This window comes from Sphingomonas sp. PSPC2-2, assembly GCF_049897725.1.
In the GTDB taxonomy this organism is placed as follows: Bacteria; Pseudomonadota; Alphaproteobacteria; order Sphingomonadales; family Sphingomonadaceae; genus Sphingomonas.
On sequence record NZ_JAFCWU010000008.1, the window covers coordinates 1 to 56,258 of the forward strand.

At 64.8% G+C, this 56,258-nt stretch carries 52 protein-coding genes (1 of these 52 running past the window's edge); 33 read left to right on the forward strand and 19 right to left on the reverse strand.

Translation table 11 applies throughout. The features are described 5' to 3' along the window. Positions 1-89, forward strand: an 89-nt coding sequence (locus tag ACP7BY_RS14605) for an IS3 family transposase (RefSeq protein WP_426288173.1), incomplete at its 5' end; no start/stop codon positions are given. Here ACP7BY_RS14605 and ACP7BY_RS14610 read toward each other — a convergent pair. Genes ACP7BY_RS14610 through ACP7BY_RS14635 form a run of 6 tightly spaced genes read right to left on the reverse strand, consistent with a single transcriptional unit; the run spans position 86 to position 6,003 of the window. Further along, positions 86-394: a hypothetical protein gene (locus ACP7BY_RS14610; protein ID WP_249340832.1), complete on the reverse strand. Its 309-nt coding sequence runs from the start codon at positions 392-394 to the stop codon at positions 86-88. The genes ACP7BY_RS14605 and ACP7BY_RS14610 overlap by 4 nt on opposite strands. Next, positions 394-1,365, reverse strand: coding sequence for a glycosyltransferase family 2 protein (locus tag ACP7BY_RS14615; RefSeq protein WP_033965108.1), 972 nt, complete (start codon positions 1,363-1,365; stop codon positions 394-396). Before ACP7BY_RS14615 ends, ACP7BY_RS14610 begins: the two co-directional genes overlap by 1 nt. Beyond that, on the reverse strand, positions 1,362-2,468 hold the full coding sequence (locus ACP7BY_RS14620) for a capsule biosynthesis protein (RefSeq protein WP_137902718.1): 1,107 nt from the start codon (positions 2,466-2,468) through the stop codon (positions 1,362-1,364). The genes ACP7BY_RS14615 and ACP7BY_RS14620 overlap by 4 nt, the downstream gene beginning before the upstream one ends. Positions 2,469-2,476: 8 nt before the next feature. Further along, on the reverse strand, positions 2,477-4,357 hold the full coding sequence (locus ACP7BY_RS14625; RefSeq protein WP_137902717.1) for a polysaccharide biosynthesis/export family protein: 1,881 nt from the start codon (positions 4,355-4,357) through the stop codon (positions 2,477-2,479). Further along, entirely contained in the window at positions 4,354-5,184 is an 831-nt protein-coding gene (locus ACP7BY_RS14630; protein ID WP_126849007.1) for an inositol monophosphatase family protein, read from the reverse strand. Before ACP7BY_RS14630 ends, ACP7BY_RS14625 begins: the two co-directional genes overlap by 4 nt. A 6-nt stretch (positions 5,185-5,190) precedes the next feature. Next, positions 5,191-6,003 carry an aldolase/citrate lyase family protein gene (locus ACP7BY_RS14635; RefSeq protein ID WP_231565115.1) on the reverse strand — a complete coding sequence of 271 codons (813 nt, stop codon included), beginning with the start codon at positions 6,001-6,003 and terminating at the stop codon, positions 5,191-5,193. 137 nt (positions 6,004-6,140) lie between these two features. On the opposite strand from ACP7BY_RS14635, the gene ACP7BY_RS14640 reads away from it, so the two are divergent. The 8 genes from ACP7BY_RS14640 to ACP7BY_RS14675 all read left to right on the forward strand — a co-directional run bounded on the left by ACP7BY_RS14640 (position 6,141) and on the right by ACP7BY_RS14675 (position 13,000). Further along, positions 6,141-6,776: a M23 family metallopeptidase gene (locus tag ACP7BY_RS14640; RefSeq protein ID WP_052192353.1), complete on the forward strand. Its 636-nt coding sequence runs from the start codon at positions 6,141-6,143 to the stop codon at positions 6,774-6,776. 182 nt (positions 6,777-6,958) lie between these two features. Beyond that, the gene (locus ACP7BY_RS14645) at positions 6,959-7,474 is read left to right on the forward strand and encodes an RNA polymerase sigma factor (protein WP_033965109.1); all 516 of its coding nucleotides are present in this window, start codon (positions 6,959-6,961) and stop codon (positions 7,472-7,474) included. A 33-nt stretch (positions 7,475-7,507) separates the two neighbouring features. Then, entirely contained in the window at positions 7,508-8,458 is a 951-nt protein-coding gene (locus ACP7BY_RS14650) for a FecR family protein (protein WP_033965111.1), read from the forward strand. Between the two features lie 28 nt (positions 8,459-8,486). Beyond that, the gene (locus tag ACP7BY_RS14655) at positions 8,487-10,877 is read left to right on the forward strand and encodes a TonB-dependent receptor domain-containing protein (protein WP_137902723.1); all 2,391 of its coding nucleotides are present in this window, start codon (positions 8,487-8,489) and stop codon (positions 10,875-10,877) included. Positions 10,878-10,990: 113 nt separating this feature from the next. Further along, the gene (locus ACP7BY_RS14660; protein ID WP_033965113.1) at positions 10,991-11,170 is read left to right on the forward strand and encodes a hypothetical protein; all 180 of its coding nucleotides are present in this window, start codon (positions 10,991-10,993) and stop codon (positions 11,168-11,170) included. Between the two features lie 147 nt (positions 11,171-11,317). After that, complete coding sequence (locus ACP7BY_RS14665) at positions 11,318-11,977, forward strand: response regulator transcription factor (protein WP_033965115.1); 660 nt, start codon at positions 11,318-11,320, stop codon at positions 11,975-11,977. A 75-nt stretch (positions 11,978-12,052) separates the two neighbouring features. Continuing rightward, positions 12,053-12,427, forward strand: coding sequence for a response regulator transcription factor (locus tag ACP7BY_RS14670; RefSeq protein ID WP_137902716.1), 375 nt, complete (start codon positions 12,053-12,055; stop codon positions 12,425-12,427). Between the two features lie 213 nt (positions 12,428-12,640). Beyond that, positions 12,641-13,000 (forward strand): HdeA/HdeB family chaperone, encoded by a 360-nt coding sequence (locus ACP7BY_RS14675; RefSeq protein WP_033965117.1) that lies wholly within the window; start codon positions 12,641-12,643, stop codon positions 12,998-13,000. Positions 13,001-13,086: 86 nt separating this feature from the next. Here ACP7BY_RS14675 and ACP7BY_RS14680 read toward each other — a convergent pair whose 3' ends face one another. Continuing rightward, the gene (locus tag ACP7BY_RS14680; protein ID WP_081988725.1) at positions 13,087-13,884 is read right to left on the reverse strand and encodes a sensor histidine kinase; all 798 of its coding nucleotides are present in this window, start codon (positions 13,882-13,884) and stop codon (positions 13,087-13,089) included. Positions 13,885-14,007: 123 nt separating this feature from the next. On the opposite strand from ACP7BY_RS14680, the gene ACP7BY_RS14685 reads away from it, so the two are divergent. The 3 genes from ACP7BY_RS14685 (at position 14,008) to ACP7BY_RS14695 (ending at position 17,382) form a co-directional block, all read left to right on the forward strand. Then, positions 14,008-14,670, forward strand: coding sequence for a response regulator transcription factor (locus ACP7BY_RS14685; RefSeq protein ID WP_126849000.1), 663 nt, complete (start codon positions 14,008-14,010; stop codon positions 14,668-14,670). Positions 14,671-14,905: 235 nt separating this feature from the next. Continuing rightward, positions 14,906-15,748, forward strand: coding sequence for an alpha/beta fold hydrolase (locus tag ACP7BY_RS14690; protein WP_126848999.1), 843 nt, complete (start codon positions 14,906-14,908; stop codon positions 15,746-15,748). A gap of 104 nt (positions 15,749-15,852) precedes the next feature. After that, complete coding sequence (locus tag ACP7BY_RS14695) at positions 15,853-17,382, forward strand: tryptophan halogenase family protein (RefSeq protein WP_033965119.1); 1,530 nt, start codon at positions 15,853-15,855, stop codon at positions 17,380-17,382. Here ACP7BY_RS14695 and ACP7BY_RS14700 read toward each other — a convergent pair. Both ACP7BY_RS14700 and ACP7BY_RS14705 read right to left on the reverse strand, forming a co-directional pair. After that, a complete protein-coding gene (locus tag ACP7BY_RS14700) occupies positions 17,379-18,587 on the reverse strand; it encodes an alginate export family protein (RefSeq protein WP_033965121.1) in 1,209 nt (402 codons plus the stop codon). The genes ACP7BY_RS14695 and ACP7BY_RS14700 overlap by 4 nt on opposite strands. Positions 18,588-18,643: 56 nt before the next feature. Continuing rightward, positions 18,644-20,008: a cation:proton antiporter gene (locus ACP7BY_RS14705; RefSeq protein WP_033965123.1), complete on the reverse strand. Its 1,365-nt coding sequence runs from the start codon at positions 20,006-20,008 to the stop codon at positions 18,644-18,646. A gap of 198 nt (positions 20,009-20,206) precedes the next feature. Between ACP7BY_RS14705 and ACP7BY_RS14710 the strand changes: the two genes are divergently transcribed. Together ACP7BY_RS14710 and ACP7BY_RS14715 are read left to right on the forward strand one after the other, a co-directional pair. Then, positions 20,207-20,446 carry a type II toxin-antitoxin system Phd/YefM family antitoxin gene (locus ACP7BY_RS14710; RefSeq protein ID WP_033965125.1) on the forward strand — a complete coding sequence of 80 codons (240 nt, stop codon included), beginning with the start codon at positions 20,207-20,209 and terminating at the stop codon, positions 20,444-20,446. Further along, positions 20,446-20,943, forward strand: coding sequence for a PIN domain-containing protein (locus ACP7BY_RS14715; RefSeq protein WP_033965126.1), 498 nt, complete (start codon positions 20,446-20,448; stop codon positions 20,941-20,943). Before ACP7BY_RS14710 ends, ACP7BY_RS14715 begins: the two co-directional genes overlap by 1 nt. A 21-nt stretch (positions 20,944-20,964) precedes the next feature. On the opposite strand, the gene ACP7BY_RS14720 is transcribed toward ACP7BY_RS14715, so the two are convergent. Both ACP7BY_RS14720 and purD read right to left on the reverse strand, forming a co-directional pair. After that, positions 20,965-21,546 carry a helix-hairpin-helix domain-containing protein gene (locus ACP7BY_RS14720; RefSeq protein WP_310302070.1) on the reverse strand — a complete coding sequence of 194 codons (582 nt, stop codon included), beginning with the start codon at positions 21,544-21,546 and terminating at the stop codon, positions 20,965-20,967. 35 nt (positions 21,547-21,581) lie between these two features. After that, complete coding sequence (purD, locus tag ACP7BY_RS14725; RefSeq protein WP_033965127.1) at positions 21,582-22,847, reverse strand: phosphoribosylamine--glycine ligase; 1,266 nt, start codon at positions 22,845-22,847, stop codon at positions 21,582-21,584. On the opposite strand from purD, the gene xseA reads away from it, so the two are divergent. From xseA to ACP7BY_RS14750, 5 genes are all read left to right on the forward strand, one after another. Continuing rightward, on the forward strand, positions 22,847-24,229 hold the full coding sequence (xseA, locus tag ACP7BY_RS14730) for an exodeoxyribonuclease VII large subunit (protein ID WP_137902714.1): 1,383 nt from the start codon (positions 22,847-22,849) through the stop codon (positions 24,227-24,229). The genes purD and xseA overlap by 1 nt on opposite strands. Positions 24,230-24,259: 30 nt before the next feature. Then, a complete protein-coding gene (locus ACP7BY_RS14735; RefSeq protein WP_033966632.1) occupies positions 24,260-24,460 on the forward strand; it encodes a DUF2093 domain-containing protein in 201 nt (66 codons plus the stop codon). Then, positions 24,457-25,395, forward strand: a complete 939-nt coding sequence (locus tag ACP7BY_RS14740) for a M23 family metallopeptidase (RefSeq protein ID WP_081988822.1) — start codon at positions 24,457-24,459, stop codon at positions 25,393-25,395. Before ACP7BY_RS14735 ends, ACP7BY_RS14740 begins: the two co-directional genes overlap by 4 nt. A 192-nt stretch (positions 25,396-25,587) precedes the next feature. After that, positions 25,588-28,569, forward strand: a complete 2,982-nt coding sequence (locus tag ACP7BY_RS14745; protein ID WP_137902713.1) for a TonB-dependent receptor plug domain-containing protein — start codon at positions 25,588-25,590, stop codon at positions 28,567-28,569. Positions 28,570-28,842: 273 nt separating this feature from the next. Then, the gene (locus ACP7BY_RS14750) at positions 28,843-31,872 is read left to right on the forward strand and encodes a TonB-dependent receptor plug domain-containing protein (protein WP_033966642.1); all 3,030 of its coding nucleotides are present in this window, start codon (positions 28,843-28,845) and stop codon (positions 31,870-31,872) included. Between the two features lie 60 nt (positions 31,873-31,932). Here ACP7BY_RS14750 and clpB read toward each other — a convergent pair whose 3' ends face one another. Next, the gene (clpB, locus tag ACP7BY_RS14755; RefSeq protein ID WP_137902712.1) at positions 31,933-34,512 is read right to left on the reverse strand and encodes an ATP-dependent chaperone ClpB; all 2,580 of its coding nucleotides are present in this window, start codon (positions 34,510-34,512) and stop codon (positions 31,933-31,935) included. A 216-nt stretch (positions 34,513-34,728) separates the two neighbouring features. Between clpB and ACP7BY_RS14760 the strand changes: the two genes are divergently transcribed. From ACP7BY_RS14760 to ACP7BY_RS14775, 4 genes are all read left to right on the forward strand, one after another. Next, positions 34,729-37,044, forward strand: a complete 2,316-nt coding sequence (locus ACP7BY_RS14760; RefSeq protein WP_052192504.1) for a TonB-dependent receptor — start codon at positions 34,729-34,731, stop codon at positions 37,042-37,044. A 166-nt stretch (positions 37,045-37,210) separates the two neighbouring features. After that, positions 37,211-39,352, forward strand: coding sequence for a penicillin acylase family protein (locus ACP7BY_RS14765; protein WP_033966635.1), 2,142 nt, complete (start codon positions 37,211-37,213; stop codon positions 39,350-39,352). A 78-nt stretch (positions 39,353-39,430) separates the two neighbouring features. Further along, entirely contained in the window at positions 39,431-42,241 is a 2,811-nt protein-coding gene (locus tag ACP7BY_RS14770; protein WP_137902711.1) for a M16 family metallopeptidase, read from the forward strand. A gap of 23 nt (positions 42,242-42,264) precedes the next feature. After that, positions 42,265-42,567 carry a hypothetical protein gene (locus tag ACP7BY_RS14775; RefSeq protein ID WP_033966640.1) on the forward strand — a complete coding sequence of 101 codons (303 nt, stop codon included), beginning with the start codon at positions 42,265-42,267 and terminating at the stop codon, positions 42,565-42,567. 255 nt (positions 42,568-42,822) lie between these two features. On the opposite strand, the gene ACP7BY_RS14780 is transcribed toward ACP7BY_RS14775, so the two are convergent. Both ACP7BY_RS14780 and purE read right to left on the reverse strand, forming a co-directional pair. Next, on the reverse strand, positions 42,823-43,890 hold the full coding sequence (locus ACP7BY_RS14780; protein WP_137902710.1) for a 5-(carboxyamino)imidazole ribonucleotide synthase: 1,068 nt from the start codon (positions 43,888-43,890) through the stop codon (positions 42,823-42,825). A gap of 159 nt (positions 43,891-44,049) precedes the next feature. Next, the gene (gene purE / locus ACP7BY_RS14785; RefSeq protein WP_052192586.1) at positions 44,050-44,553 is read right to left on the reverse strand and encodes a 5-(carboxyamino)imidazole ribonucleotide mutase; all 504 of its coding nucleotides are present in this window, start codon (positions 44,551-44,553) and stop codon (positions 44,050-44,052) included. Between the two features lie 119 nt (positions 44,554-44,672). Between purE and ACP7BY_RS14790 the strand changes: the two genes are divergently transcribed. Then, positions 44,673-45,323 carry a hypothetical protein gene (locus ACP7BY_RS14790; protein ID WP_137902709.1) on the forward strand — a complete coding sequence of 217 codons (651 nt, stop codon included), beginning with the start codon at positions 44,673-44,675 and terminating at the stop codon, positions 45,321-45,323. Positions 45,324-45,341: 18 nt separating this feature from the next. Here ACP7BY_RS14790 and gpmA read toward each other — a convergent pair whose 3' ends face one another. Continuing rightward, the gene (gene gpmA / locus ACP7BY_RS14795) at positions 45,342-46,028 is read right to left on the reverse strand and encodes a 2,3-diphosphoglycerate-dependent phosphoglycerate mutase (RefSeq protein ID WP_033964695.1); all 687 of its coding nucleotides are present in this window, start codon (positions 46,026-46,028) and stop codon (positions 45,342-45,344) included. Between the two features lie 230 nt (positions 46,029-46,258). Here gpmA and ACP7BY_RS14800 point away from each other — a divergent pair, with 230 nt between their 5' ends. Further along, on the forward strand, positions 46,259-47,089 hold the full coding sequence (locus ACP7BY_RS14800; RefSeq protein WP_033964696.1) for a 23S rRNA (adenine(2030)-N(6))-methyltransferase RlmJ: 831 nt from the start codon (positions 46,259-46,261) through the stop codon (positions 47,087-47,089). Positions 47,090-47,266: 177 nt separating this feature from the next. Here the strand turns inward: ACP7BY_RS14800 and ACP7BY_RS14805 are convergent, their stop codons facing one another. Together ACP7BY_RS14805 and ACP7BY_RS14810 are read right to left on the reverse strand one after the other, a co-directional pair. After that, on the reverse strand, positions 47,267-48,385 hold the full coding sequence (locus tag ACP7BY_RS14805; protein WP_033964697.1) for a M14 family metallopeptidase: 1,119 nt from the start codon (positions 48,383-48,385) through the stop codon (positions 47,267-47,269). After that, the gene (locus ACP7BY_RS14810; protein ID WP_033964698.1) at positions 48,382-49,005 is read right to left on the reverse strand and encodes a DUF4136 domain-containing protein; all 624 of its coding nucleotides are present in this window, start codon (positions 49,003-49,005) and stop codon (positions 48,382-48,384) included. Before ACP7BY_RS14810 ends, ACP7BY_RS14805 begins: the two co-directional genes overlap by 4 nt. 190 nt (positions 49,006-49,195) lie before the next feature. Between ACP7BY_RS14810 and ykgO the strand changes: the two genes are divergently transcribed. Together ykgO and ACP7BY_RS14820 are read left to right on the forward strand one after the other, a co-directional pair. Further along, positions 49,196-49,321 (forward strand): type B 50S ribosomal protein L36, encoded by a 126-nt coding sequence (gene ykgO / locus ACP7BY_RS14815; protein WP_004210176.1) that lies wholly within the window; start codon positions 49,196-49,198, stop codon positions 49,319-49,321. Positions 49,322-49,330: 9 nt separating this feature from the next. Then, positions 49,331-49,987: an HAD family hydrolase gene (locus ACP7BY_RS14820; protein WP_033964699.1), complete on the forward strand. Its 657-nt coding sequence runs from the start codon at positions 49,331-49,333 to the stop codon at positions 49,985-49,987. 63 nt (positions 49,988-50,050) lie between these two features. On the opposite strand, the gene pyk is transcribed toward ACP7BY_RS14820, so the two are convergent. Beyond that, the gene (gene pyk / locus ACP7BY_RS14825) at positions 50,051-51,505 is read right to left on the reverse strand and encodes a pyruvate kinase (protein ID WP_033964700.1); all 1,455 of its coding nucleotides are present in this window, start codon (positions 51,503-51,505) and stop codon (positions 50,051-50,053) included. Between the two features lie 83 nt (positions 51,506-51,588). Here pyk and ACP7BY_RS14830 point away from each other — a divergent pair, with 83 nt between their 5' ends. From ACP7BY_RS14830 to ruvA, 5 genes are all read left to right on the forward strand, one after another. After that, positions 51,589-51,882, forward strand: coding sequence for a DUF1244 domain-containing protein (locus tag ACP7BY_RS14830; protein WP_033964701.1), 294 nt, complete (start codon positions 51,589-51,591; stop codon positions 51,880-51,882). A 63-nt stretch (positions 51,883-51,945) separates the two neighbouring features. Next, positions 51,946-52,185, forward strand: a complete 240-nt coding sequence (locus ACP7BY_RS14835) for a DUF2312 domain-containing protein (RefSeq protein ID WP_126845419.1) — start codon at positions 51,946-51,948, stop codon at positions 52,183-52,185. A gap of 74 nt (positions 52,186-52,259) precedes the next feature. Then, positions 52,260-53,003 (forward strand): YebC/PmpR family DNA-binding transcriptional regulator, encoded by a 744-nt coding sequence (locus ACP7BY_RS14840; RefSeq protein WP_033964702.1) that lies wholly within the window; start codon positions 52,260-52,262, stop codon positions 53,001-53,003. A 478-nt stretch (positions 53,004-53,481) separates the two neighbouring features. Next, on the forward strand, positions 53,482-53,967 hold the full coding sequence (gene ruvC / locus ACP7BY_RS14845) for a crossover junction endodeoxyribonuclease RuvC (RefSeq protein WP_126845420.1): 486 nt from the start codon (positions 53,482-53,484) through the stop codon (positions 53,965-53,967). Positions 53,968-54,009: 42 nt separating this feature from the next. Beyond that, on the forward strand, positions 54,010-54,603 hold the full coding sequence (ruvA, locus tag ACP7BY_RS14850; RefSeq protein ID WP_126845421.1) for a Holliday junction branch migration protein RuvA: 594 nt from the start codon (positions 54,010-54,012) through the stop codon (positions 54,601-54,603). A 20-nt stretch (positions 54,604-54,623) separates the two neighbouring features. On the opposite strand, the gene ACP7BY_RS14855 is transcribed toward ruvA, so the two are convergent. Further along, a complete protein-coding gene (locus ACP7BY_RS14855; protein ID WP_137902708.1) occupies positions 54,624-55,526 on the reverse strand; it encodes a 2-hydroxyacid dehydrogenase in 903 nt (300 codons plus the stop codon). Positions 55,527-55,585: 59 nt separating this feature from the next. Here ACP7BY_RS14855 and ruvB point away from each other — a divergent pair, with 59 nt between their 5' ends. Further along, positions 55,586-56,258, forward strand: partial view of a Holliday junction branch migration DNA helicase RuvB gene (gene ruvB, locus ACP7BY_RS14860; protein WP_033964683.1) — the 5' portion only. 350 nt of this gene lie beyond the right edge of the window; only the first 673 of its 1,023 coding nucleotides appear in the window; the start codon lies at positions 55,586-55,588; the stop codon falls past the right edge of the window.

The following is a 56,258-nucleotide window of genomic DNA, read 5'->3' on the forward strand; positions in this document are numbered from 1 at the left end:
TCGAACGCTTCTACAATCCCACGCGCAGGCACTCGACCTTGGGCTATCTCAGCCCCATGGACTTCGAGAAGCAGGCTCATGTAGCCTAACTTGGTGTCCATGGGACCGGCAGCAGCTCATAGAAAGGCGAATTGAGATAGCAGCCGGGCAGGCTGAACGCGTCGAGAAACACGAAGGATAGCGGCGGATAGATGCTGCGCCACACATCATAAGTACCGGGGTTGTTCGCCCAATAGGCGGTGTTGAACCAATCCATGAAGGTGTCGTTGGTATCGAACACGAAGGGTTGCGGCAGGTAACCGAGGACGCCGAACTGCCATGCCGTGCAGGCGACGCTCGCCAGCACGGTGAGCGCGAGCAGCGCTTCCGGGATCAAGGCAAGGTGGCGACGCATCAACTCGCGTGGACGGTCGGAGCGGTTGCGCGGGTTGCCGGGAAGTTGATCCGTTCGCTTTCCAGCACCAGCGGAGCGCCGCGCGTCCGTTCGGCGATGACGCGGACTTGCTCGCCGATCAGGCCGACGAACAGCATCAGCACGGCGAACATCGCCAGCGCCAGCGCGGCTGCCAGGACTGACCAGACGGGGCCGCCGACGAAGGCCGCAGTAATCGAGCCGAGCGTGAGCAGGATGGCAAGTGCACCGGTGCCGAGCGCAATGAGGATGGGAGCGCGCAACAGTGTCTTCGCGGATCCGGCCAGCCCGGACAGGGCAAAGGAGGCGAGCGCGGCGACATCGTTCTTCGACGTACCCGCAGCGCGTGCCGGGCGATCGACGGGCACCAGCGCCAGACGGTAGCCGCTTTCGACCACCATCCCCCGGAAAAAGGGTTCCGGCTCGTTCCAGGTGGCGAGCGTATCGACCACCACCCGGTCGAACAGGCCGAAACCCGTAACGCCGGGGATCAGCGGATAGTCGCTGATCCGACCCAGTACCGCATAACCAAGCTGCCGGACCGGCCCGAGCAGGCCCGCGCCTTCCTCCGAGCGGCGTTGGCCGAGCACGATCTGCGCCCCTGCGCGCCACAGCCGCAGAAATTCTCCGATCATTTCGGGCGGATCCTGAAAATCCGCGCACATGCCGATCACCGCCGCGCCGCTCGCCTGGTAAATGCCGTAGGTTGGCGAGCGCATTTGCCCATAGTTGCGGGTGTTGAAGATGGCGCGAACCCGCGGTTCCGCAGCGCACAGGTCGCGGATGATATCGCGCGTGCCGTCGGTCGAACCATTGTCGATCAGGATGATCTCGTATGAGTGCGCATGGCGGGCGGCCTCGGCACCCACCGCCCTGCAAATCGCAACGACATTCTCTGCTTCGTTGAAGCAGGGAATCACGATCGACAGTTCGGGGGTGCCTCGGCCGCTCATCGGTCTGCATTCCGGGGGGCAAGACGCAGACCGGTGGCGGGTGCATAAATTTCGGTGAATGCGGCGCAAAGCAACACGAGCAGCAGCACCGCCACCGCCGGGATGTTGTACTTGCGATCGGGGTCGAGCCGCGGCGCTTCGATCATCTGGACGTCCGATGCGGTCTCGGCGGCGAGTGCATCGACCGCGACCTCTTCGGAGGAACGCGCGTAGACTTCATACAATGCCTGCGCGAAGCGATAGTCGCGGTAAAGATCGAGATATTCGCCCGACATGGCGGAAAGACCGGCAACGTTGGGACCGGCGGCTCCGGCGGCGGGGGCGGTGGTGCCGGCAATCTGCGCGCGTAACGCGGAAACTTCCGACTGCACCGACTGGAGTTGCGGGTTTTCAGCACCCTGGAAGCGTTGCAGCGTTTCCAGTTCGACCTGTTTCGCCTGGAGTTGGGCCTGGAGCCCGGCGCGCAGCGTGAGTTCCGCACCCAATTGCGCTTCGGGCTCGGCCAGCTTGTTGCGGCGGCGGAAATCGCTGAGCGCCGCTTCGGCCTTGGCCGCGCGGACGACGGCTTCCTTGAACCGCCGCTCGACCACCGCGCGCTTGCGCCGCACCCGATCACGACCGAGCGCGTTGATGCGCTCGCCAATGGCCTGGACATAGGCGCGCGTCAGCCGCTCGGCCAATTGCGGGTCATGCGTGCGCGCGGTGATTTCGAGGATGCCGCCGGTGAGCGAATGCACGTCCATGTCGCGGTCGAGCGCCCTTTCGGCCTTGGCGTGGTTGGCGTAGCCGCCTGGACCAACCAGCCCGAGGCGGGCGATCACCGTGTCGCTGACTTCGCCGCCGCGACCGATCGCCAGATACAGGTCGATTGGGGTCTTCGCGTTGCCGAGCAATGCCGCAAAGCCTTGGAGCTGGCTGCCCGCTGCGCCCATCGACGAACTGAGCCCGATCGAGCTGCCATCCTGCGGCACGATCTTGGCGCGGGCTACGTAAGGCTGCGGAAAAACACAGAGAATGGCGAGCAACACAGCGAGCACAGCATACGCGATCCGCCGATTGCGGGCATCGTGCCGCAGCGACACGAGGCCGCTCCCGATCGTCATCGCGCGGCTCAATTCAGCAGCGCGGCGATGGTGGCCGCCCCGGTCAGTCCGCCGAACAGGCTGCTGGTGACGTCGCGCATCCGCGCCCAGAATTCGCCGCGATTGGAATCGATCGGCACGTAAATCAGGTCGCCGGGCAACGCTGCCTCGCGGAAGATCCGCTTGCGGTTGGAAAGCACGGTGCCATTGGCGCGAACCACGAACACCCCGGTCTTGTCGCCAAGCTTCTGCACACCGCCTGCCGAGTGAACGAAGTCGCCGATCGTCATGCCGCGGCGATAGGCGAAGGACGCCGGGCTCGGCACAGCGCCGAACACACCGACCGTCACCGGCTGCGGCGGGATGTAGATGCTGTCGTTATTCTCCAGAATAAGATCGGCGGGCAGGGTGGTCGCCGTTACCGGCAGGTCGAAGACCAGGCGACCATTCGGCTCGCGTTTGCGCAATTGCTCGACGATCGACTGGATGAGCGCGACATTGCCCACCTGGGCCGAGCGGGCGTGGTCGACCGAGACCAACGGCTGGGTCGAAAGCTGGAGCTCCATATCCTTGACCGCGCGGTCAAAACTCGCGCGTTGTTGCTGACGGACGCTGTCGCGGGTGATCACGCTCGCATAAGGAAATGCCCCCGCGGTGAGGCCACCCGCTTCGGCGAGCGCCGCGCCCAAATGCGCACCGGGTTGCAGATAATAGCGCCCGGGCTTCGCCACTTCGCCGGTTACGGTGACGAGCACCGATTGCCGTTCGAGCGGGCGGGCGAGCCCTAGGTTGGTAAGCACGCGGACGATGTCGCCGCGCTGTGCAGGGCGCGCGCGCGCCTCGGCGGGGGTCAATTGCTGCCAGCCGGCATCGCGCTGCCCCAGCGAATCGAGCACGAGCAAGCGGCTGTTGTCGGCAACGGTGCTGACGCCACCGGCATAGAGGATCGCGTCCTGCAAGCTTTCGCCCGCGCCGACTTCGAAGATCGCCTGGCGGTTGATCGCGCCGACCACCGCCACTTGCGGGCCTGCGGGGGCAATATAGATGACGTCGCCATTCTGGAGGGGCGCGTCGCCGCTTTTGTCGCCTTTCAGCAGCAAGTCGTACAAGTCGAAATCAGAGATGAGTTTGCCCGCGCGCCGCAACTGAATCGAGCGCAGGCTGCCACCGGCGGCGGGTCCGCCCGCTGCCAGCACGGCGTTGACCAGGGTCGCGAGACTGCTGACCGAATAGGAACCTGGCTGGTTGGCGAAGCCGGTAACATACACGGTAATGCCGCGCAGCCGCACCACGGTCGTTTGCAAATCAAAGCCGCGATACTGGCGTGCGATCTGGCGGGCGATGACGTCGTGCAACTCGGCGTAGCGCACACCTGCCACCGTGATCCCGCCCACCCGGGGTACGAAGATGCGGCCTTCGGTGTCGACGGTGAGCCGCAAATTGGATGCCTGAACCGATCCGCTCAAGCTGATCTGGATCTGATCGCCGGGATTGAGCCGGTAATCGTCTGGCACTGCAACCGTCGGTGGGGCCGAAAAATCGCGGGCACCGGGGGTCAGCAATTCTGCGCCGAAGCGCCGGACCGGCATACCCGCTGCTTCGGACACGTAACTCTCGAATGGACTGGGCGGCGCGGCATGGGCGCGTGGGCCCGTCTCGGGCTTGGTCGCCCCGGACGGCTCGTTCGCCTCGGGCGGCGGACTATCGATAACCGCTGGCTGAAATCCCGCCGTGTTGGTTTGCGGGGGGATCGCGGTCTGGGCCGCCGCAGCGCTTCGCGGTTGTGCGGTGGCATCCTGCGATTGCGCCGCCACTGGCGACAGCAACTGCGCCATGCCCGAACCGGGTGCCAGAATCAGCGCCAGGGCGATTGCGGTAGAAGAGGCGAACAGCGGGCGGGCGGTCGTCATGCGGCAATGCCTTCCGCGTCGGCCAAGGCGCTCCCGACGCCCAGCAAGAGCGCCGATGCGCTGTCCCACAAAGCCGGGGTGGCAGCGGCGAGAACGCCCGCACTGTTCGATCCGACGCGATAGGGGCGGTGATCCCAATGCCGGATTTCGCCGCCGGCTTCGGTCAGAAACACCGCACCTGCGGCGTGGTCCCAGGGGAGGATGCGCTGGAACAGCGTGATATCATTCTGTCCGAACGCGACGCGCGGATAGCTTTCGGCCGCACACCGCGGGATCGGTGTCAGGTCAAAGCGCCGACTGGCGCTTGCCTGCACGCGTGCGCGCTGCACCGGTGCCAGGAACTGCGTGCCGAGCGCCGCGATCGGACGCGCGCGTCCGGACGGGGTGGTGCGCACGCGGGCACCGTCGCACGTCGCGCCCCTGCCGCGCTCGGCATGGCAAAGCCGGTCGCGCAACGGATCGAGCATCCAGCCAGCCAGCGGTACGCCGTTTTCGACCAGCGCGATCATGAGGCCGAACGGTGCCTCGCCCCGCGCGAAATTGGCGGTGCCGTCGAGGGGATCGATCAGCCAGACAAGCCCGGTACCGATATTGTCGAGCAGTTCGGGTGCATCCTCGACCGCTTCCTCGCCAACAATTCGCGCACCCAGACCCAGCGCTTCCAGGCCATCGCGCAGGCGAAGCTCCGCCTCGCGATCAGCACGCGTAACGATTTCGCCCGGGCGCTTTTCCTCAATGTCGTGCGGTGCCAGCGCGCGGAAGCATGGCATCACCACCGCTTGTGCCACCTCGCGGAGCAGCGCGGAAACCTGTTCGCGAAGCGCCATTGCAGATCAGGCCGCCACGCTGGTCTTTTGATCGAACGACGCGCGGGCGCTACGCTCCCGCATCATCCGCAAGCGGGCGAGGTCTTCGTCCGCAATCGTCGCATAATAGTCGCGCTTGTTCTCCAGCCAGGCGAGCTCGAACGCCACGGCATTGGCAATCGCGGCTTCGAAGCGCGGATGCTCGGCGGTGGCACCATCGAACACGACCTTGCGCGTTTCGAACCGGTCGAGCCGAACCTTGCGGATTTCGCGCAGCGCAGGCCCGGCCTCGACTGCTACCGACCCGCCGACGACCAGTTCCAGATCCGCTGCAGCGCAGGCGCGCGCGACCGACAGCACCGCATCGGTGATCTGACGATCGTTGATCGCGCCGCGCGGCAGGCCTCGCGACAAGGTGAAATCCACCCGGCCGAACACCACGCCATCCAGATCGGCACCCGCCAGCGGCAGCATCGCCTCCAGGTTGCGAAGCGTCGTATCGGTCTCGAGATTGAACAGGAACTTGGCGCTCGCGGGCTCAAGGCCATAGGTCTTGCGCTTGGCCTCGATATATTTGGTGAGCGCATAGGGGGTCTCGATCATCGGCGCGATGATGTGGTCGACGCCGTACAGGCGCGATGCCAGCAAATCGGAGATCGCCTCGCAGCCGCCGATTTTGAGCGCGACTTTCAAGCCCGCGGCGCGGGTGAGGTGCAGCAGGCGAAGAAACTCGTCGGGACGCGTGCCTTCGGCTTCGAATTCGGCCTTGACCGCGACCACGCCAAATTCGTCCCGGCCCCTTTTCAGCATGTCGAGCATGCCGCGTTCGGTGATGTTCAAGGTGGCTTCCCTCTCGATCCGCAGGTGGTTGTCGGGACAGAGACGGAGCCTCGCGGGGGAACCCGTAAAGCGTTTTTCGCCCGGTCGCGGATCGGCCAGCAATTACGGGTTCTGCACGGGCGCTCCGTCTTCGCGCTATGCCGCTCGCCTTGACGCTTTGCCCGTGCCTGTTGCTGATCGTCGCGCCGATGCCGACAGCGGAAGCCGGTGGCGGCCTTCCCGCCGGCAATGACGCGGCCTTTCGTGACCGCATGATGGATTGGTCGGCAGCACAGGCCCCGCCGATCCTGAATGCTCCATTGGCGACCCTCGGTTTGCCCCGCCTGTCGTCGCGTTTCGGCGTTCGCGAAGACCCGTTTCACGCGGGACACGCGCTGCATAAGGGGATCGACATACCGGGTGCCTTGGGGTCGGCGGTGCGCGCTGCCGATGCAGGCACCGTGCGGTTTGCCGGTGTCGCGGGCGGCTATGGCAATCTGGTGGAGATCGTCCATGCCGGCAATCTCGAAAGCCGTTATGGACATTTGTCGCGCCTGCTTGTCCACGACGGGGAGAGAGTCGAACGCGGGGACGTGATCGCGCTGATGGGATCGAGCGGGCGATCGACCGGCAGTCATCTGCACTTCGAGGTGCGATTGAACGGGCAGGCCGTCGATCCGCTTGGCATGTTCGGGGCGGTTGCGCAGAGCGAAGGAACGGCCTCCCCCGCCGCTGCGCCGTCGCATATCTCCGCCTTTGCGCGGGCGCGCGATCGGGCGGCGGCGGTGCGGTAAGTTCATCGCTGGCCGATGCAGCACCGGACGTGCCCATTGCCGCCCGTTCCATGCAGGGACTTGGCAACGCATGGCCATGCACTCTAGAGCCGATGCCACTCGACGTCGTACGGTGCCGGTGCCGCCAACCCATCGCGGCGGCGGACGTATGCGCAGCATGGCGATGGAACTTGGCTCTCGAAATGGATGCAGAACGGCACAATAGCGGGCTGCAACTCCTGATCGTCAACGAGCGTGCGCGTCTGTTGCGCTTTCTGGCGGTGCGCGGCGCGGGCGACGAAGCCGAGGATGTGCTGCAGGATTTGTGGCAACGCGTCGCGCTGTCGACCAGCCAGCCTGTCGTCGATCCGATCTCCTATCTCTTTCGCGCGGCCGAGAACCTGATGCGCGACCGGCACCGCTCGAATGTCAGCCGCGAGCGGCGACAGCAGGATTGGCACAGCACCGGCGATACCCCGCAGGATGTGCCTGGCGGCGAACGCGTGCTGATCGCGCGGCAGCGGTTGCGCGAAGCCGACGCCGTCCTCGCCGCCTTGGGGCCGCGGGTCGATCGGGTGTTTCGGAGCTATCGCCTGGAAGGGGAAAGCCAGGCATCGATTGCAAAGACGTTGGGGGTGAGTTTGAGCTCGGTCGAGAAGGATTTGCAAAAGGCGTATCGGGCCTTGGCGGCGCTAAAGGTAAAGTTGGATGCGGAATGAGCGCTACCACTCCGTCATTAGGGGGATATGGTCATGAACGCGCCTGAATCTGCAACGGTCGAGGAAACCGCGCGCCGCTGGGTGATCCGGGTTCACGACGCGTCCTTTGCGGATTGGGACGGCCTCACCGAATGGCTCGAACAGGATCCCGCGCATCTTGCGGCCTATGATGCTGCGGTCGACGACGACCATTGGGCGGAGGAGGTGCTGCGCAGTGCGCCACCGCCGGTCGCTCTTGGAGGGCGTCCGCGCACGCATCGGCGCTGGGCGCTGGTCGGCGGCGGTGCCGCTGCCGCTGCCGCGTTGGCGGTCGTTGGTGCCTGGGTCACGCTCTTCCCTGCCGACCACAAGCAGGAGATTGCGACCGGGCCGGGCCAGCACCGCACCTTCGCGCTCGCCGATGGCTCAACCGTGATCCTGAACGCCAGTACACGTCTCACCTTTGATGCAAGCAAACCGCGCGCGGTGACGCTGGTTGCGGGCGAAGCGCTGTTCACCATCCGCCACAATGCGCGCGATCCGTTTGTGGTGACGGCGGGGGGGACGCGGCTGGTCGATGCGGGCACGGTGTTCGACGTCGTCCATGATCACGACGCGCTTGAGGTTGCAGTGGCGCAAGGGGCGGTGGTGTACGCGCCCGGCAAGGACAACATCCGCCTTGATGCCGGCGCGAACCTGACGCGCCCAACGGCTACCGCAAAACCTCGACTCGGCAAAGTCAGCCCCGACGGCATTGGGGGCTGGCGGACTGGCCATTTGGAGTATGACGATGTGTCGCTCGATCGGGTTGCGCGTGATCTGAGCCGCAATATCGGCGAGCCGATTCGTATCCCCGACATTGCCGGGCGCATGCGATTCAGCGGAACCTTGATGCTGGCAGATTCTCCCGGGCGCACGCTCGACCGCGCCGGACCGCTGCTGGGTGTTCGCTTTACGCGCGGGAAGGACGGATGGGCGATGGCCGCGGCCGATGCGGATCGGTAACAGGGTCTGGCCGCTTGCGGCGATCGGCATGGCGACACCAGCATTGGCGCAGGAGCGCGCCGCAGCGGTCGATGTCCGCTCTGCACCCCTGGCGCAGGCGGTGCGCGCGCTGAGCCTGCAGACCGGTGCCAGCATCGGTTTTCGGGAGCCTCGCCTCGGAACGATCGGCGTGCGCCGGGTACAGGGGCGGTTGACGGCAGAACAAGCGCTCGCTCGCATGCTCAAAAAAACCGGCTTGCAGGCCCGGCGGGTCGCATCGGCGACCTATCTGGTCGAGGCGGCTCCCGCCGCAGTTCCTCGCGCGCCACGGGCCATGCCCGCAGCGGCGCACCCGCCGGCAACCCGCCCTGCTGCGGAGCCGGAGCCCGAACCCCAGGATATCGTGGTGACGGGGTCGAAGCGCGACATCCCGCTCGGCGCCTATCCCGGCGGCGTGCAGATCCTCGATGGCCGCAGCCTGAGCGCGGCGGCGGCGGCGCGCGGCAACGATCTGCTGGAAATGCGTGTCGCCAGCGTCGCATCGACGCACCTCGGCCCTGGGCGCAACAAACTGTTCATCCGCGGTATCGCGGATTCGAGCTTCGTCGGGCCGACCCAGGCGACGGTTGGCCAATATTGGGGCAATAGCCGCATCACCTACAGCGCGCCCGACCCGAGTTTGCGGCTGTACGACGTCGAGCGGGTCGAGGTGCTGGAGGGGCCGCAGGGCACGCTGTACGGTGCCGGATCGCTCGGCGGCGTCGTGCGCGTCGTGCCGCGCGCGCCCGATCTCACCGCGTTCGGCGGGCAGGCGTGGGGCGGCGTGCAGGCGGTGCAGCATGGCGGCTTGGGAGGTGACGGCGGTGCCATCTTGAACCTGCCCGTGGCACCCGACCGCGCGGCGCTGCGCGCGCTGTTCTTTGCCTCCACCGATGCCGGATATATCGATGACGTGAAACGCGGGTTGAAGGACGTCAATCGCGTGCGGACGCTTGGGGGGCGGCTTGGCGTTCGGATCGAGCCCGGCGATGGATGGACCGTCGATATCGACGGGGTCGGCCAGAGCATTCATGGAGACGATGCGCAATATGCCGATCGCGGGGGCAACGGCCTGACGCGCGCCAGTTCGATCGCGCAACCTTATGACAACACCTACGGCCTGGCCGAACTGGTTGCGCGCAAGCAATGGGGCACGCTCGATTTCACCGCGTCGCTTGGCTATACTCGGCAGAAGGTTGCCGAGATCTTCGAAGGGCAGGAACTGTCCGATCCCGCGCGACCGGCGCTCGCTCCGTCGATAAACAGCGCTATTGCCGCTTTCGGGCAGACCAATCAGATCGAGATGGTGTCAGCTGAGGGTCGGCTGGGACAACGCGGTCGCGACGGCACCGGGTGGGTTGTCGGGCTAAGCCTGCTCGGGAACACCGCGACCGTCAATCGCCGGATGTATGTCGACACCGGCCCGGCCGCCTCCGGCGTGCCGCTGACGGGCGTCCGGAACATGGTTCAGGAAGCGACGGTCTATGGCGAGGGTACCGTCAAACTGCTGCCCCGACTGACGGTCACGCTCGGCGGGCGCGCCACCACCTCGCGGCTCTCGGGCAAATCGCTGGACGTCGTGCAGCCGGTGGCGCTGCGGGTGGAGCCGGGGGCTGAGGCATCGCGCAGCGAATCGCGCTTTCTGCCGTCGGCGGCGCTGGCCTATCGCATTGGCGATGCCTGGACGCTGTTCACGCGGTATCAACAAGGCTTCCGCCCAGGCGGAATCGCGGTGCGGCAGGACTTCATCCAGCATTTTAACGCCGACCGCCTCGGTACGCTGGAAGGAGGATTGCGTTGGCGCGCCCACCGGTTGGACGCCAACATCGGAATCGCCTGGACACGGTGGACCAATATTCAGGCGGATTTGATCGACGGCTTTGGGTTTCCGACCACGTCGAACATCGGCGACGGACGGATCCTGTCGATCGGGATGGCCTCGAAATGGCGACCAGTCGACGGACTGGAACTGGAGGCTTCGCTCTATCTCAATAGCAGTCGGGTCATCCGTTCCTCGCCGTTCCTGATCAGTCTCGAAGGTGCCAATCTCGATTCGAGCCGTTTGCCCAACGTGGCCGATGCGAGCGGTCGCGTCGGTGCCACCTACGAGCGCCGCGTCGCTGGCACCCCCGTCCAAGCGACGGGCTTCGCTCGCTATATCGGCCATTCGACGCTCGGCGTCGGCACGGTGTTGGGAAAGATCCAGGGCGCGTATTGGGACACCGGGACCGAGCTTCGCATCGGTCCGCCGCGTTTCGGGATCAGCCTGGCGGTCACCAATCTGCTCGATATGCGCGGCAACCGCTTCGCTTACGGATCGCCGTTCCTGCTGCGCGACCACGACGAAATCACCCCACTGCAGCCGCGCAGCGTCCGCCTGGGATTCGATCTGGCTTTTTGAGCGCCACTGCGGTGGCGAGGCGGGTTCTCGCCATGGACCGATTACGGGCTCGTCCCGGTGCCTCCGTCTACCACAGGGCTGAATGATTTCGTGATTTGTCTTGGTGGCAAGGGATGTTTGATCAAGGAATATTTGCCGCGCTCGGCTGGAGACCGTCGCTGACGCTCCATCAGGCACTGGAATGGGTCGTCGCCTGGCACCGGGCGGTGGCGGCGGGGCAAGATGCGCAGGCCGTGACACGCGCGCAGATTGCCCGCTATGTAGAGGTCTCTGCGGTCCGGGAGCTGGCTTGACGGGGAAGGTGTTGCGCTTGCGCCCCCGCCGGGCAATTCTTGCGCGGCGGTTTCGTTTGGGACATGCGGGCAACCGCGTCGTCGATGCGCGTCTGGCCGGCTTGACGGCGAGCGTGTCGCGCCAAGCGACTTCGGGAGAGGGTTCGAGTGTCACAATACCCCGGAGCGAGCGCAGGAGCCCATGAGGCAACCGCCCCAACGGTCATCGTCGTCGACGATGATTCGATGGTGCGCGCGGCGATGGACTCCCTGTTTCGTTCGATCGGGCTGCAAACCCTGCTTTTCGACTCCGCCCAGGCGCTCTTCGAACATCCACGTCCCGCCGGTCCCACCTGCCTCGTCGTGGATATTCGCCTGCCGCGCATGAACGGCATGGAAATTCAGGCGAAGCTGGCGGAGCGCGGCGATCACGCGCCGATCATCTTTATCACCGGCTATGGCGACATCGCGATGAGCGTTCGCGCGATGAAGGCTGGGGCGGTGGACTTCCTCGCCAAGCCATTTCGCGATCAGGACATTCTCGACGCGGTCGAAGCTGCGCTGGAGCGGGATCGTAAACGGCTGGCCGCCGAAAATGCGCTTCATGCGGCAGGCCAGCGTTACGCCACGCTAACCCACCGCGAAACGGAGGTAATGGGACTCGTGGTTGCCGGGTTGATGAACAAGCAGATTGCCGGCCAGCTGGGCCTCAGCGAAATCACGGTCAAGATGCACCGCGGCTCGATGATGAAGAAGATGGGGGTTCGCACGATCGCGGATCTGGTTCGCGCAGCCGCGCTTGCCGAGGGGCGTACCTCTTCTGCCTAGACCTTCGTATGGTTTCCGCTTTGAACAACCGCTTCTAAAGTTCGTGCGTCGGCATCGCTCCGACCGGGAAAGTTGATGCAGGACAGAGCGCGGACGGTTGCCATAGTTGAAGACGACGAGCTCGTGCGTTTGGCAACCGTCAGCTTGGTGCGGTCGCTCGGGCTGGAGGTGGCGGAGTTTCCTTCGGCGCTCGCGTTTCTGGATTCGCCACCTGCGGAGCTGGGCTGCATCGTTTCGGACCTGCATATGCCGGGTATGTCGGGTGTGGAACTGCATGAGACACTTCACGCGAATGGCAGCACTGTTCCTTTCATCCTGATGACCGCCTATCCCACGGAGCAAATCAAGGATCGCGCGGGAAGGGGTGGTATCGCGTGTCTTTTGGAAAAGCCGGGTGCAGCCGAAGTCCTTGCCGGCTATCTCGCCGATGTGCTTGGTCCGCTTGATTGAGCGGCGCACGCGGCTGCAGTTCCGACGAATTGCAGACCGACGTAGAGCTAAAGCCGAAACCCATATCTAGGTATGATCAAACGGGCAGTCGGGCCGACCTAAATAGGCGATGATCGCGACCGGATAGCCGATGCAGTACTTGTTGTCCGGATCGCGGTCTTTCGATGTTCACCTCGTGCGTTCGCTTGCGAACACGATCAGAAAGGTCCGCCCATGCTCAAGCCAACACTTCTTTTCACCAGCCTCCTTGCGGTTGCTCTTGCTGGTCCAGTCTCCGCGCAGAGCGCCAAGCCCGTTTCTGTCAAGAATGGCGTCGTCACCACCAATCAATTCGTCAACACGCGCAAGGGTGGCGAAGAAGTCTCATGCGAGGACTTTCTCAGTCTGGCTGACAAGTTCAAGCCGCAAGCGGTTTCCTACGCCATCGGTCTGAACAAGGGGCGTGATCCCAAGGTCAAGGTCATCGACGTTACGGGGGTTGAAAAAATCGTGCCGGTCGTGGTCAGCACGTGCAAGTCGCGCCGTCACGGTGCGCTGCGCGATACGGTCAGCACTGTATTGTATCAGCGGTAAGGCCAAGGGCGGATCAGCGTTGCTGGTCCGCCCCTTTCGTGTGCGCGGGATCGCGCTTTCTGGGCTCGGTGCCGTTGGCGCAAGAGCTAGACGAACAGCGAAAAGAGTGTGCCGGGCGCGGCGTCATGCCACGCGTAAGAGGCGTTAAGCCGGGTTGCCATCATCTCAATCAGCCGCGCACCAAAGCCGGTCCCTTGAGGTGCGGCCCCCGCGACGATGCCGCGCCCCCGATCGGACACATCGAGGCGATATCCCCCGAAAGGCATCGCGGATAACGTAATCCATACGTCGCCCGGCTGCCCCGGCTGATAGGCATATTTGCAGGCGTTGCCGACCAGCTCGGACACCAGAATGCCCAGCGCGGTCGCGTCGTCGGACGAGACCGTAACCGGTTCGACACTGACGACGATATTGCGCCCCGCCGCCGGATCGGCGCAGCACTGCTGAAGATCCTCGCCCAGTGACTGCAAATACGCGGCCAGATCGACTGCGAGCGGATCGCCGGCCTGATAGAGGTGCCGGTGCACCCCCGCGATGGCCGCAATGCGGCGCTGAGTCATGGTGAGCGCCGCGAGCGCCAGGGGATCCGCCACGCGGCGTGCCTCGATCGACACCATTGCCGCGAGCAGTTGCAGATTGTTGGCGATCCGGTGATGGGATTCGTCCGCAACGGTCCGCTTGGCGGCAGGCGGAAGCACGGTGAACGCCGAGGGGGTGTTCAGCGTGAGAGTCGGCACAGGGGTCATTGGCGGAGTGCTCTCTTCAAACGGTGATGAGACCTGATCCTCCGTTTGCCGAGCATGCGCCATCATACGGACGTTTAGGCCGCATCCAGACGCTTTTGTAAGGACCGACAGGACGTGCGCCAGGGCCCGGTCCATCATACGGAAGTCTGGGGTCGGCACCTGCAGAGATGGCTAGCGCATATCCGTCGGTGGAATAGGGTCTGGCTCCGGTCGGCGGGGCGATGGCTCGGTCGGGCGATCGTTGAGACGAAGGGGAGACGCATGGTGAGCGACTTGGCCAAAACGCCGTCAGGCCTGATCTGCGTTATCGATGACGACAGTGCTGTGCGCGCCGCTATCGACAGCTTGCTACGCTCGGTTGGCTTTAGCGTGTGTGCCTTTGAGTCGCCGGACCAATATCTCGGGTGCGGGCGAGCGGAGGAGGCGGCATGCCTGCTGCTGGACATCCGTCTGAACGGCTTGAACGGTCTCGATTTTCAGCAGGAGCTGCTGGGGCGTCAGTTGCATGTGCCGGTGATTTTGATGACCGGGCACGGCGACATCCAGATGACGGTTCGCGGGATGAAAGCGGGGGCCGTCAACTTTCTGACAAAGCCCTGCAACGATGACGACATTCTTGCGGCGATCGATGAGGCCGTCGTGATCGATCGCGCGCGCCGCGCGGCGCGTTGCGAGGCGGAGGACGTTCGTCGCCTGTACGATACGCTGACGCCGCGGGAACGCGAGGTGATGAGCCTCGTCACGGCGGGTCTGCTCAATAAGCAGGTTGCCGGTCGCCTGTCGGTCAGCGAAATCACGGTCAAGATCCATCGCGGCAATATGATGCGCAAGATGCGGGCGCAGTCGCTCGCCGACCTTGTCCGGATGGCAGAAGGGCTGGGTGCTCGCGAAGTCACCGCCGCCAGGTTCGCCGCTTACGCCTGACGGCCCGCCGGGGACCGCAACTATCGTATAATTTGCCCGCCCGGCGGTCGGGGCTAGCCCGTTTCTCGAGAAGCAATCCAGCTTCAGCCCGGAGGCGCGACGCATGCCATTCCCAACTGTCGAACCATCCCGCCGCACCGTCGTGATGGGGTTAGGCGGGGTTGCAGCGGCGACGCTGCTGCCCTCGGCAGGCTTCGCGCAATCTCATTTCCCCCAGCCTCACGGAGATACGATCATGAGCAGTGGTTTTGTGAAGACCAAAGACGGTACCGAGATTTTCTTCAAAGACTGGGGCCCGCGCGATGCCCAGCCGATCGTCTTCCATCATGGCTGGCCGTTGTCGGCGGACGATTGGGACACGCAGATGCTGTTCTTCCTGCTCAACGGCTATCGTGTCGTCGCGCATGATCGGCGTGGCCACGGCCGTTCCACCCAGGTGTCGACCGGCAATGACATGGATCATTACGCCGCAGACGCATCGGCAGTGGTCGAGCATCTCGATTTGCGCAATGCGGTGCACATCGGCCATTCGACGGGTGGCGGCGAAGTGGCACGCTATGTGGCGCGCTATGGTGAGCCGCAGGGGCGCGTCGCCAAGGCGGTGCTGGTCAGCTCGGTGCCCCCGCTGATGCTCAAGACGCCGGGCAATCCGGGCGGCACGCCGATTTCGGTGTTCGACGGTTACCGCGCGGCACTCGCGGCGGGACGTGCGCAATTCTATCTCGATGTCGCGTCGGGCCCGTTCTACGGCTTCAACCGTCCGGGCGCGAAGGTCTCGCAGGCAGTGATCGACAATTGGTGGCGGCAAGGCATGATGGGCGGCGCACTGGCCCAATATGAAGGCATCAAGGCGTTTTCGGAAACCGACCAGACCGACGATCTCAAGGCGATGTCGGTGCCCACGCTCATCCTGCAGGGCGATGACGATCAGGTCGTGCCCTATAAGGATGCCTCTTTGCTGCAGGCCAAGCTGGTGCAGCACGGGACGCTCAAAATTTATCCCGGCTATCCGCACGGCATGTTGACCACGCATGCCGATGTGATCAATCCGGATCTGCTTGCCTTCGTAAAGGGCTGACCTTCCCGGCCATCGCACGCGCCATCGGGAATGATCGACCGGGTATTGTCTCCAATTGCCGGTTTGGTGTTCCCGCTGGGGCCGCGATGCGCTAGCGGAAAGGAATGCCTGCCAAGCGAAAGATCCTGGTAGTGGGGGGCGGCACGGCCGGATGCCTTGCCGCCGCCTATCTCGCTCGCTTCTTCGATGGGCGGATCGAGATCACGCTGCTGGAATCGCCCGACATCGGGATCATCGGGGTCGGCGAAGGCGCGTTTCCCACAATCCGCGCGACGCTGCAGTTCCTTGGCATCGATGAAGCGCACTTTTTGCGCGAGACATCGGGCACCTTCAAACAGGGTATCCGTTTCGACGACTGGCTGCACGCGCCGACCGCCGACGGGCGGCGACATCGTTACCTGCATCCGTTCGAAGCGCCGTTCCATACCGAGCGCACCAGCCTGGTTCCCTATTGGCTGTTGCAGGACGCGGCGAAGCGCGCGCCCTTTGCCGAAGCCATGACGATCCAGAATCGCGTCGCCGAAAGCGGCCGTGCGCCCAAGCGGGCCGATGAAGGCGCGTTCTCCGGGCCGCTCAACTATGCCTATCATTTCGATGCGGGCAAATTCGTTGAGATCATCGAACACCGCGCGGTCGAACTTGGGGTGCGGCACCTCAAAGGGTTGCTGACCGACGTCGCGCTGGCCGAGGATGGCAGCATCGCCCATGTCGCGACGCGCGAGCATGGCGCGTTGGAAGCCGATCTTTATATCGACTGTTCGGGCTTCCGCGCCGAGTTGATCGGCAAGGCGCTGGGCGCGCCGTTCAAGTCGGTGCGGGACCAATTGTTCACCGATCGCGCGCTCGCCTGCAAGATCGGTTACGATCGTGCCGATGCGCCGATCGAGAGTTTCACGATCGCGACAGCGCATCCGGCGGGGTGGACATGGGATATCGCGCTGGAGGGTGCGCGCGGCATCGGGTGCGTCTATTCCTCGGCGCATATGACCGACGATCGCGCCGCGGAGATGTTGCAGCGCTATATCGGTCACGATCGCTTTACTGCGCGCACCATCCCGTTTGAATCGGGCTATCGCACGCAGCAATGGATTGGGAATTGCGTCGCGGTGGGCCTGTCGGGGGGCTTTCTGGAGCCGCTCGAATCGACCGGCGTGGTGCTGGTCGAGGCGGCGGTGGCGATGATCGCCGAACTGTTTCCCCATACCGGGCCGATCGATGCGCCCGCGCGGCGTTTCAATGCGCTGATGGCGGCGCGCTATGACCGGATTATCACCTTTTTGAAGCTGCATTATTGTCTCAGCCGACGCGAGGAGCCGTTCTGGCGCGACAATATCGCCCCGGACTCGATCCCCGAGGCGCTGCGCGATCTGCTGGACCAATGGCGGCACCGCCCGCCCAACCGCTTCGATTTCCTGATCGATGTCGAAAGCTTCGCCTATTTCAACTATCAGTACATCCTGTACGGCATGGACTTCCCGACCGATCTTGCGGCGGGCCGGGGGGATTTTCCGGACGGGGCGGTTGCGGAAAAGATGTTCGCGCGCATCCGCAGCTTTGGCGAGCGCGCGGTTGCCGATTTGCCGACCAACCGCGCGCTGCTGCACGATATCAATGCCGGTCTGATGCTTCGCTAAAGGTTCCAGTCGATCTGCAGCCACGCTTTGTCGGTATCGGTCGCGAAGCTTGTTGCGCGATAGCGCGCAAAGCGTGCCGACAGCGTGTAGTGTTTGCGCCGGGCCGAAGCGATCAGGTCGAGCTCGTCGCCATAATGCTGATCGAGCCGGTCGCTGGCAAAACGGTGCCAGGTCGCGCCCAGAGTGATGGCGTCGAGCGGGCCGATGTTTTTCCAGCCATAGCCGATCGTCCCATAACCGTCGCGCAGGCCGTTTGGCGGCGTGGTCGCGAACTTGCTGGCCCAACCGTTGAACTTGAAGAAGGAGGCGAGTGGCGTTTGTACGCTGGTCAGCGCGATACCCTTGTCCGCGCCCAGCACCTCATAGCCGATCGTTGCGGTGAACGCCTTTATGCCGAGCGTCGCTTCGCCCAGCCAATAGCTCGCGGCATAACGATTGGGGTTGCGATGCCAGTTGCTTTGCCGCGCCCAGCTCGCACTATAGCCAAGCGAGATGTCGCGGGTGAGCGCAGCCTTGCCGGCAAAGCGCACGCCATAGATCTGGCTCGACAGGCGAAAGCCCTGCACGGCGCTGGCATCCTGATCGACGAGATAGGCGAAGCCGCTGACTGTGCCGATGCCGGTCGCATAGCCAAGTACCGCGAAGAGGTTGTTGCCGCCGATGTAGCGCGGCCGCGCGCCCGTCCCGTTGCTACCGTTCACGGTCTGCACGTTCCAGCTATAGGCGAGGTCCGCGGTGAGTCCGGTCGCCTTGCCCCATTGGAAGCGTGCGGCATCGAAGGTCTGCTCGCTTTGCCGCCATCCGGCTGACCCGACGAAGCGTTCGTCGACAAAGGCGAGGCGTTGCCGTCCCGTCGTCAGCGCCAGGCCATCCTTGCCCGCATAGCGCAATTGCGCGCGGTTGAGCTCGATATTCTCCGGATCGGCCACCAGCGGGTAGAGCGTCTTGCCGTTCAATCCGTCATTGTAGCCGTCGGCCAGCGCCAGCACGCCCTCGCCCTCGACGAGGGCGGACCAGCCGTTCCAGCTGGCGGTGACACCGGGGCGTATGCGCAGCGTCACCGCATCGGCATCGCGGGGCAATCCATCCTGGTCGATATGCTCGTAGCGCAGGCGCACGTCGGCGCTGGGGGTAACCGTAACCTCCTGGGCATGGGCGACACCCCCCAACGACAGGCCGGCCGCTATCGCAAGCGCGGTCTTCATGGCGTTCTCCGAAAAGAAAAGCTTTGGCCCCACCGCCTTGGCGGCGAGGCGCAGGATCAGATGGTTGCAAGCGGTGCGTCGAGCGCGCCCAGTTCGCCGCGTGCGCGTGCTTTGCGGCCATAGACCGCCTCGAACAACGGCGTGGCCATGACGGTCGTGACGATCGCCATCAGCACCAGCATCGAGAACAGCGTCGGCCCGATAATGCCCTTTTGAAGGCCGATATTGATGATGATCAGTTCCATCAGCCCGCGCGAATTCATCAAGGCCCCAATGCCGAGCGCCGTACGATTGTCCTCGCCCGACAAACGCGCGGCCGCGTAACATGCCCCGAATTTCGCGAGGATCGATACGATGAGGATGCCCAGCGCGATGACCAGCAGCGTGGCGGAGTTGACCATGTCCAGGCGCGTGTTGAGCCCGGAATAGGTAAAGAACATGGGCAACAGCAGCACCACCGCAAGCGGCTCCACCTTGCGCTTCAGCTCCTCGACGAACAGCCCGCGCGGCATGCACACGCCCATCAGGAAGCCGCCGAAAATGGCATGGATCCCGATCGCATCCATCACGAAGGCCGACAGGCAGAAGAGCAGCATGGCCATCGCCAGCATCTCGCTGCTCATCGCGCCCTCTCGCTCGACAATGCGGCCGAGCGGGGCGAGCAAGCGCCGCCCGAACCCCAGCATGAAGGCGGTGTAGAGCACCGCACCGCCGATCGCGAGCACCGCCACCCCGGCCCCCGCGCCGAAGGTGGCCAGCACGATCGCCAGCACGCACCACGATGCGGCATCGTCAAAGGCACCGGCCGTCAGCGACAAGGTTCCCAGGGACGAGTTGGCGAGCCCGCGCTCGTTGATGATCCGCGCCAGCATTGGAAACGCCGTCAGCGCGATGCACGCGCCCATGAACAGGGTCGCGCTCGCCCGGTCGATGCCCGGCGCGAACAGGCCGGGGACGGTCAACAGGAAGGGCGTGATCAGCACTGCAAACAGGAACGGTGCCGCGATTCCCGCCCCCGATACCATTGCCGCGCTGCGCGCCTTGGATTTGAAGTGATCAAGGTTCAGCGTCAGCCCGACGATGAACATATACAGGCCGACGCCCAGCTGTGCGCCCACGTACAACACGTTGCGCGTTTCCTTGGGGAAGACAGTGAGCTGCAGATCGGGAAGAAGCAGCCCGAACAGCGAAGGCCCAAGGATCACGCCGGCGATCATTTCACCGACGACTTGCGGCTGGTGCAGCAGTTTCTTGCCCAGCCATCCGACCACGCGACAGGTGAAAATGATGACGGCGAGCTGCAGGAAAAAGTGGATGCTGAAGTCGCCAGGTACATAGCTCTTTGCGGCATTCACCGCCGGACCGTGCGGACCTAGGACCCCCGTCAGCGCGTGCCACGCGCTGGTCAACAGTTCAAACATGCACTCTCCCCATCGTCTCGCGCAGCTGCGTCCCCGCCGTCGCGACGTTTAGAAAAGCGCGCTTATTCCGATGTGTGCAACACCGTAGCGGGTCGACGCCGCGTTTTTTCCGCCACATCGTGCCTTGTGTTGCGCGGGGTCAACAATGTAGTAACATCGCTACATAATAGCATGCTCAAAATAGCGACATAGGCACATATGAAGGTCATCGGAAGCCGGGAGTTCAACCAGGATGTCAGCGCGGCAAAGCGCTTGGCCCGTACCGAACCGGTGTTCATAACCGACCGCGGACGCCCGACACATGTGTTGATGAGCTTCCAAACGTTTCGCCAGATGAGCGGGCAGTGCGACTCGATCGTCGATCTTCTCGCCATGCCGGGAGCCTCTGACGACGAGCTGCCACCGCCGGGGCGCTGGGCCGCGCGGGAGGTCTCCTAATGTTTCTCCTCGACACGCCGATCGTCTTCGATCTTCGCCGTGCGCGAAGCCCGGACACCGAGCAGGGCCTTGCGCTTTGGGCCGGGGAGGTCGCGCGCGAGCGCTTGTTCGTGTCGGCGCTGACCGTGATCGAGTTGGAGGCCGCGGCGACCCAGGCTGCGCGGCGCGACAAGGCTGCGGGTGCGGCGCTGCGCCGCTGGATTGACGATCGGGTGATTCCCGCCTTTGACGGCAATATCCTGCCCATCGACACTGCGGTGGCGCAACGGCGCGGTCAGGTAACATTGGCGGATATGCGCGACGCCTTGCTTGTGGCGACCGCGCTCGAACATGGACTGACGCTGGTGACCCGCAATACCGCCGCCTTCAAGACTGCGCGGGTCAAGCTGTTCGATCCGACCGGTTATCGAGCCGAGGAGGTGGCGGAGGACGCCGATTGGCGCACCGCCGGGCGTGACGGGGCGGTCTGGCTGCGGAATCTGTTCGTACGATCGTGATTGCCAGCGGATGCGGTCGGGTCAGCCGCCCAATTTTCCGAATGCCGCCTCATAGCCCGCGCGGTCGCCAGCGTTTAACAGCTTTGCCTGTTCAACCCAGCGGTCGCGCGTCATGCGGCCTTTGAAGGTGCCGAGCTTTGCGTCCAGGTCAGCGGCGGCGGACGGGCTTAGCGCGGCGATCTGTTCGACGCTGGTGATGCCGTGTTCGCCAAGTGCGGCGGCAAGTTTCGGACCCAGCCCCTTGATTTGGACGAGGTTGGTGGCGACCGGTGGAGTGGGCGCGCTTGGTGTCGGCGCGGGCACCGGAGGCTGAGCGGGCACCGGCGGGGCGACGGCTTCGGGCGACGAAGCGGGGTCGGGCAACGGCGTTTCGTCCATACCTTGCACGGTGGCGGGCGTGGTTGCGCCATGTTCCTCGGCGATCGCGAAGTCTTCGTCGACTTGGGTTTCTGCCTCCGCCCGGCGGCGGCGCAACACCGTCCCCCACCAGATGGCGAGGACCGCCGCAATCGCCAGCGCCGCCATCAGGACGATATGAACGGTGGTGATCGGTCCCATCACGTCGATCGCCTGGTTCGGGTTTTGCGGGCCGCTAGCCATCATGGTCTCCTGTGTTTTCGGAAGGTTAGCGCAACCGGTCAGCGCGCGTCGCGTGCAATCTCACGCCAACCGATGTCGCGGCGGTGAAAGCCCGAGGGAAAGGCAATCGCATCGACCGCGCGGTAAGCGGCGGCCTGCGCCTCGGCAATGTCGGCCCCCAGCGCGGTGACCGCCAGTACGCGCCCGCCGCTGGCGACGATGTGCCCGTCCTGCAGCCGCGTTCCCGCCTGGAACACCGTCGCGCCGGTCGCTTCGGCCTCGGCGATGCCGTCGATCCGCCCGCCACTCTCGGGCGTGCCGGGATAGCCATTGGCGGCGAGCACCACCGTCAGCGCAGTCTGCTCGACCCATTTGGCGGCCCCGCGCTGCCCGAGCGTTCCGTTGGCCACCGCCAGCAGCACCTCCAGCAGATCCTCGTCGAGCCGCGCCATCAGCACCTGGCATTCGGGGTCGCCGAAGCGCGCATTATATTCGATCAGCTTGGGGCCATCTGCGGTCAGCATCAGCCCGGCATAGAGTACGCCGGAGAAGGGTGTGCCCGCTTCCGCCAGCGCGGCCACGGTCGGGCGGACGATCTCGTCGATCGCGCGCTGTTCCAATTCGGGGGTCAGCACCCGCGCCGGGCTATACGCACCCATGCCGCCGGTATTGGGGCCGGTGTCGCCCTCGCCGACGCGCTTGTGGTCCTGCGCCGAGCCGAAGGACAGGATGTCCTTGCCGTCGGTCAGCACGAACAGGCTGGCTTCCTCGCCCTCCAGAAACTCCTCGATCACCGCTTCGCCGCCGCGCGCGCCGAACAGATCGGCCAGCGCTGCCTCTGCTTCCTCGCGCGTGGTCGCCACGGTCACGCCCTTGCCGGCGGCGAGACCATCGGCCTTGACCACCACCGGCACGCCGAAGCGATCGAGGGCAAAGCGCGCCTCGGCGCGGCTCGTCGCATGGACATAGCCTGCGGTCGGGATGCCAGCGCGGTCGCACAGCGCCTTGGTAAAGGCCTTCGATCCTTCCAGTTGCGCGGCAGCCTTGTTCGGCCCGAACACCGCGATCCCGGCGGCGCGCAAGCTGTCGCCCAGGCCATCGACCAGCGGCGCTTCCGGGCCGATCACGACCAGTTCAATCGCTTTTCCCTGGGCGAAGGCGATGACGGCGCCGTGGTCGGTCACATCCAGCCCTGCGATTTCGGCATGCGCTGCAATGCCCGGATTGCCGGGTGCGGCGAACAGTGTACCGAGGCGCGGTGATTGCGCGAGCTTCCATGCCAGCGCATGTTCGCGACCACCCGAGCCGATCAACAGGACATTCAATGGCGGACCCTTTTCTAGAGATTGCCCGGCGAGAGGGCGTCCATGCGCTCCTAGACGAGCCGGTCGCAGGGGACAACGCCGCGCCGATTTCGGTAGGGGAGCTGGCCGGCAAGCTCAAGCGCGTGGTCGAAAGCGAATTCGGCTTCGTCCGGCTGCGCGGCGAGATTTCGGGCTATAAGCGCGTCGCCTCGGGCCATGCCTATCTCAGCCTCAAGGACGACAGCGCCGTGATCGACGGCGTGATCTGGAAGGGCAATGTCGCGCAATTGGGCTTCACCCCGCAGGACGGGGCCGAGGTGATCGCGACCGGCAAGGTCACCACCTATCCCGGCCGCTCCAAATATCAGATCGTGATCGATCGCATGGAGCTGGCGGGCGAGGGCGCGCTGATGGCGCTGCTCGAGAAATTGAAGGCCAAATTGGCAGGCGAGGGGCTGTTCGCTGCCTCCGCCAAAAAGCGCCTGCCGTACCTGCCGCGCCGGATCGGCGTCGTCACTTCGCCGACGGGTGCCGTCATCCGTGACATTCTCCACCGGCTCGAGGATCGCTGCCCGACGCATGTGCTGGTATGGCCGGTCAAGGTGCAGGGGGCGGGATCGGCCGAGGAAGTCGCCGCCGCCGTGCGCGGCTTTGATGCGATGCCGCCCGAGACGCGGCCCGACCTCGTCATCGTCGCGCGCGGCGGTGGCTCGATCGAGGATCTGTGGTCGTTCAACGAGGAAGTGGTGGTGCGCGCGATTGCGGCGTGCAGCATCCCGATCATCTCGGCGGTGGGGCACGAAACCGACACCACGCTCGCCGATTTCGCCGCCGATCTGCGCGCGCCGACGCCCACGGCGGCGGCCGAGATGGCGGTGCCGGTACTCGCCGATCTGCGTTTGACGCTGGCGGGCTATGGCACCCGCACCGAGAAATGCGCGCGGCGCTATGCCGATCGCGGACGCGAGCAGTTGACCGCATTGGTGCGCGTGCTGCCGCGCCGCGACGCGCTGCTCGGGCCGCAGCGGCAGAAAGCGGACGACCTCGGCGCGCGGCTCGATCGCGGGCTGGAACGCCGCGTGGTGGTGGCGCGCGGCCAGCTCGATCGCTCGGCGGGCGCGCTCCGTCTTTCGACGCTCGATCGCCAATTGGAGCGCGCGCGCGATCGGCTGGCGGCGACGTGGCGGCTGGTCGAATCGCTCGGCCCCAACGCCATTCTCGATCGCGGTTATGCCTTCGTCTCGGCGCGGCCATCGGGTGCGGTGGTCGGCTCGGCCGATGCGGCGCGCGCTGCCGCCACCGTGACGCTCCATTTTCGGGACGGTCAGGTTGACGCCAAGGTTGAGCGCGCGGGCACCAAAGCCTATGGTGCGCCCAAGCCCGAGCAGCCGACGCTGCTCTGATCCGCCATCGCTGTTTGAAAAGCGCGCCTTATGCTGATGTCCAATACCGATCGCCCCGCGCGCCTGCATTTCATGGCCAATGGTTTTCGCGTGCTCGCCCCCGGCGATCATGTCCTGTGCGCGGTATCGGGGGCGCGGATCGCGCTCGACGATTTGCGCTATTGGAGCGTCGCGCGGCAGGAGGCCTATGCCAGCGCTGAAATCGCGACCGAGGCGATGGCATCGGAATGACGCGGCGCGGGGGGCTGGCGCGAACGGTTTGGGGGGCAATCGGGTCGGTGGCTCTGGTTGCCTTGGGCAGTTGTACCACCGCGCCCGAACGCCCGACGGTTCAGCCGGTCAGCGCGCCGCCGGTCGCGCGCCGGGCCACCCCGCAGCCGCAGCGCGAGCCGCAGCGGACCAGCTTCAGCTATTCGGGCAGCCTGATCCAGGGTGGGCTGGTGATCGGCATCGCGCCGTCCAATACCAGTTTGCTGTCCTTCGACGGCGAAACCGTCCCGGTCGCGCCCGACGGGCGTTTCCTGATCGCCTTCGACCGGGACGCCAAGCCAAGCGCCAGCCTCGTCGCGACGCTCGATGACGGGCGCGTGGTTCGCGATACCCTCAGTATCGCACCGCGTGGCTGGGACATTTCGCGGCTGAATTCCTTGCCCAAGATTCCGTTGCCGCAACCCGAATTCGATCGGCTGCGCCCGGCCGAACTGGCGCAGATCAACGCCGCGCGGCGCGTTTCGTCGGACTCGCAAGGGTGGCGGCAGACCTTCCTGTGGCCAACCACCGGCCGCATCTCCACGCTGTTCGGATCGCAGCGCATCTACAAGAATGGCGAGGCGGGATCGTATCATTCAGGTGTCGATATCGCCAAGCCGCAAGGTTCGGTCATCCTTGCTCCCGCCGATGGCGTGGTAATCCTGGCGGCGGACCATCCCTTCACGCTGGAGGGAAATTTGCTGATGATCGATCATGGCATGGGCCTCAACACCGCCTTCCTGCATTTGTCGCGCATCGACGTGCGCGTGGGCGAGCGTGTTCGCCGCGGGCAGCCAGTGGCGCTCTCGGGCATGACCGGCCGCGCGACCGGACCGCATCTGCACTGGAGCCTGAAATGGCACGATGCGAAGATCGATCCACTGCTCGTCGCAGGGCCGATGCCGCGCAGCGAGTGAGGCGTTTGCGGCGGGCGTAAAGCGGGTGACGCAAGAGTGTTGCACCGCAGCGACACTTGGCGAAAGTTCCGTGTCGGCCTCTTTACAATGCTGTGGGATCGTTACAGTCTAGCATCATTGCGGTGATCCCGGGGGTTCGGGATCGCCGACGCAACGCTGCGCCATTGCGCACCATCTGGGGGTTTTTCATTGATGCAGACCACGCAAGCTCGCGCATTTGCGCGCCTTCGTTCAAGTGCCGCGCCCGTCGCGCTGCTGATCGCGCTTTCGGCCGGCCCGGCATTTGCGCAGACCGCGCCCGCACCGGCAAGCGAGCCGGCACCGGCCACTGCCGAGGCGAATCAGGACATCGTCGTCACCGGGTCGATCTTCCGGCGTACCAACACCGAGACTCCTTCGCCGGTCACCGTCCTGACCAGCGAGACGCTGGCGCGGGCCGGTATCACCAACATCAATGACGCCGTCCGTTCGATTTCGGCCGATGGCGCGGGGTCGATCTCGACCGGCTTCACCAACGGCTTCTCGGCCGGCGGTGCTGCTGTGTCGCTGCGCGGTCTCGGCGTTTCGTCGACCCTGGTGCTGATCGACGGTCTTCGCAGCACCAACTTCCCGCTCAACGATGACGGCCACAACGCCTATGTCGATCTCAACTCGATCCCGTTCAGCGCGGTCGAGCGGATCGAAGTGCTGAAGGACGGCGCATCGTCGAGCTACGGTGCCGACGCGATCGGCGGCGTGGTCAACATCATCATGAAGAAGCATTTCACCGGTATCGACGGCAACGTCGAAGGTGGGGTGACCGAAAAGGGTGACGGTGCCCGTTACCGTGCCAACCTGACCGCCGGCTATGGTGATTATCAGGAAAAAGGCTGGAACGTTTACATTAACGGTGAATATCAGAAGGACCGTCCAATTGGCGCGACTACGCGCGGTTTCCCGTATAATACCAACGATCTGAGTTCGATCGGCGGCAACGACAACAATTCCGCCGACAGCTCGCTAACGACGGCATCGACCAATGCTGTCGTGCGCCGCGCATCGCAGAGCAACCTCAACGATCCGTTCACCGGCGGCACGCCATCGGGAACCTACACGCTGCTCGGCGGCACCGCGCAGTGCGTGAACGGTACCTTCACCGTGGCCGGCGCGTCTGGCGGCACGGGCTGTAAGCACGACTATGGCAAGGAATATGGCACCCGCTACAACGACATCCAGCCGGCGCAGGAACGCTACAACGTCTCGGGTCGCTTGAGCTTCCGCGTCAGCGACGCGATCGAAGGATATGCAACGGGCAGCTACTCGCATAGCCAGGTGACGATCAATCGTGCCCCGTCTTCGATCCGGCAGACCCAGCCTTATGGTTCTTCACCGGCGCTGTCGTCGAACAACCCGGGTATCGTGCTGCCGTACTTCGTCTGCGCGGCTGGCATCAACTGCATCACGGCGGCCGACCGTACCCTCAACCCGAACAATCCCTATGCCACGAATACCGCGGCAACCGCAGCGGACGCGATGGCGAATGCCGCTAGCATCCGTTATGCCTTTGGCGACATTCCCGTCGGCACCGTGCGCAACAACGAAGTGTTCCGTGGCGCGGTCGGCTTTAACGGCGACATCGCTGGCGGCTATCATTGGAAAATTGACGCAGTCGGCGCACGCGACAATTTCTCGATCACCGAATATGGTGTCATCGACATTGCCGGGCTGAAGAAAGCGGTCAACACCGGTGCCTACAACTTCGTCAATCCGTCGCTCAATTCTCAGGCTGTTCGCGACTTGATCGCGCCGACCTACTCGGTGCCCTCGCACACTTCGCTGATCTCGCTTGACGGGTCGATCGCCAAGGATCTGTTCGCGCTTCCGGGTGGTGACCTGCAGTTTGCGGTCGGCGGCCAGTTCCGCCACGAAACCGAAGAGAACAATGGCGTTGACGTCGGTCTCACCAAATATGCCAACACGTCGGCAGCCTTTGGTACGCATGACGTCTATGCTGGCTATTTCGAAGTCAACGCGCCGATCCTGCCGACCCTCGAGGTGAACGGTTCGGGACGTTACGACCATTATTCGGAAGGATTCAGCCACTTCTCGCCCAAGGTTGGTGCCAAGTGGACGCCGATCAAGCAGATCGCAATCCGCGGTACCTATTCGAACGGGTTCCGTGCGCCGACCTTCGCCGAAAACAATCCGCGTTCGAGCTATGCCGGTTTCGTGACCTTCACCCCGCCGTGCAGCTTCATCCTCGCACATGGCGGTACGGGTACGCTGACGTCGTGCAATGCCGGCACCAATCCGTATATCCAGCCGTACAGCCTTGGTTCGGGCGCGACCGGCAACCCCAATCTGAAGCCGGAAAAATCGCGTAGCTTCACCGCAGGTGTAGTGGTCGAGCCAGTCCGCAACGTCAGCTTCACCGTCGATTACTACAACATCAAGAAGACCGACGTGATCGTAACCGGACCCGATGCGGGCGCTGCCCGTGCGGCTTATTTTGCAGGCACGGCACTGCCGGCGGGTTATTCGGTTTCGGCCATCGATGCGCCCGATCCGCTGTTCCCGAACGCCCTGCCGCGCGTGCTGATCGTCAACGTGCCTTACGTCAACGCTGGTGCCGTTACGGTCTCGGGCCTCGACTTCGGTGCGAATGTGAGCTTGCCGATCACCAACGACGTCAAGTTCAGCAGCCGCCTCGATCTCACCTATCTGATCCAGTATGACCTCAATCCCGGCGGCGGCGCTGCCGTCCAGCGTTATGCCGGTACGCTTGGACCTTACGAATTGTCGTCGGGTGCCGGTACGCCGCGCGTGCGTGGCAACTGGCAGAACACGATTGAATATGGCCCGCTCTCGCTGACCGCGACGACCTATTACGTGTCGCGGATCAAGGAAGTGGCGGCTGACGAAGGGGATACGAGCCACTCTTGCTCGGCAGCGCTGTACGTTGCCGCCAACGGATCGGATCAGTTCTGCTACATCAAGCGCTTCATCTATGCTGACGTGAGTGCGGCCTTCAAGGTCAACGACAATTTCACGTTCAACCTGTTCGTCGGCAACATCACCGGCGAGAAGGCACCGCTTGCTCCAGCGTCGTATTCGGGTGCCAACTATCTGCCGACCTGGCACATGGCCGGCATCGTTGGTCGCACGTTCCGCGCGGGCGCACACTTTAAGTTCTAAGGTACGGCGTATTTGTTGGAAGGGGGCGGTCTCTGCGAAGGGGCCGCCCTTTTTCGTTAACCTGTTGCAAACGCGTAACGAAGTTGTTGTTTTTATGTAACAGAGTGAAATGAAAGCGTAGTCGGGCGTGCGCGGCTCACTTTACAGCGTGCCTTGGGCGCTTCATCCCATGCGCATGTCTCGGGGGGCCGAGCACATGTTCGGTCACGAGACTTGCAAACAACGCCGCGGTGCGAATTTTCGTAGATGCGTGCGGTCAGCAAGGGAAAAGACGTGATCGGAACAGACTTCATCGCTCGCAAGGCACGGCTGCTGACGGGGGCCGCATCCACTGCGCTACTGCTTGCTGCAGTGCCAGCATTTGCGCAGGACCAGCAACCCGCCGCACCGTCGACCGCGCCAGTGCCCGAGCAGGCGCAGCCCGACACGGGCAGCCAGGGCCAGGACATCGTGGTCACGGGTTCGTTGATCCGTAACAGCGCCGCCGCGACGGCCGCCCCGATCAACACCTTGACCGCGCAAGACTTTGCCAATCGCGGTCAGAACACCATTGCCGAAGCGCTGCAGACCATTCCCGCCAACGGTGCAGGCACGATGACGCGTGCCTGGAACAGCTTCGGTTTCGCCACCGGCGCGACCGCTGTCTCGCTGCGCGGCCTCACCACCGGTAACACGCTGACCCTGTTCGACGGTCTGCGCTCGGCAATTTACCCGCTCGGCGATGACGGCCAGCGCAGCTTCGTCGATCTCAACACCATTCCGCAGTCGGTCGTCGAGAAGGTCGACGTCCTGCAGGACGGTGCCTCCGCGACTTATGGTGCGGATGCGGTCGCGGGCGTCGTCAACGTCGTCGTGAAGAAGGAGATCGTCGGTCTGCACGCCAACGCATCGGCCGGCATCTCGCAGCGCGGGGACGGCGGCGAAACGCGCGCCGATCTGACCTATGGCTATGGCAAGCTCAGCGAGCAGGGCTTCAACTTCTACGTCAATGCCGAATTCCAGCACGACAACCCGATCTACGCGCGCGACCGTGGTTATCCGTGGAACACCAACAATTACAGCGCGATCTGTAAGGCGGGCGGCACTTGTCTGCCCAACGAGACGATCAACGGCATTCAGGGCGATGGCAGCTTCGGCGGCCTTGGCTCGACGCGCGTGCCGGTTGCGCGGCCCTATCTGAACGGCAGCCCGGTTGCCGGCTCGCAGTTCCAGTTGCTCAATCCCGCCGCTGGCTGTCGGGACCTTACCGCGATCACCCTGACCCCGGCGCAGCAAGCGCAAGCGGCAGCGGCAGGTACGCCGACCGGCTCGCTGGTCTGCTCGCAGGATAACGTCAAAGATTATCTGCTGGAAATTCCAGAGGAGCAGCGCTTCGGGGCGACGGCGCATCTGACCGTCAATGTCGGCAGCAAGGCGCAGGCCTATCTGATGGGCAATTTCTACGAGACGCAGACCAACAGCAGCATTTCGCCGCTGAGCTTCGCCGGCCAGACCGCAGCGGGCGGGACGCAGTTCACCCTTAGCCCGGTTCTCTTGCCGGTTTACGTCTGTCCGCGCGGCACGACCGTGGCGTGCACCGCAGCCAATGGCACGCTCAACCCGAACAATCCGTTTGCGGCACTTGGTCAGCAGGCGCGGGTCAATTATCGCTACGATCAGCCGCGTATCTCGTTAACCGACACGAAAACCTATCGTTTCGCAGGCGGGATCCAGGGCACGTTCGGCGAAGGCTGGAAGTACAATGCCGATGCGACCTATTCTGAGGTCGATCTGAAGGTTACCAACAAGAACTACCTAAATCCGCAGCGCCTGATCAACGTGATCAACGACGGCTCGTTCAACTTCGTCGATCCGTCGCTCAACACGCAGGCAACGCGCGACTATATCGCGCCGACCAACAACAATCTGTCGACATCGAAGCTGTGGCAAGTCCAGGCGTCGGTTTCCAAGTCGTTCTTTACCTTGCCCGGTGGCGAGCTGACGGCGGCGGTCGGCGGCGCGTATCGCTACGAATCGGTCAACAATCCGAGTGCGAACGCGCCGAATGAGATCAATCCTGCCGACCGCTATTACAGCATCAACTCGGTGAGCACGGCGGGCAGCCGCAACGTGAAGTCGGCCTTCTTCCAAATTGATGCGCCACTGTTCAATATGCTGACGCTGAGCGGTGCCGGTCGTTATGACGATTATTCGTCGGGGCAGAGCAACTTCTCGCCGAAGGTCACCGCGATCTTCAAGCCAATCGAGCAGCTGCGGATCCGCGGAACCTGGTCGCGCGGCTTCCGCATCCCGAGCTTCCAGGAAGCCTATGGCCAGCCGACGACCGGTTATATCACGTCGACGGTTTCGCCGACCCAGGCCGGCGGTGCGGCATACATCGCCGCGCATGGCGGCGACTCCTACGCGACGCTGCCGTACAGCTATGGTTTGACCTCGGCGGGCAACCCCAATCTGAAGCCCGAGAAGTCGACCAGCATCACCGGGGGCATCGTCTTCGAGCCGACCCGCCGCTTGACCTTCACGCTTGATTACTACCACATCAAGATCAAGGGTCTGATCGGGGCACCGGATTATTCGGGCGTGGCTGCGGCCTATTATGCCAATAACGGCGTCGTGAATGTTCCCGGCATCACCGTAAAGCCGGGCGTCGCCGATCCCAACTTCCCGAACGCGCTGCCGCAGTTGGGCTTCATCCAGTACAGCTTCATCAACACGACTTCGGAAACCACGTCGGGGCTCGATATGTCGGGTACCGCGCGGATCCCGCTGGGCAACGGCATCAACCTGACCAGCCGCGTTGATGCGACCTATCTGATCAATCTCGAGCAGGTTCAGCCGAACGGTACGGTTCAGCGCTTCGACGGATCGCTCAGCCCGTGCAACATCACCTCGTGCTCGGGTGCGCCGAAGTGGCGCGGCAGCTGGCAGAATACGCTCGACTTCAACGGCAAGGGTACGTTGAGCGCGACGGCATATTACACCAGCGGCTATGACATGGCTTCGGTCGACTATGGTGGCGTACCGGGCGATTGCGCCAACAATGGCGGTGTTTCGGTCTACACCTATTCGGATGGTTCGCCGTTCAAGTGCCGTGCACGCCGCTTCATCGATGTGGACATGAGCGCGAGCATCAAGGTGGGCAACCGCTTCACCTTCTATGCAAACGTCCTCAACGTGTTCGACGTGAAGCCCGACTTCAACCCGGGCCAGACCTATGACACGGGCTTCGGCTACAACGTGGCATGGGAAAGCCAGGGCTTCATCGGCCGCTTCGTCCGCTTCGGCGCGAAGATCGACTGGTAAGCCAACCGCATCACACCAACGCGGAGGGGCGGTTCCTGCAAAGGAGCCGCCCCTTTTTTATCACTCGACGGCCAGCTCCAGTCTGCCGTCGCCTTCGTCGACCCGCACCGTCGCGCCATCCTTCACGCTGCCGCGCAGGATCAGGTCGGCGAGTGGGTCTTGCAGATAGCGCTGCACCGCGCGCTTCAGCGGCCGCGCGCCATAGACGGGATCGTACCCAACCCGCCCCAACCACGCCCGCGCAGCATCGGTCAGCTCCAGCGAGACCTTGCGCTCGGCCAGCAGCGTCGCGATCCGCTGCACCTGGATGTCGACGATCGGTGCCATCTCCGCTTGCCCGAGCCGGTGGAACAGCACGATCTCGTCGAGCCGGTTGAGAAATTCGGGCCGGAAATGCCCGCGCACGATCTCCATCACTTGCGGTTCGACGCTCGCGACGTCTTCGCCTTCGCCCAGCGTCGTGAGGATCTGGCTGCCGAGGTTGGAGGTCAGCACGATGATCGTGTTGGTGAAGTCGACGGTGCGGCCCTGGCCGTCGGTCAACCGCCCGTCGTCGAGCACTTGCAGCAGGATGTTGAACACATCGCCATGCGCCTTCTCGACCTCGTCGAACAACACCACCTGATAGGGCCGCCGCCGCACTGCCTCGGTCAGCACGCCGCCTTCCTCATAACCGACATAGCCCGGAGGCGCACCGATCAGCCGGGCAACCGCGTGCTTTTCCATGAACTCGCTCATGTCGATCCGCACCATTGCGGTCGGGTCATCGAACAGGAATTCGGCGAGCGCCTTGGTCAGCTCGGTCTTGCCGACGCCGGTTGGCCCGAGGAACAGGAACGAACCGAGCGGGCGGTTGGGGTCCTGCAACCCCGCGCGCGCGCGCCGCACGGCGGTGGAGACCGCACGGATCGCATTTTGCTGGCCGATCACGCGCTTGCCGATCGTCGCTTCCATCTGCAGCAATTTGTCGCGTTCGCCTTCCAGCATCCGCTCGACCGGGATGCCGGTCCAGCGTGCGACGACCCCGGCAATGTCTTCGCTGGTCACTTCCTCGCGCAGCATCGCGCCCTTGGTCGCGCCCGCTGCCGCGTCCAATTGCCGTTGCAGTTCGGGGATGCGCCCGTAGGACAGCTCGCCCGCCTTGGCGAGATCGCCGGCCCGTTGCGCCTGTTCCAGTTCGAGGCGCGCTGCGTCGATCTGCTCCTTGAGCTTGGCTTCGGCCGAGATCTTGTCTTTCTCCCCCTGCCAGCGCGTGGTCAGCTCGGAGGATTGCTGTTCGAGATTGGCGAGTTCCGCGTCGAGCTTCACCAGCCGGTCGCGCGACGCTTCGTCGCTCTCGCGCTTCAACGCTTCGCGCTCGATCTTCAACTGGATGATCCGCCGGTCGAGGATTTCGATTTCCTCGGGCTTGCTCTCCACTTCCATGCGGATGCGGCTGGCGGCCTCGTCCATCAGATCGATCGCCTTGTCGGGCAGGAAGCGGTCGGTGATGTAGCGGTTGGAGAGCGTCGCTGCTGCCACGATCGCCGCATCGGTGATGCGCACGCCGTGGTGCAGCTCATATTTCTCCTTGAGCCCGCGCAGGATCGAGATCGTATCGGGCACGGTCGGCTCGCCGACGAACACCGGCTGGAAACGGCGCTGGAGGGCTGCGTCCTTCTCGACATATTTGCGATATTCATCGAGCGTGGTCGCGCCGACGCAGTGCAGCTCGCCACGCGCGAGCGCCGGTTTCAGCAAATTGCCGGCATCCATCGCGCCTTCGGATTTGCCCGCGCCGATCAGCTGGTGCATCTCGTCGATGAACAGGACGATGTCGCCCTCGGCGGCCTTCACTTCGTCGAGCACGCCCTTGAGCCGCTCCTCAAACTCGCCGCGATATTTCGCACCCGCGATCAGCGAGCCCATGTCGAGCGACATCAGACGGCGGTCCTTCAGCGTATCGGGCACGTCGCCATTGGCGATGCGCAGCGCGAGGCCCTCGGCGATCGCGGTCTTGCCGACGCCCGGTTCGCCGATCAGCACCGGATTGTTCTTGGTGCGCCGCGCCAGAATCTGGATCGTGCGGCGGATTTCCTCGTCGCGGCCGATCACCGGGTCGAGCTTGCCGTCACGTGCCGCCTGGGTCAGGTCGCGCGCGAATTTCTTCAGCGCGTCGAACTTGTCCTCGGCGCTGGCGCTGTCGGCGACGCGGCCATTGCGAACCTGATCGATTGCGGTGTTGAGCGCCTCGGGCGTAACGCCTGCGGTCTTGAGCGCCTTGCCTGCTGCCGTATTGAGCGACAGCGCCAGCGCGACCAGCAGCCGCTCGACCGTGACAAAGGAGTCGCCCGATTTGGTCGCGATCTGCTCGGCCTGGTCGAGCACCCGCACCGCATCATTGTCGAGCCCCGGCGTCTGTTGCGCGCCGCTCCCCGACACTGCGGGAATCTTGGACAACGCGAGGTCGGTCTCGGTCGCCGCGCGTTTGGCGTCGCCGCCCGCCGCTGCGATCAGGCCCGAGGCCATGCCCTGCTCATCTTCCAGCAGTGCCTTGAGGATATGTTCGGGGGCGATGCGCTGATGGCTCATGCGGATCGCGACGGTTTGCGCCGATTGCAGGAATCCCTTGGCGCGATCGGTGAATTTTTCGATATTCATATGGAAGTATCCCTCCTTCTTCCGTCCCGATGTAGTGTTGCACTTTTGCAACACAAGAGTGACTCGCGCACGATTCTGAAGTGCCCGATGTACCAGCAGAAAACGTCATCCGCTTGACGCGGATTTTACGTATTTCCGCAACGCAGCATGGCTAGGCGCGGCACTGGGCGCGGGGAGTAGTGCCCTGCAAAAAAGACTCTTTTCAGGGGACCGACCATGCGTCGCTTTACGCTTTGCCTACTCGCGGGTGCTGCCTTGGCGTGGCCGCTCGCCGCCTCGGCCCGAGACCTCCCTGCCGCACCAGCACCAGCTCCCGATGCCCCGGCACCCGAGGCTCCGCCTGCCGTGGATGATGCGGGCGGCGACATCATTATCGTCGGCAAGGGCCAGACGCGGCAAGTGCAGCAGCTCAGCCAGGCCGATCTCGCGATCCTGGCTCCCGGCACCAGCCCGCTCAAAGCCATCGCCAAGCTGCCCAACGTCAACTTCCAGTCGGCCGACGCCTTTGGCGCGTATGAATGGTCCGAGCGCGTCTCGATCCGCAGCTTCAACCAGAACCAGATCGGCTTCACGCTCGACGGCATTCCGCTCGGCGACGGCTCTTATGGCAACACCAACGGCTTGCATATCAGCCGCGCGATCTCGCCCGAAAACGTTGGCCGTACCGAAGTGTCGCAGGGTGCGGGTTCGATCGGGACACAAGCGACCAACAACCTTGGCGGTACGATCGAGTTTTTCTCGAGCGACCCGAAACCGACCTTCGGGCTGACGCTGAACGGCACCTATGGCAGCGCCAATACCGTGCGCGCCTTCGGTCGCCTCGACACCGGTGTCCTCGGAGAGAACGGGCCGAGCGCCTATGTCTCTTACGGCTTTCTCGATACCGACAAGTGGAAGGGCTATGGCGTGCAGCGCCAGAACCAGGTCAACGCCAAGTTCATCGCGCCCGTCGGCCCGGTGCGGCTGGTCGGCACCTTCGATTTTTCGGATCGCCGGGAAAATGACTATCAGGATCTGTCGCTCGACATGATCAAGCGCCTCGGGCTGCGCAACGACAATATTTCCAACAATTTCCCGCTGGCGGTGCTGATCGCCGACACCGGGGCAAACAGCGGCTATACCGGCGCACCCAAGCTCAATCCGGCGGCGGGCACGGTAACCCCCGCGCCCTACGCCAATGCCGATGACGTTTATTACGACGCCGCCGGTCTGCGGCAGGATTATCTCGCGTCCCTGGGGATCGAGACCGCCAAGGGCGCAACGGTGCATGGCGAATTGAAGGGCTATTACCATTCCAACCACGGCCAGGGCATCTGGTTCACGCCTTATGTTCCTTCCCCGTCGGGCGTGCCGATCTCGGTGCGCACCACCGAATATGACATTCACCGCAAGGGCGTGTTCGGCTCGCTTGGCACCAAGCTCGCCTTTAACGACATCACCGTTGGCGGCTGGTACGAGGTGAACGACTTCCGCCAGGCACGGCGTTTCTATGGCCTCGACAGCCGCACCACGCCGACGCGCGATGCGCTGCACTTCCAATATCTGCCGTTCGCGACCCAGTGGTACAACACCTACGAAACCGACACCGTGCAATATTATGTGCAGGACAAGATCGCGCTCGGGGATCTGACGGTCGATCTCGGCTGGAAGGGCTTCTCGGTCACCAACAAGGCCACGCCGATCGTGTCGGGCGGGCTCGCCTCGGGCCGCATCCAGGTGAAGGATTTCTTCCAGCCGCACGCCGGGCTCAACTACAAGCTGGGCAATCAGGTCGAATTGTTCGGCGATTTCACCGAAGTGACCCGCGCATTTGTCGCGGCGGCGACGAGCGGACCGTTCGCTACCACGCAAGCCGGGTTCAACGCCCTGCTGACGACCAACAAGCTGAAGCCCGAATCCTCGGACACCTATGAAGTCGGCGCGCGCTATCATTATCGCGGGATCAACGCGCTGCTGGCCGGCTATTATGTCGATTTCCAGAACCGCACGCTCGCCCAGACGGTTGGCGCAGGCATCGTCGGCAACCCGCCGATTCTGTCGAATGTGGGCTCGGTCCGCGCTTATGGCCTCGAAACCGCGCTGGAGGCCAAGCTTGGCTATGGCTTCGGCGTATTCGCCTCGTACAGCTACAATGACTCGACCTATCGCGACAACGTGACGGTCGGCGGCTTGGTGCAGAACATCAAGGGCAAGCAAACCGTCGACACCCCCAAGCATCTCGCCAAGGGCGAATTGACCTACGACAAGGGCATGTTCTTCGGTCGCATCGGCGCGGATTATATGAGCCGCCGCTATTTCACCTACACCAACGATCAATCGGTGCCCGGACGCGTGCTGGTCGACGCGACGATCGGCGCACGGGTGACGATCGCCGATCGCAAGTTCGAGATCCAGGGCAACGCGACCAATCTGTTCGACAAGAAATATATCTCGACGATCGGGTCGAACGGCTTCGGCTATTCGGGCGACAACCAGACGCTGCTGGCGGGTGCGCCCGCCCAGTATTTCGTGACGATCAAGGCGGGGTTCTAACGCGCGTTCTCCCGCGCAAGCGGGAGCCCAGGGTTGCAGGCGCTTCGCTTGTAACCCTGGATCCGCGCTTTTGCGGGAAAACGGCACGAGCCTCGCGAAACAATCCCCTCGTCTCGGCCGGATCGCCCAGCTACATCTTGCCGCAAACGATAAGAGGGCAGGGTGGATGCGGGGATTGCGGCGGGTGCTGGCCGGGTTGGGCGTGCTGGTGTTGGTGGTGGGTGTCGGGCTCGCCGTGTGGGAGCCGCTGGTCGCGATCCGCGTCACGCCACCACGGGTCCACCATTATGACAGCGTCATCGCCCGCGATCGTTTCGGTGTGCCGCATATCTTCGGCAAGACCGATCCCGATGTCGCTTATGGCGTGGCTTATGCCCATGCCGAGGATGATTTCGCGACGCTGCAGGAGGCGGTCGCGATGGCGCGGGGACGCCTCGGCGCGCTCCAAGGCGCGGACGGGGCCAAGGTCGATTACACGCTCCGTCTGCTCGGTGCCCGCGAAACTGCGGAGCGCGATTATCAGAAGCAGCCGGCCGACGTGCGCGCCTTGCTCGATGCCTATGCCAGCGGGCTCAACGCATATGCGCGGCGGCATCCGGGCGAAATCCGGCTTGCGCGGCTGTTCCCGGCCAATGGCGAGGACATTGCGACCGGCTTCGTGCTGCGCACCCCGTTCTTCTTCGGGCTCGACCAGACGCTCGGGGCGCTGTCGGGCGATACGCCGCTGCCGCGCGAAAGCGCGGGCGCGGTGCCCGACAGCGCCGATCCGGCGGCGTTACCGGCGAGGGGCGAAGCCATGCCCAACGGCTCGAACGCCTTTGTCGTCGGCCCGAAGCGTTCGGCCGATGGCTTCACCCGCGTCATCGCCAATTCGCATCAGCCGTGGAGCGGCCCGGTCGCCTGGTATGAACTGAGCGTGCAATCGGGCACCGGCTGGCACTTTTCGGGCGCGACCTTTCCCGGCGTGCCCTTCCCGGTGCTGGGGCATAACGAACATCTCGGCTGGACCAACACCGTCAACCGCCCCGATCTGACCGATGTCTACAAATTGGTGCTGGATGCCGATCGCACCCACTACCGCTTCGACGGGGCGTGGCGGCCGTTGCAGGCGCAGCGCGTGTGGCTGAAGGTGCGCTTCGGCCCGTTCGTGCTGCCGATCCCCAAAATGGCGTATCGCGCGGTGCAGGGGCCGGTGATCGTCAACAAGAGTGGGGCCTATGCGATCCGCTATGCCGGGGCCGACCAGCTCCGCATGATCGAGGAATATTACCGCCTGACGCGCGCGCGCGACTTTGCTGAATGGCAGAAGGCGCTGGCGATCCAGGGCGTGCCCGCGACCAATTTCCTGTACGGCGACGCCAAGGGCAACATCGCCTATTTCTACAATGCGAGCTTCCCCAACCGGAAGCCGGGGTTCGACTATCTTCATGTCCTGCCCGGCGACACCTCGCGCGATTTCGCCTTGGGCACGGTGCCGTTCGCGCAAGTGCCGCGCAACGTGAACCCGGCCTCGGGCTTCCTCGTCAACGCCAACAACACCCCGTTCCAGGCGGCGGGCGCAGGCTCCGAACTCAAGCCCGGCGACTATTCGCCACTGCTCGGCATCGAAACCGACACCACCAATCGCGGTACGCGCGCGGTCGAGCTGATGGGGGCGCATCCCTCGATCAGTGCCGACGATCTGCGGCGCATCAAATATGACACGGGCATCAGCCGCCTGAGTTGGGCGGCGCGCTGGTACGGCGATATCGCGCGCGTCGACCCGCGCGGCGACGCGCAACTGGTGCAGGCGCAAGCGTTGCTGAAGCGCTGGAACTGGGATTTCGATGGCCATCACAGCGGCCAGGCGCTCGCCGCGATCCTGCTGCGCACGGGGCAGAAATGGCACTATCCGCGCCGCCCCGAACTCGACCCGCGCGATGCGCTGGCCAAGGCGGCGGGGTATCTGCAACGGCATTTCGGCACGCTCGATCCCCCACTCGGCACGGTGTTGCGCCTGCGGCATGGCGCGGTCGACTTGCCGCTCGACGGTGGCCCCGATGTGCTCCGCGCGGCCTCGACCTGGGACGAAGCCGATGACGGGCGGCTGGTGGTGAAGCATGGCGACAGCTTCATCATGTTCATGACGTGGGACAAGGCAGGCCGCGTCAGCTCGGAATCGGTGCAGCCTTATGGTGCGGCGACGACTCGGCCGCGGTCACCGCATTATGCCGACCAGGCCCCGCTGTTCGTCGCGCATAAAACCAAGCCGGTATTGTTCTGGCGCGACGACTTACGGACCAGCGTCGAGCGTGTGTATCGGCCGTGACGTATTGTAACGAAACCGGCCACTGCTATACCTAATCAGTACAGTCGTTTACCAACGACATCGCCAGGGGAACCATCAATGACCGTCAAGCTGTTCGCGCTGTGTGGCGTGGCCCTTTCAACGCTGGCGATGCCCGCCGTCGCGCAGACCGCGCCCAAGCCCGTTCCGGTCGCGGACTTGGTCAAGCAAGTCGATATTCCCTATAGCGAATTCCGCCTCGCCAACGGTTTACGCGTGATCGTCAATACCGATCGCAAGGCCCCGGTCGTCGCGATCAGCGTGTGGTACAATGTCGGTTCGAAGTTCGAGCCCAAGGGCAAGACCGGCTTTGCGCATCTGTTCGAGCATCTGATGTTCAACGGCTCCGAGAATGCGCCGAAGGACTATTTCACCTATACCAAGGCGATCGGCGCGACCGATCTCAACGGCACGACCTATTTCGATCGCACCAATTATTTCGAGACGGTGCCCGTCGCAGCACTCGATCGCGCGCTGTTCCTCGAAAGCGACCGCATGGGCTATCTGCTCGGGGCGATCACCCCCGGCGTGGTCGATGAGCAGCGCGGCGTCGTGCAGAATGAGAAGCGGCAGGGCGATAATCAGCCCTTTGGTCTGGTGCAGTACAAGCAGACCGAGACACTGTTCCCCACCACGCACCCTTATGGCCACACCACCATCGGATCGATGACCGATCTCGATTCGGCGAGCGTCGAGGATGTGAAGAGCTGGTTCCGCAGCCATTACGGCCCCAACAATGCGGTGCTGGTGCTGTCGGGCGATATCGACGCCGCCAAGGCGAAGGTACTGGTCGAGAAGTATTTCGGCGCGATCCCCAAGGGGCCGGAGAGCGTCGTCCCCGCCGCCGATGTGCCGACTTTGGCCGCGCCCAAGGTTGAGACGATCAAGGACCGTGTTGCCACCACCCGCATCTATCGCATGTGGGCGGTGCCGGGCCTCAACAACCCCGAAGCGGTCTCGCTGGATGTGACCGCCGGAGTGCTGGGGGGCCTCGCCAGCAGCCGCCTCGACAATGCGCTGGTGCGCAAGGAAAAGCTCGCGGTGCGCGTGTCGGCGAACAATGAGAGCTTCGCGCAGGTCGGCATGTTCGTGGTCAGCGCCGATGTGCGGCCCGGCGTCGACCCCGCGCTCGTCGCCAAGCGGCTCGACGAGATCATCGCCGATGTCATCGCCAACGGCCCGACTGCAGATGAAGTGCAGCGCGTTGCGACGCGCGATGCGGCGGCACGCATTGCCGGGCTCGAATCGACCGGTGGTTTCGGCGGCAAGGCGGTCGCGCTTGCCGAAGGCGCGCTGTATGAGAACGACCCCGGCTTCTACAAAAAGCAGCTCGCCGAACTCGCCGCGCAGACGCCCGCGCAAGTCAAAGCGGCCAGCGCGAAATGGCTGACGCGCCCGGTCTATGCGCTGACCGTCGTGCCCGGCGCGCGCGATGCCTATGTCGAGGCGACCCCGCCGGCCAAGGTCGCGGCGGCACCCGAGCCTGAATTCAAGGGCACGCGCGGTGCGCTGCCGCCGGTCGGGACCTTGGCGAGCCTCGACTTCCCCAAGGTCGAGCACGCCAAGCTCAAGAACGGCATCGAACTGGTCTATGCCTATCGCAACGCCGTGCCGATCACGCAGGCGTCGATCAGCTTTGATGCCGGTGTCGCCGCCGATGTGCCGGGCAAGCTCGGCACGCAGACACTGACGCTCGACATGCTCGACGAGGGCACGCTCACGCGCGATTCGATCGCGATTGCCGAAGCGAAAGAGCGGCTGGGCGCGAACATTACCAGCGGATCGGGGGCTGATCGCACCGTTGTCGGCCTGTTCACGCCAAGCGCCAACCTTGCCGCTTCGACCGAATTGCTCGCCGATATCGTGCGGCATCCGAAGTTCGATCCGGCGGAAGTCGCCCGCGTCAAGAACCAGCAGCTTTCGCGCATCTCGGCCGAGCTGACCAGCCCGCAGGGCCTGGCAACGCGCGTCTATCCCAAGCTGATCTACGGCGCGGCCTATCCCTATGCCAAGTCGTTCGGCAGCGGCGATGCCAAGGCGGTGGCGGCACTGACGCGCGACGATCTGATTGCCTTCCAGCAAGCCTGGATTCGCCCCGACAAGGCCAAGATCTTCGTCGTCAGCGATCGTCCGCTGGCTGAGGTGAAGGCGGCGTTCGATGCGCGCTTCGGCGACTGGACGCCGACCGGCCCGGCCGGCGTCAAGGATTTCACCGTCAAGGCCGTACCGTCTGCCCCCAAGATAGTGCTGATCGACCGGCCCGATTCGCCGCAGTCGTTCATCATCGCCGGGATTCCCACGCGACTGGTCGGCACTGACGATCTGCTGCCGGTGATCACCGCCAACGACACGCTCGGCGGCGATTTCCTGTCGCGCGTCAACATGGACCTGCGCGAGGCGCGGCATTGGTCGTACGGCGTCAACGGCTCCTTCCGCCGCGCCCAGCATGACACACCCTATCTGCTCGGCACCGGAGTGCAGGCCGACAAGACCGGCGAATCGATCAAATCGCTGCGGACCGATTTTGCCGAGTTCCTGACCACCAAGGGCATCACCAAGGACGAGTTCGACCGCACCATCACCGATGCGATCAGCTCGCTGCCGGGCAATTTCGAAACGTCGGGTGCCGTGCTTGGCGCACTGCAACAAAACGACCTGTATCGTCGACCCGACGATTATTACGCGACGCTGCCGCAAAAATATCGCGCGATGACGGCAGCCGAGCTTGACGCTGCGGCACGCACGGCAATCGACCCGGCCAAGACCGTCTGGATCGTCGTCGGCGATGCGGCGAAGGTCCGTGGCCAGCTTGACAGCATCGGGTTGCCGGTTGAGGTGGTGCCCGCCGCATCCGTCGCGGATGCGCGTTGAAGATTCTTGTCAGGAGAGAGACAATGGCTGCAATCGACGGAACCTGGGATACCATCGTCAAGTCGCCGCTGGGCGACCAGAAGGCCGTGCTGACGGTCAAGACCGACGGCGCTAGCTGGACCGGAAGCCAAGTCGGCGCGCAGGGCAGCGCCGAAATCACCGACGGCATCGTCGATGGCGAGACGATCAAGTGGACGATGTCGATCGTCGTGCCGATGCCGATGACGCTGACCTGCGAAGCGACCGCCGATGGCGACACGCTCACCGGTTCGGTCGGCGCGGGCGCGTTCGGCAGCTTCCCGATGACGGGCACGCGCGCGGCCTGAGCCGTTCGATCCCGACGAAAAGAGGCCCGCGCTCCACCAGGATCGCGGGCCTTTTTTAATCCTTCCCGGCCCCGGGAGGGGGACCATGCGCAAAGCGCATGGTGGAGGGGGCGCTCCACGCGCGCAGCCTCTGCCGCAGAAACCGCTCAGCACCACCACCCTCCCGTTCGTTTCGAGCGAAGTCGAGAAACCCGTCACACCGGGCGCTGGTTTCTCGACTTCGCTCGAAACGAACGGGGGCTGGGAATGCCGACCTTACCGCCCCAGCCGCGTCACATGCCCCATCTTGCGCCCCGGCCGCGTCTCCTTGCCGTACAGGTGCAGATGCGCGCCCGGCTCGGCGAGGATTTCGGCCCAGCGGTCGGCATCATGGCCGATCAGATTTTCCATCGCCACGGTGGGCGCGGTCAGGCCGGTGTCGCCGAGCGGCAGCCCGCAAATCGCGCGGATATGGTTCTCGAATTGCGAGCACACCGCACCCTCGATCGTCCAATGCCCGGAATTGTGGACACGCGGGGCCATTTCGTTGAACACCGGGCCATCGGCGCTGGCGAAGAATTCGCACGCCAGCACACCGACATAATTGAGCTGATCGGCGATCCGCCCGGCCAGTGCCGCCGCTTCGCCCCAGTGCGCGGCGACCTCGGCGGGGGCGGGCAGGGTCGATCGCGCCAGCACGCCGTCTTTATGCTCGTTCCACGGCGGCGGATAGCTGACCATCTGTCCATCGCCACGTCGGGCCAGGAGGATTGAGAATTCGTGGCTGAACGTCACGAAGCCTTCGAGAATGGCGGGGCGTCGACCGATCGCATCCCACGCCACCGCGATGTCGGCGGGCGAGGTGATGCGCATCTGGCCCTTGCCGTCATAGCCCATGCGCAGCGTCTTGAGGATCGCGGGCGTACCGATCTCCGCAACCGCCGCCTGCAGTTCGGCGAGCGTTTCGACCTTGGCCCAGGGCGCGGTGCGTCCGCCAATGTCGCGGACAAAGGCTTTTTCGACCGCTCGATCCTGCGCGATGCCAAGTGCGGCGGGGGCGGGGTGGACGGGCACCTTGCCCGCCAAATATTCGACCGGATCGAGCGCGATATTCTCGAACTCGTAGGTGATCACATCGGCGGCAGCTGCAAATTCATCGAGCACGATGCGGCTGTGATAATCGGCGCGAGTGAAGCTGGACGCGGTCTGCGCCGCCACTGCTTCCTCATCGGGCGCGAGGATGCGCGTGTGATAGCCAAGCTGCGCCGCCGCCACCGCGAGCATCCGTCCAAGCTGGCCGCCGCCGAGGATGCCGATGGTCGATCCGGGGGGAAGGGGGGTCATGCTGGTCCGTCCGCTTGGTGAAGAGAAAATCGACTGCGTTTCCTCCCCTCCCTGGAAGGGAGGGGGCGGGGGTGGGTCGGCCCGTAGTCGGGCGTGCCGTTCGCCATCAGCCGACCCACCCCCAGCCCCTCCCTTCCAGGGAGGGGAGAAACGTTAAACTCACGCCGGATCGGTCGCCACGCTCTCGGTCTGCGCCGCGCGCCAAGCCTGCAAGCGCTCGCTCAAGCCCGGATCCGACAGCGCCAGGATCGCTGCCGCCAGCAGCGCTGCATTTTTGGCCCCGGCCTTGCCGATCGCCAGCGTCCCCACCGGAATCCCCGCCGGCATCTGGACGATCGAATAGAGGCTGTCGACGCCCTTCAGCGTCTTGCTTTCCACCGGCACGCCCAGCACCGGCACATGCGTCAGCGCCGCCGCCATGCCCGGCAGATGCGCAGCGCCGCCTGCGCCGGCGATCACGACCTTGATCCCGCGCGCAGCCGCACTGCCCGCATAATCATAGAGCCGCTGCGGCGTGCGGTGCGCCGACACCACCTTGCTTTCATACGCGACCCCCAGCTCGGCGAGCAGCTCTGCGGCATGGTGCATCGTCTCCCAATCGGAGGTGCTTCCCATGATGATGCCGACGACAGGGCGCGCGGCGGGGGTTTCGGGCGTGGCCATGCCGTCGGGACTAGCGGCCCGCGCTGGGCAGGGCAACTCTCGCAAACGGTTCGTCGTGGAACTTGTGCGTCTCGGCAGGGGTTGGGGGTGCACGAGAACAGATCCCAAGGAGAAACCCAATGAACCGCAAGTCTACAGCGTCGATCGCCGCCCTTGCCGCGGTACTCGCTTTCTCCAGCCCCGCTTTTGCCGAAGGCAAACACGAGCGCGCCGAGGCCGCCATCGCCGAGGCGCGCGCGAAGATCGATGCGTCGGCCAAGGTCGGTGCAACTGCAGAAACCCCGCGCCTGCAGGCCGAGGCACAGGCCGCCTTGCGCACCGCGCAGGAAGATCTCGCCAGCGGCAAGAAGGAAGAGGCGATCGCCGCCGCGCATCATGCCAGCCAGCTCGCCGACACCGCGCTGGGCGAGGCGCAGCGTGCGCGCACCCAGACTGCCCGCGCCGTGACCGAGAATGCGCGCGATGCCGCCGCCGACGCACAGGCCCAAGCCGCTGCCGCCAACGCCCGTGCGGCCGCTGCCGAACAGGCCGCAGCCTCCGCAGCGGCCGATGCCGCCGCTGCGCGCGCCACGCCGGTGGTGATCGCTGCACCCGCCGCGCCGACGCCGCCACCGACGATGACGGTGACGACCGAAACCACCAAGACCGCTACCCCGGCCCCCGCCGCGACGACGCACAAGGTGGTGCGCAAGACCGTGCGCCACACCGCCAAGCGCCCCGCGCCGCGCGCGACCGAGAAGACCACCACCACCGTCACCACCGGCCAGTAAGCCGGGGGCGGCCCGCCGCTACCGCTCGTTCAGATAGTAACGATCGGTGGCGGCGAGGCTGTCGTCGAGCTCATAGACGATCGGCTGCCCGGTCGGGATTTCCAGCGTGGTGATCTCGTCATCGGGAATGCCCGACAAATGCTTCACCAACGCGCGCAGCGAATTGCCATGCGCCGAAATCAGCACGCGCTGCCCGGCGCGCAAAGCGGGCGCGATTCGCCCCTCCCAATAGGGCAGCACGCGCGCGATCGTGTCCTTCAGGCTTTCGGTCGCGGGGATGTCGATCCCGGCGTAGCGGCGGTCTTGCGACAGGTCATAGGCGCTGCCCGGTGCCATCGGCGGCGGCGGCACGTCGAAGCTGCGGCGCCAGATATGCACTTGCGCGTCGCCATATTCGGCGGCGGTCTCGGCCTTGTTGAGCCCGGTCAGCCCGCCATAATGGCGCTCGTTCAGCCGCCAGTCCTTCTCGACCGGCAGCCACAGCCGCTGCATTTCCTCCAGCGCCAGATTGAGCGTCTTGATCGCGCGCGTCTGCAGCGAGGTGAAGCAGAGGTCGAAATCGAGCCCCTTCTCCGCCATCAACCGCCCCGCCGCGCGCGCTTCCTCGGCCCCCTTGGCGGTCACGTCGACATCCCACCAGCCGGTGAAACGGTTCTCGAGGTTCCAGTCGGACTGGCCGTGGCGGATCAGGACGAGGCTAGGCATAAGGCGCGGTCTCCTTACCCGGCGACAGGCCGGGCGCAACATGCCCCGCCGGGTATCCGCTCACGGCGGCGCGATCAACAGGCGGGTTTGATGCCACCCGCGCAGAAGGGCGTTGAAGGTTTCCGCCCGACTTTATACGCGCACCGGATTGGTGCCTTCCACCGCCGCGCGCTCGGCCACCGCGCCCGGCACTTCGGATAAAAGGCAGATCGTCGGGATTTTGTGTCGCAATGAATTATCGCCATTCCTTCCATGCCGGCAACAGCGCCGATGTCGTGAAGCACAGCCTGCTGATCGCCCTCGTGCGGGCCTTGCAGCAAAAACCGGGCGCGCTGACCCTGATCGATACCCATGCCGGCTGCGGGCTGTACGACCTTGACGGCGAGGAGGCCGGGCGTACCGGCGAGTTCACGCAGGGCGTGCTGCGGGCCTTTGCCGACCCGAACCCTTTGTTGAACGACTATCGCGCCGCCGTACAGGCGGTGAATGTCGGGGCCGAGCTCCACTTCTACCCCGGCTCGCCGCGGATTTTGGCGCAGCTTCTGCGCCCGCAGGATTTTCTGATCCTCAACGAAAAACATCCTGAAGACGCCTATACCTTGCGCGGCGTGATGCGCGGCACCTCCGCTGCCGTGCATGAGCGCGACGCCTACGAGCTTTGGCTGGCGATGTTGCCGCCCCGCACAGCGCGCGGCGTGGTGCTGGTCGACCCGCCGTTCGAGCAGACCGATGAACGCGACCGGATCACCGCCACCCTTGGCGCTGCACACCGCAAATGGGCGCATGGCGTGACGGTGATCTGGTATCCGCTAAAAGACCGCGCGACGCATGGGCAGTGGCGGGAGCAGATGCGGGGGCTCGGCATCCCGAAACTGCTGCGGGTGGAGCATTGGCTGTACGATAGCGATCAGCCGGGCCTCTATAATGGTGCCGGCCTGTATATCGTAAATCCGCCTTACGCCTTCACGCAAGCGCTGCCGCCGCTGCTGGAAGCCCTGCGCGCCACGCTGGCACCCGAGGGGCATGAAGGCGAGATCATCACCGATTGGCTGGGCGGTTAAAAGAAAACCGCATCGGCCCTTCGCCAAACGAGGAATTGCCGCGCTGCAGGCGGCGAAGAAAACATCTAGCGAGATCCGCGCGCTGTCGGAGGCAGGCTGGGGACTATCGCTGCTTGTGCTCCGCCCTCACCGGGGAAGCGCCAAGGCCAAGGTCGGGGGGCGGTGCCGTCGCCCCCCTCAAATCCCGTCAATCATCTCCGCCAGCACGTCCAAACACGCATGCGCCAGCGTCTTCGACCGTGCGCCGGACCAGCCGAATTCGGCATCGGCATTGGCATCATGGTCCTTGAACGGCATTTCCAGCGTCATCGACACAGCGCCAAAGCGCTCGGCCAATTGGTTGGTCGACATCGACAGGTTGGCGCGGCCGGGTGCCGCCTTGTCATAGCCCTTTTCGGTCTGGAAATCGGGCGTGTGCGCCGCCAGCCGCTGGCCGAACTCGTAGAATTTCGCGCCCAGCGCATCGGTCCAGGAGGGGATGCCCTCAAAGCCTGCCAGGAAGTTGGCGGGGATCGCTTCGTCGCCATGCACGTCCATCGCAAAGGTGACGCCGGTCTCGTCCATCGCGTTCCGAACGCACAGCACTTCGGGGCTGCGCGCGGGCGTTGGCGTGTCCCATTCGCGGTTGAGGTTCACGCCTGCCGCATTGGTGCGCAAATGGCCGCGGAAGCTGCCATCGGGGTTCATATTGGGCACGCAGTGGAAGGTCGCCTTTTCGCGAAGCGCTTGCGCGGTCGCGTTGGCCGGGTCGGTCAGCCATTCCAGCGCGCCTTCCATCCACCATTCGGCCATGCTCTCGCCCGGGTGCTGGCGGGCATAGAGCCAGACATGCTTGGGGCCGGTGCCAAGCTCGAGGCAATCGATCGCGCGCCCGTCAAGCGACTGGCCGAGCTCGCGGTGGGTGACGCCGTCGGCCAGCGCAATCCGCGCGACCAGCGCGTCATGCTGCTCCAGCGTATAGGGCTGGAAATAAGCGAACCACACCAACTCGCTGCTGCCGGTCCATTCGAATTCCAGCACGCCACCCGCATAGCGCGTCGGGATCATCCGCCAGTTCTGGCGGTCGGTGCTGGCGCGCACCTTGTAGCCCGGCCAGCCGAACGGATAGGCCGATTCGCCCGCATTCAGGATGCGGAAGGTCAGCGTCCGCCCCTTGGCTCCGGCCACGCGGAAGTGGAACCATTGGAAGAAGTCGGACAGGTGATCCCGCGCGATGGTGAGGTTCACCTGGTCGCCGTCAATGCCGGCGACCAGGATGTTTCCGCTGTCAAAGGCGGCGTTGACGGTGATGCTCATTTGACCGTGATAGTGCGCCCGGATTCGCCGGGGAAGCCCAGGAACAGCGCGCGCGCCAATTTCGTCGCGGCCGGGCCGGTCTGCGCGTCGGGCGCTTGGCCATCGGCGGTGGTCTGGGCATGGCCTTCCCAAATCACCGTGCCATCACTGCGGCGGCGGATCTGCACGGCGAGATCGGTCAGCACGATCGTGCGATAGCGCGGCTTGCCGATCGGGAAGGAGATCGCCCCGCCCAGCCCGACGCCACCGCCATAGCCGCCGCCGCCACCGCCCAGGCCGACGCTCACCCCGCTACGGCTGCCATTGGGGGAGGGGGCCGGGCGGTTGGTGCGCGTGAAGCTGACGACGGCGGCATATTGCGGCCCGGCCCCGGTCGCGGGCACGGTGAAGCCGTGGGTCAGCGCCTCGGTTTCAACGGCTGCGGCATAGGTCTTATATTCTAGGCTGTCCTGATCGCGGCCCGGCATCGCCTCTACGGTAAGAGTGCCGGTTTCCAGCGGCGCGCCGAGGTGGAAGCGCGTCACTTCGACAGGGCCGGCCTTGCCGGTCGTCGTGCAGCCTGCCAGCGCGCCCGCGCCGAGCACCGTCGCCGCCAATGCCAAACCCATAGTCCGCTTCATGCCAGTTTTCCTCGTACGCGCTTGTTGCAGGGGTGTAACGCTTCGACCCGGCCCCCGTGTTCCGTTGGATCGATGTTCCATAGCGGTGTCCCGCATATGTCCGGCGCGCTCTATACTTGACTTGGGGGCATCCCGACCATATGCGCAGCCGCTCTTTTCCACATTCCAGAATTTGCAAAGCGAATCGATCATGAAGATCCGCAATTCCCTGAAGTCGCTCAAGGGCCGTCACCGCGATAACCGCGTGATCCGTCGTCGTGGGCGTACGTACGTCATCAACAAGACCAACCGTCGCTTCAAGGCACGCCAGGGCTGATCGCCCGCCATGGGTAGCACGAAGGCCGTCATCTTCGATGTCGGCAATGTGCTGTTCCACTGGGATCGCCACGCGATCTATGAGCGCCTGATCGAGGACGATCAGGCGCTTCGTGCATTCGTGGACGATGTTGTCTCGCTCGACTGGCATGCCCAGCACGATCTCGGCGTTTCCTTCGCCGAGACGTCGGCGGAGCTGCGCGCGCGTTTCCCGCAGCATGCCGCGCTGATCGACCTCTACGGTCCGCGCTTCAATGATTCGCTGCAACGCGAAGTGCCCGGCGTCGTGGCGATTCTCGAATCGCTCGATGCGGCGGGCGTACCGCTGTTCGCGATCACCAATTTCCATTACGATTTCTTCGCCGCCTTCCGCGCGAGCCGGCCCGACGTGTTCGGCCGCTTCCGCGACATCGTCGTGTCGGGCGAGGAAAAGCTGATCAAGCCCGATCCGGCCATCTACACGCTCGCGCTCGATCGCTTCGGCGTCGCGGCTGAGGACGCGGTGTTCATCGATGACAGCGCCGCCAACATCGACGCGGCCAATGCGCTCGGCATCACCGGTTTGCTGTTCACCGACGCGGAGACGTTGCGCGCCGATCTCGCGAAGCTTGGTCTGTCGGTTGATTGTGAACAGGCGGTCCGCGTTCCTGCGGAAGCAGAAGCCTAGGGCACCAAGCGGTTCGCTTGTAACCCTGGCCCTCCCCCGCTTTCGCGGGGGAGCGGTCCAACGTTAAATATAATCCCTCAACTCATCGCCGATGATCCGCACGACGTGCAGCACATTGGTCGATCCCGGCGTCTTGAACGGCACGCCCGCGATGATGATGACACGGTCGCCCGCCACCGCCAGCCCGTGGCGCAGCGCCATGCGCTTCGCCTTGGCGACCATTTCCTCGAACGATTCGACGTCCTTGGTGTGGACGGCATAGGCCCCCCACAGCAGCCCGGCGCGACGCGCGGTTTCGAGATTGGGGGTCAGCACCATCAGCGGCACGCCGGGCCGCTCGCGCGCGACGCGGCGTGCGGTCGAGCCCGAGGCGGTGAAGCAGATGATCGCGGCGGCATCGACGGTGTGCGCGATGTTCTTGGCGGCTTCCGACAAAGCGTCGGCGGTGGTTGGGTCGGACCGGATCACCGTGAAGTGGATGCGCTCGCCATGCGTCGGGTCGCGTTCGACCGCCTCGCCGATCGCGTTCATCATCGCGACCGATTCGGTCGGCCACGCGCCTGCGGCGCTTTCCGCCGACAGCATGATCGCGTCTGCCCCGTCATAGATGGCGGTGGCCACGTCGGACACTTCGGCGCGGGTGGGGGAGGGCGAGGTAATCATCGATTCGAGCATTTGCGTCGCGACGACTACCGGGCGGCCCAAGCGGCGCGAAACCTCGATGATGCGCTTCTGTAGCGGCGGCACGCTTTCGGGCGGCAGTTCGACGCCCAGGTCACCGCGCGCGACCATCACGCCGTCGCACGCTTCGACGATTTCCTCGAGCCGCTCGATTGCGGACGGTTTTTCGATTTTCGCGAGCAAGGCGGTCTTGCCGCCGATCAGCTTGCGCGCCTCGGCCAGATCCTCGGGCCGCTGGACGAAGCTCAAGGCGATCCAGTCGACCCCCTGGTCGACCGCAAAGGCGAGGTCGCTGCGGTCTTTCTCGGTCAGCGCCGCCATCGGCAGCACCACGTCGGGGACGTTCAGCCCCTTGCTGTTGGACAGCGCGCCCCCGACCACCACTTCGGTGACGATCGTGTCGGGGGTGTGGCTGGTGACGCGCAGCACCAATTTGCCGTCGTCGAGCAGCAGCCGCGCGCCGGGTTCGATCGCGGCGAAGATTTCCTTGTGCGGCAATTCGACGCGGCTCGCGTCGCCGGGCGTGGTGTCGCGGTCGAGCGTGAAGGTCTGGCCTTTTTCGAGGGTTACGCGCCCGCCCTCGAACTTGCCGACGCGCAGTTTCGGGCCTTGCAGATCGGCGAGGATGGTCGACGGGCGGCCGTATTTCTGTTCCAGCGCGCGGATTGCCTGGATCACCGCGACCTTGGATTGCTGGTCGCCATGGCTCATATTGACGCGAAACGCATCGGCACCGGCTTCGAACAATGCTGCGATCATTTCGGGGCTGCTGCTTGCGGGACCGAGCGTCGCGAGGATGCGGACCTTGCGCGAACGCGGGGCTATTGCCTGTATCATGAAATAATTCTCGCCCTGGGGATGGCTTGTGCGCGTGCTGCTCTAACCCCTATTTCCGCCCGATCAACCGTGGAGCAACGATAATGGCCGATTTGGAGACTCTTGACGATGCCGTGGCGGCGGCTGCGTTCCGGCGGCTGGTGTGGCACCTGCGCCACCGCGACGACGCGCAAAATATTGATTTGATGGGGCTTGCCGGTTTCTGTCGCAATTGCCTGTCGGACTGGGTCGAGGAAGCCGACGGTACGCTGACCAAAGATGCCGCGCGCGCAATTATTTACGGCATGCCCTATGCGCAGTGGAAAGCCGAGCATCAGAGCGAGGCGACGCCCGAACAGCTCGAGCGCATGCGGCAAAGCGTCGCGAAGAATGCGTGACGGCAGACGCGCGCTGTCCTAAAGCGCGCGCCTTTCAGTGATTCACATTCAGGGAACAACGCCGTGAGCGACATCATCGCCGCCGACCAACTCCGCCTGCTGATCGAGCGCATCGAGCGCCTCGAAGAGGAAAAGAAGGGCATCGCCGACGACATTAAGGACGTGTACGGCGAAGCCAAATCGACCGGCTTCGACGTCAAGACGATCCGCACCATCGTCCGCCTGCGCAAGATGGAAAAGCATCACCGCGACGAGGCCGAGGCGCTGCTCGAGACGTACAAGCAGGCGCTCGGGCTCGACTGAGGCACCACCAACATTGAGCGGGGACCACAAACGCCTTAAGGGGTCCCCGCAAAGTACCACTTTGCGGGGTAAGCATGGCAGGCCATTCCAAATATAAGAACATCATGTACCGCAAGGGCGCGCAGGATAAGAAGCGCTCGGGCATGTTTTCCAAGCTCAGCCGCGAAATCACCGTCGCCGCCAAGATGGGCTTGCCCGATCCGGACATGAACCCGCGCCTGCGCATGGCGATCAACGCCGCCAAGGCGCAATCGATGCCCAAGGACAATATCCAGCGCGCGATCGACAAGGCGTCGAAGGGCGATACCGAGAATTACGAGGAAATCCGCTACGAAGGCTTCGGCCCCGGCGGCGTTTCGCTCATCATCGAGGCGCTGACCGACAATCGCAACCGCACCGCCACCAACGTGCGCACCGGCATGGCCAAGAATGGCGGCAATCTCGGCGCATCGGGCTCGGTCAGTCATGCGTTCGACCGGATGGGCCTGATCTCCTATCCGGCGTCGGCAGGCGATGCCGAAAAGGTGTTCGAAGCGGCACTCGAAGCCGGTGCCGAGGACGTGCAGTCGAGCGAGGAGGGCCATGAGATCTGGACCTCGAACGAATCGCTGCACGAAGTCGTGACGGCGCTCACCCCCGTGCTGGGCGAACCCGAAGGTGCCAAGCTCGCCTGGCGGCCGCAGACGATGGTCGAAGTCAGCGAGGAGGATGCCGCGACGCTGTTCAAGCTGATCGACGTGCTCGACGACGATGACGACGTGCAGACCGTGTGGGGCAATTACGAAGTGTCCGACGCGATCCTCGAGAAACTGGGATGACCTTCAACTCCCTCTCCCTTCGGGAGAGGGAAGGGGCCCGCTTGGCGAAGCCAAGGGGGAAGGGTGAGGGCGACGTCGCACACCCGGTCACCCTCACCCTTCCGTCGCTCCGCTCCTCCTTCCCTCTCCCGAGGGGGAGAGGGAATTTTATGCTGATCTTCGACAGTCGCCCGATCTGTTCACGCAAAGCCGCGAAGCCGCGAAGCGGGATCCGGTTCGCGCGGAGCCGCGGAGGCGCGGAGACGGTGCGCCCCGTATCGACCGACACACTCCCTACGTCATGCCGGGCTCGTCCCGGCATCCACCGTGCCGAGCATCCTGCGGCCGATGGTCTCGAACATCGGTGGACCCCGGGACAAGCCCGGGGTGACGCCGCGCCCGCCGTCCGTGCACCTTGTCTCCCTTCTCCTCCGCGTCTCCGCGTCTCCGCGCGAACTCCCTGCTTCGCGCCTTCGCGCCTTCGCGTGGACCAAAAAAAATGCTGATCCTCGGCCTCGACCCTGGTCTCGGCATCACCGGCTGGGGCCTGATCCGCGCCGAGGGCAACCGGCTGAGCCATGTCGCCAATGGCAAGCTCAAGACCGACACCGCCGCCTCGCTCCCCCGCCGCCTCGCCCATCTCGATGCGATGTTGAGCGCATTGCTGATCGATCACGCGCCCGATGCGTGCGCGGTCGAGGAAGTGTTCGTCAACGCCAACCCGCAATCGACGCTGAAGCTCGGCCAGGCGCGCGGCGTGGTGCTGTGCGCGGGCGCGCGCGCTGGGCTCGATGTCGGCGAATATGCCACGCGCTTGATCAAGAAGGCGGTGGTCGGCGTCGGGGGTGCTGAAAAGGTGCAGGTGCATGCCATGGTCAGCCGCTTGCTGCCCGGCGTGAAGATCGACGGACCCGACGCCGCCGATGCGCTGGCGGTGGCGATCTGCCACGCGCATCATTTGGCGAGCGCGCGGCGCATCCCCTGATTTTGCTTTCCTCGGGCGGCGCGTTCCTGTTACGTACCGGGGATGATCGCCCATCTCAAAGGCCGCCTCGACGCGACGGGACTCGACCATGCCGTGGTCGATGTCGGTGGCGTAGGCTATCTGGTTGGCGCATCGTCGCGGACACTCGCCGCGATCGGCCCGGTCGGCGAGGCGGTGATGCTCCACACCGAGATGCTGGTCGCCGAGGATTTCATCCGCCTGGTCGGCTTCGCGACCGCGTCGGAGCGCGACTGGTTCCGCTTGCTCACCGGCGTGCAGGGCGTGGGTGCGCGCGTCGCGCTGGCGATCCTGTCGGCGCTCGAACCCGCCGATCTTTCGCGCGCGATTGCCGCGCAGGACAAGGCGATGGTCGCTCGCGCCAATGGCGTTGGCCCCAAGCTCGCCGAACGCATCGTGCGCGAATTGAAGGACAAGATTGGCGGCGTCGCCATCGGCGGCGCGGGCGTGACGGTGGCCCCGGTCGGCGCGGGCGCGGATGCAGTGTCGGCGCTGCTCAACCTCGGCTTCCGCCCGGCCGAAGCCAGCGGCGCGGTCGCCGCGGCGGAGGAGGAACTGGGCGGCGGTGCGACGCTCGACGCGCTGGTGCGCCTCGCGCTCAGGAAGGCGGCGAAGTGACCCCCCGCCGATGCGGGCGGCTACACGATCGCCGTCGGCAATACTTCGCCCGCAAAATGCGCATCGAGATTCGCCAGCACCAGCGCCTCCATCGCCGCGCGCGCCTCGATCGTGGCGCTGCCCTGATGCGGGGCGAGCACCACGTGCGGCATCGCTTTCAAGGCGTCCGGCACCCGCGGTTCGTCGGCGAACACGTCGAGACCTGCGCCCGCGATCACGCCCTGCTCCAGCGCGGCGATGAGCGCGGCTTCGTCCACCAGACTGCCGCGCGCAATATTGATCAAAACGCCACCGCGCCCAAGCCGTTCGAGCACCGCCGCATCGACACTGCGCTCCGTCTCGGCCCCGCCCGGCGCGGCGAGGATCAGCACGTCGCTCGCTTGCGCCAGCGCGGCGATGTCGGGCACGAAGCGCCACGGCAGCTCGGGCTTGGCGTGGCGCGCGGTATAGAGGATTTCGCCCCCGAACGACGCGGCCCGCCGCGCGATCGCCTGGCCGATCTTGCCCAGCCCGAAGATGCCGATCGTGCGCCCGCTCGCCCGCCTGCCGAGCGGCACGCCCCAGCCGCCACGCCGCACCACCGCATCGTTGGCGGCCACCCGGCGCTCGACCGCCAGCCACAGGGCGATGGCGAGGTCGGCGACATCCTCGGTCAGCACGTCGGGCGTGGTGGTCACGCGCACGCCGCGCGCCTTGGCTGCCGCCAGATCGATGCGATCATGCCCGACACCGTGGATCGCGACGATTTCGAGCGCGGGCAGCCGGTCGAGCAGGGCCGCATCGAGCCGTGTCATCCCGCCACCGACGATCGCGCGCGTGCTCGGCGGTGGGGCATGGCGGTGCAGGGTGAAGCGCTCTTCCAGGGCTGCGATCAGGCTGGGCGCAAGCGACGAGGCGACGAACAGCTCGGGCAGGACAGTCATGCCGGTATCCTAGCGCCTGTGCCTTGCCGCGCCCAGCCCCGGCACGCTATCGCCGCGTCATGACCGACGATCGCCTCCTCACCCCCGCCCGCACCGCCGAGGACGTCGACGCCGCGCTGCGTCCGAAGTCGCTCGACGATTTCGTCGGGCAGAAGGCTGCGCGCGAGAATCTGCGGATCTTCATTACGGCTGCGCGGGCGCGGGGCGATGCGCTCGACCATGTGCTGTTCTTCGGGCCCCCCGGCCTTGGCAAGACGACGCTGGCGCAGATCGTCGCGCGCGAAATGGGCGTTGGCTTCCGCGCCACCTCGGGGCCGGTGATCGCCAAATCGGGTGATCTCGCCGCCCTGCTCACCAATCTCGAAGATGGCGACGTGCTCTTCATCGACGAGATCCACCGGCTGCAACCGGCGGTCGAGGAAGTGCTGTATCCCGCAATGGAGGACCGCGCGCTCGATCTGATGATCGGCGAGGGGCCAAGCGCGCGCAGCGTGCGGATCGATTTGCCGCGCTTCACGCTGATCGGCGCAACCACGCGGCAGGGTTTGCTGACGACCCCCTTGCGCGATCGCTTCGGCATTCCGGTGCGGCTGTCTTTCTATACGGTCGAGGAATTGACCAGCGTGGTCACGCGCGCGGCGGGGCTGCTCGGCCTCGCCATCTCGCCCGATGGCGCGACCGAGGTGGCGCGGCGTTCGCGCGGCACGCCGCGCATCGCCGGGCGGTTGCTGC

Excerpts from the sequence above, each read along its gene's own strand:
- ACP7BY_RS14610 (WP_249340832.1), bottom strand. The coding sequence starts at position 394 with ATGCGTCGCCACCTTGCCTTGATCCCGGAAGCGCTGCTCGCGCTCACC.
- ACP7BY_RS14615 (WP_033965108.1), bottom strand. The coding sequence starts at position 1,365 with ATGAGCGGCCGAGGCACCCCCGAACTGTCGATCGTGATTCCCTGCTTC.
- ACP7BY_RS14620 (WP_137902718.1), bottom strand. The coding sequence starts at position 2,468 with ATGACGATCGGGAGCGGCCTCGTGTCGCTGCGGCACGATGCCCGCAAT.
- ACP7BY_RS14625 (WP_137902717.1), bottom strand. The coding sequence starts at position 4,357 with ATGACGACCGCCCGCCCGCTGTTCGCCTCTTCTACCGCAATCGCCCTG.
- ACP7BY_RS14630 (WP_126849007.1), bottom strand. The coding sequence starts at position 5,184 with ATGGCGCTTCGCGAACAGGTTTCCGCGCTGCTCCGCGAGGTGGCACAA.
- ACP7BY_RS14640 (WP_052192353.1), top strand. The coding sequence starts at position 6,141 with ATGCCGCTCGCCTTGACGCTTTGCCCGTGCCTGTTGCTGATCGTCGCG.
- ACP7BY_RS14645 (WP_033965109.1), top strand. The coding sequence starts at position 6,959 with ATGGATGCAGAACGGCACAATAGCGGGCTGCAACTCCTGATCGTCAAC.
- ACP7BY_RS14650 (WP_033965111.1), top strand. The coding sequence starts at position 7,508 with ATGAACGCGCCTGAATCTGCAACGGTCGAGGAAACCGCGCGCCGCTGG.
- ACP7BY_RS14655 (WP_137902723.1), top strand. The coding sequence starts at position 8,487 with ATGGCGACACCAGCATTGGCGCAGGAGCGCGCCGCAGCGGTCGATGTC.
- ACP7BY_RS14660 (WP_033965113.1), top strand. The coding sequence starts at position 10,991 with ATGTTTGATCAAGGAATATTTGCCGCGCTCGGCTGGAGACCGTCGCTG.
- ACP7BY_RS14670 (WP_137902716.1), top strand. The coding sequence starts at position 12,053 with ATGCAGGACAGAGCGCGGACGGTTGCCATAGTTGAAGACGACGAGCTC.
- ACP7BY_RS14675 (WP_033965117.1), top strand. The coding sequence starts at position 12,641 with ATGCTCAAGCCAACACTTCTTTTCACCAGCCTCCTTGCGGTTGCTCTT.
- ACP7BY_RS14680 (WP_081988725.1), bottom strand. The coding sequence starts at position 13,884 with ATGATGGACCGGGCCCTGGCGCACGTCCTGTCGGTCCTTACAAAAGCG.
- ACP7BY_RS14685 (WP_126849000.1), top strand. The coding sequence starts at position 14,008 with ATGGTGAGCGACTTGGCCAAAACGCCGTCAGGCCTGATCTGCGTTATC.
- ACP7BY_RS14690 (WP_126848999.1), top strand. The coding sequence starts at position 14,906 with ATGAGCAGTGGTTTTGTGAAGACCAAAGACGGTACCGAGATTTTCTTC.
- ACP7BY_RS14695 (WP_033965119.1), top strand. The coding sequence starts at position 15,853 with ATGCCTGCCAAGCGAAAGATCCTGGTAGTGGGGGGCGGCACGGCCGGA.
- ACP7BY_RS14700 (WP_033965121.1), bottom strand. The coding sequence starts at position 18,587 with ATGAAGACCGCGCTTGCGATAGCGGCCGGCCTGTCGTTGGGGGGTGTC.
- ACP7BY_RS14705 (WP_033965123.1), bottom strand. The coding sequence starts at position 20,008 with ATGTTTGAACTGTTGACCAGCGCGTGGCACGCGCTGACGGGGGTCCTA.
- ACP7BY_RS14710 (WP_033965125.1), top strand. The coding sequence starts at position 20,207 with ATGAAGGTCATCGGAAGCCGGGAGTTCAACCAGGATGTCAGCGCGGCA.
- ACP7BY_RS14715 (WP_033965126.1), top strand. The coding sequence starts at position 20,446 with ATGTTTCTCCTCGACACGCCGATCGTCTTCGATCTTCGCCGTGCGCGA.
- ACP7BY_RS14720 (WP_310302070.1), bottom strand. The coding sequence starts at position 21,546 with ATGATGGCTAGCGGCCCGCAAAACCCGAACCAGGCGATCGACGTGATG.
- xseA (WP_137902714.1), top strand. The coding sequence starts at position 22,847 with ATGGCGGACCCTTTTCTAGAGATTGCCCGGCGAGAGGGCGTCCATGCG.
- ACP7BY_RS14735 (WP_033966632.1), top strand. The coding sequence starts at position 24,260 with ATGCTGATGTCCAATACCGATCGCCCCGCGCGCCTGCATTTCATGGCC.
- ACP7BY_RS14740 (WP_081988822.1), top strand. The coding sequence starts at position 24,457 with ATGACGCGGCGCGGGGGGCTGGCGCGAACGGTTTGGGGGGCAATCGGG.
- ACP7BY_RS14745 (WP_137902713.1), top strand. The coding sequence starts at position 25,588 with ATGCAGACCACGCAAGCTCGCGCATTTGCGCGCCTTCGTTCAAGTGCC.
- clpB (WP_137902712.1), bottom strand. The coding sequence starts at position 34,512 with ATGAATATCGAAAAATTCACCGATCGCGCCAAGGGATTCCTGCAATCG.
- ACP7BY_RS14760 (WP_052192504.1), top strand. The coding sequence starts at position 34,729 with ATGCGTCGCTTTACGCTTTGCCTACTCGCGGGTGCTGCCTTGGCGTGG.
- ACP7BY_RS14765 (WP_033966635.1), top strand. The coding sequence starts at position 37,211 with ATGCGGGGATTGCGGCGGGTGCTGGCCGGGTTGGGCGTGCTGGTGTTG.
- ACP7BY_RS14770 (WP_137902711.1), top strand. The coding sequence starts at position 39,431 with ATGACCGTCAAGCTGTTCGCGCTGTGTGGCGTGGCCCTTTCAACGCTG.
- ACP7BY_RS14775 (WP_033966640.1), top strand. The coding sequence starts at position 42,265 with ATGGCTGCAATCGACGGAACCTGGGATACCATCGTCAAGTCGCCGCTG.
- ACP7BY_RS14780 (WP_137902710.1), bottom strand. The coding sequence starts at position 43,890 with ATGACCCCCCTTCCCCCCGGATCGACCATCGGCATCCTCGGCGGCGGC.
- purE (WP_052192586.1), bottom strand. The coding sequence starts at position 44,553 with ATGGCCACGCCCGAAACCCCCGCCGCGCGCCCTGTCGTCGGCATCATC.
- ACP7BY_RS14790 (WP_137902709.1), top strand. The coding sequence starts at position 44,673 with ATGAACCGCAAGTCTACAGCGTCGATCGCCGCCCTTGCCGCGGTACTC.
- gpmA (WP_033964695.1), bottom strand. The coding sequence starts at position 46,028 with ATGCCTAGCCTCGTCCTGATCCGCCACGGCCAGTCCGACTGGAACCTC.
- ACP7BY_RS14800 (WP_033964696.1), top strand. The coding sequence starts at position 46,259 with ATGAATTATCGCCATTCCTTCCATGCCGGCAACAGCGCCGATGTCGTG.
- ACP7BY_RS14805 (WP_033964697.1), bottom strand. The coding sequence starts at position 48,385 with ATGAGCATCACCGTCAACGCCGCCTTTGACAGCGGAAACATCCTGGTC.
- ACP7BY_RS14810 (WP_033964698.1), bottom strand. The coding sequence starts at position 49,005 with ATGAAGCGGACTATGGGTTTGGCATTGGCGGCGACGGTGCTCGGCGCG.
- ykgO (WP_004210176.1), top strand. The coding sequence starts at position 49,196 with ATGAAGATCCGCAATTCCCTGAAGTCGCTCAAGGGCCGTCACCGCGAT.
- ACP7BY_RS14820 (WP_033964699.1), top strand. The coding sequence starts at position 49,331 with ATGGGTAGCACGAAGGCCGTCATCTTCGATGTCGGCAATGTGCTGTTC.
- pyk (WP_033964700.1), bottom strand. The coding sequence starts at position 51,505 with ATGATACAGGCAATAGCCCCGCGTTCGCGCAAGGTCCGCATCCTCGCG.
- ACP7BY_RS14830 (WP_033964701.1), top strand. The coding sequence starts at position 51,589 with ATGGCCGATTTGGAGACTCTTGACGATGCCGTGGCGGCGGCTGCGTTC.
- ACP7BY_RS14840 (WP_033964702.1), top strand. The coding sequence starts at position 52,260 with ATGGCAGGCCATTCCAAATATAAGAACATCATGTACCGCAAGGGCGCG.
- ruvC (WP_126845420.1), top strand. The coding sequence starts at position 53,482 with ATGCTGATCCTCGGCCTCGACCCTGGTCTCGGCATCACCGGCTGGGGC.
- ruvA (WP_126845421.1), top strand. The coding sequence starts at position 54,010 with ATGATCGCCCATCTCAAAGGCCGCCTCGACGCGACGGGACTCGACCAT.
- ACP7BY_RS14855 (WP_137902708.1), bottom strand. The coding sequence starts at position 55,526 with ATGACTGTCCTGCCCGAGCTGTTCGTCGCCTCGTCGCTTGCGCCCAGC.